The following is a 55,699-nucleotide window of genomic DNA, read 5'->3' as shown; positions in this document are numbered from 1 at the left end:
CAACTGATGCAGGCCGTGCAAACAGGCAAAACCAAAAGTCGCGGGCAAAGGGGCGCCCGCGACATCCTGGTCTGGGATCCGCTTGTTCGCCTGATTCACTGGACCGTCGTGCTTATGGTGCTGATCAACGCGGCCATCGTGGAGCATGACAGCCAGATACACCTCTGGGCCGGGTACACGATCATTGCACTGGTGGCGGTCCGGATGATGTGGGGCCTTGTCGGCACGCGATTTGCGAGGTTCTCGGCCTTTCCGCCCAGCCCGCGGCGCGCGCTGCGCCACGTGCAAGGAATGCGCGGCGGCGACCGGACGGTGCATCTGTCGCATAACCCGCTGGGTGCCTTGATGGTCTACAATATCTGGGCAACGGTGTTGGCCCTAGGCGTGACCGGCTACATGATGGGCACCGTCCGGTTTTTCGGGATCGAATGGGTCGAAGAGCTGCACGAGCTTGCCTATGGCTGGTTGCTGGCCTCGATCGCGGCCCATATCGCTGGCGTCATCTTTGATACCTGGCGCTCGGGCGTGCCGCTGGTGAAGGCAATGTTTCACGGGCGCAAGCGCATTCCCGATGATAGACTGGTGGAATGACAGGCAGGCACTCCCTACCAGCAAAAGACCGACGGCGGGCGATATCGCTCGCCGTCATCATTCTGGTGCAATCGCTTTGCGCCGCCTTTTTCGCCAGTGACATCATCGCGGATCTGCGCCGGGGGTTTCACGGCGACATCCATCTGAAGATCGAGGCCATCGCGACGGTGGCGCTGATCTTTGGCGTCGTCTTCATGATGATCGAACTACGCGGCGTGATGACCCGGCTCGAGCAGATGGACCGCGGATTGCGCGCGGCGCGGGGCGAGATGTCGCAGATCATCGAGACTTTCTTTGACGAGTGGGATTTGACGCCGTCCGAAAAGGACGTCGCCCTGCTGATCCTCAAGGGCTTTGACAACGAAGCGATTGCCGGGTTTCGCGGGACCGCGGCGGGCACGATCAGGGCGCAATCCGCGCGGATCTATGCCAAGGCGCGTGTTGACGGGCGCGCGCAACTCTTCAGTGTCCTTCTGGAAGAACTGCTGGCAGAAGACACGCCGCCAAACCCGAGCGAGGACGCATCATGAGCGCAGCCCATATCGAACACCACAACGTCTCGCGGATCGGCTGGCTGCGCGCCGCGGTTCTGGGGGCGAATGACGGCATCGTCTCGACGGCCAGCATTATCGTCGGCGTGGCCGCCGCCGCAGGCAGCGTGACCGAAGTCCTTCTGGCCGGAACCGCCGGCCTTGTGGCCGGCGCGATGTCGATGGCGGCGGGCGAATATGTCTCGGTCAGCTCGCAGGCGGATACCGAGAAGGCCGATCTGGCGATCGAGCGCCGCGAGCTGGCCGCGAACCCCAAGGAAGAACTGCGGGAACTGGCCGCGACATTCACCGCGCGGGGCGTCAGCACGCAGACTGCGCTGCAGGTCGCCGAAGAGCTGACCGCGCATGACGCGCTGGACGCCCACGCGCGCGAAGAGCTGGGCATAACCGAGGTGGCTTCGGCGCAACCGCTGCTGGCGGCCTTCGCCTCGGCGCTCAGCTTTTCCCTTGGGGCGGCGCCGCCTCTGGCGATGGTGCCTTTCGTGCCGATGGACCAGATCGGCCTTTACGTGTCGGTCGCGACGATCTTCCTGCTGGCGATTCTGGGCGCCCTGGGCGCCAAGGCGGGCGGGGCCAGCCTGGGCCGGGGCGCCCTGCGCGTGATGTTCTGGGGCGGCGCCGCGATGGCGGCCACGGCACTGGTGGGCAAGCTCTTCGATGTGACCATGGTCGGCTGACCCAAGATCAGGCCGGGACGATCACCCACCGCGCGTCATCGCGTGGCAATCTGCTGGGCACTCGTGCAGGATGCAAAGATATCGAGGGTCGGGTCCCGCTCGGCGGTTTCGACATTCAACATCCCAAGGACGGAATGAAAGAAGTTGTCATGCGAGATCGCGCCTTGGCCGGGCGCATCCGCGCAGTCATACCCCAGCTGCATGTCAGCCTGAAACCGCTCTGACATCCAGACGACCATCGGCACCGTCTTTTGCGTGGCGGGGGCGATCCAGTAGGGCGCGGCGTGCAGGAACAGACCGCTTTCGCCCAGCGATTCACCATGATCCGAGACATAGAGCAGCGCCGTGTCCAGGTCGGAGCTATCCGCCAGCCAGTCGATGGTCCGGGCCAGTTGCAGATCGGTATAGGCGGCCGCATTGTCATAGGCGTTGACGATTTCCTCAGGTGCGCAGGCCGCCAGATCGGCCTCGCGGCAATCTGGCAGGAAACGCGCGAAGCCTTGGGGATAGCGCTCGAAATAGGCGGGGCCGTGATTGCCGATCTGGTGCAGCACGATCACCGTGTCGCGCGTGATGCTCGCCGCGCGCGCCCTAAGCTTTTTCAACAAGATGCCGTCGTTGCACTCACCGCCCTGGCAAAACTCGGCGTCGTCGGCGCGGTTGAAATTCTGGTAGGGAATGCGCGCGGCGACGCCCATGTCGCCGGTATTCCCATCCATCCATTCCACATCGTATCCCGCACGTTTCAGCACGTCCAAAAGGTTTTCCTGCGCGCCAGCCGCCTCGGGCGTGAACTCCTGCCGCGGATATCTGGAGAACATGCAGGGGATCGAGATGGCCGTGGACGTGCCGCAGGACTGCACGCCCGCAATCGGCAGGATGTCGCGCTGTGCCAGCTCGGGGGCGGTGTCCCGGGCATAGCCGCTCAGGCCCCAATTCTGGTCGCTCAGCGTCTCGCCGATGACAAGCACGGCCAGCACGGGGCGCATGGCACGGCGCAGGGCCGGTCCCTTCTGCGCGTCGAGGCCGATCCTCGTGAACTCCAGCGACCGCGCGCGCCATTTCATCTGGGCATATTGCAGCAGGCTCTGAACCGTTGATTCAGGATGCAGGATCTGGCGCATCCCCGGCGATTGCTTCACGCCGAAGGAAAAGACCTGATACTGGCTGTACGCCGCGCCCCCAAAGATCAGCACGCAGACCGACAGTAGCCCAAGATGGCGTCGCACCGCGACCCCGAAAGGCGGGTGCGACACCCGCACCATTGCAATCAACAACGAGGGCAGCAGCGCATCGGCGGCCATGTATTCCAGGTAGGCGGCGGTAAAGAGGCTGCGGGATTCGTTGGCGGTGGTCCCGAGGATGTTCTGGATCATCTCGCGGTCGATGATGATGCCCATATTTTCGTGGTAGTAGGAGGCCCCGGCTGCGATCAGGATGTTGGCGATCAGAAAGGGTTTGAGCAGCCAGCGATTGGTGAAGACCAGCACGTAGATCATCGTGAAGGCCCAGATGCCGATCCCGAAGAGGGCAAGCAGGGCAGGCCGGTCACCGAAAAGGTCGTAGGCGCGCTGCCAGAAAGAGGTGCTGAACATGGCCAGCATCCAGATATTCGCCACGATCACCAGAAGCAGGCCGGGTATCGTGGGCCGCATCGCCCAGAGGCCGAAGGCCCGCCCCCACAAACCGCCGGACGGTATCGCGTCGGGCCGGGACGGGGCAAAGGCCCAGGCCCGGCAGAGCGCGAAACTGCCGCAGGCGACAACGCCCGTCGAGGTGACAAGGGCGGCGCTGGGCGGCAGGGCATGACGCGCCAGAAGCGCTGCCAATATCGCCTCATTCGCGACGAAGGCGGCGAGCGCCGTGACCGCAAAGCGCGTCAGAGAGCGCGCCATCGAGGGGCCTTCGGGACAGAAGGTATAGCCGAAATGGCCCGCAAAGCTGACGAAGAACGCGATGCAGAACGCAGCCGCATTCGCGATGACCGGCGCCCAGCCCGCATGGATCAGCGTCACGCCGACCAGCAAATGGATCAACGTCGCCGCCCCCCCGATCAGCGCAAAGCGCGCAAGCTGTCCCAGCATCAGCGCGGCACCGTATTGCTGGCGATTTCCTCTGCGATGATGAAGCCCGGGCGGCCCTTGACCTCGATGAAGACGCGGCTGAGATATTCGCCCAGAACCCCGATCGAGATCAGCTGAACCCCGCCCAGCAGGCAGACCGCGACCACCAGTGTCGACCAGCCCTGCACGTCCACGCCGAACAGGATCGTGCGCAGCGTGATCCAGAGGCCATAGAGGATAGACAGGGCCGCGATGCCCATGCCGATGCCGGTCCACATCCGCAGCGGCCAGTCGGTGAAGGAGGTGAGGCCCGTCAACGCCAGGCGAAAAAGTCCGGCAAAGCCGAATTTCGAGCTGCCGCTCCGGCGCGGCGCCAGTTCGATCGGCACGGCGACCGAGCGGAAGCCGACCCAGCCGTAGAGCCCTTTCATGAAGCGGTCACGCTCGGGCAGGGAGCAAAGCGCATCGACGACGCGGCGGTCCATCAGGCGAAAATCGCGCGCATCGGGCGGGATGTGCACCTTGTTGCCAAGGCCCAGCAGCCCGTAGAACAGGCGGGTGAAGGTCCGCTTGGCGCGCGGTTCGTCCTCGCGGTGGGCGCGGGTGGCATAGACCATCTCGAACCCCGCGCGATATTGCGCCAACATCGGGCCAAGATGGCTGATCGGCTCTTGCAGGTCGGCGTCGAGGATGACCACCGCCGCCCCCGATGCACGCCCCAGCCCGGCCATGATGGCCTGCTCCTTGCCGAAATTCCGCGACAGGCGCAGCACGCGCACGGGCGCATCCCCGGCCATCGCAATCGCCGTCTCGCAGGTGGCATCCGTGCTGCCGTCATCCACGATCAGGATCTCGTGGCTCTGGCCCAGCCGAACAGCCTCGGCATGGACGCGGGCAATCGTCTCGGCAATGTTGCCCGCCTCATTGTGGGCGGGGATGACAAAGGACAGATCGGGGGACCTAGCGACATCTTTTCGAGGATGCACAAGGGCGATCGGCGATACGGGATGGATCATCGGCCTGCTCCGGGACGGTGGCGTTTGGGCCGTCCTATCGCGGGGCGCTACGCGCGGGGCTGATCGAAACTATACGATTTGGCAACAATCGGATATTCGCAGGGTAAACTCGGACCGATTGCAATAGACAGACGCAACACAGCGATGAGGACGAGGCGATCATGCGTATCCTGGTGGTCGAGGACGATATCGAGACAGCTGATTACATCTGCTCCAGCCTTGCCGCTGAAGGGCATGTGCCCCTGCACGTAGCGGATGGCAAGGAGGGCTATCTGCAGGCGCTCGACAACGATTTCGACGTGATGGTCATCGACCGGATGCTGCCAAAGCTGGACGGTCTGTCGCTGGTCAAATCCATCCGCATCGCCGATGTGCCCACGCCGATCATCATCCTCAGCGCCATGGGCGGCCTCAATGACCGGGTCGAAGGGCTGGAGGCGGGCGCGGATGACTATCTCATCAAGCCCTTCGCCTTTTCCGAGCTGCATGCCCGCATCGCCGCGCTGATGCGCCGCCCGCCGATGCAGCTTGAGGAAACGGTGATGCGCCTTGCCGATCTGGAGCTGGACCTTGTGCGCCATTCCGTCAGCCGCGCGGGCCAGCCCATCGCGCTGCAACCGCGCGAATATCGACTGCTGGTCTATCTGCTGCGCAACGCCGGCAAGGTGCTGACCCGCACCATGTTGCTGGAGGCGGTGTGGGATTTCCATTTCGATCCGCGCACCAATGTGGTCGAGACGCATATCAGCCGCCTGCGCAACAAGATCGACAAGCCCTTCGAGACCAGTCTGATCCACACGGTCCGTGGCTCGGGGTATAGCCTTCATGCCTGAGCGTCGGCGCGCAGATCTGGATCTGGGCCGGACTTCGATCCGACTGTCGCTGCAATTCGCCTTTCTCTACGCGATCCTCTCGGCGCTGATGTTTTTCGGCGCCTACTGGATGACGCAATACGAGGTGCACGACTGGATCGAGGACCGCATGAGGGCGGATGCGGCGGTGCTGAGCCAGATCCATGACGCGAGCGGCACCGGGGGTCTGATCGGGCGCATCGAGATGCTGAGCGAGTTCAACTTCGAGAACGAGCGGATCTATCAGCTGCGCGGCCCGGAGGGGGTGCATCTGGCCGGAACGGTGATCGACCTTGGCAAGGAGCACACGGGCGGCTACCTGCCAGTTGACGAGATGGCGCTTGATGCCGCGCCCGATTACGAGGTTTCGGGCTACTGGATCCGGATCGACCGGATCGGGCCCTATACACTGGTTCAGGGCACCGGCGATCATGTGATCGCCGAGGTGATGGAGGCGCTCAGCATCGCGCTGGTTGCGGGATACATCCTGATCATCTCGGCCGGGCTGATCATCGGCAGGTTCGTGGGCGAGCGGACCGAGCGGCGGATCGGCCGCATCATCGACACGCTGGACGACGTCTCGCGCGGGGCGCTGGCGCGGCGCATACCCGCCTCGCCTGGGGACATGGACGATCTGTCCCGCGTCTCGGGCGCCGTGAACGCCGCGCTGGATCAGTTGCAGACCCTGCTGGAAAGCCAGAAGCAGATCGCGACGGATATCGCCCATGACCTGCGCACGCCGCTGCAGCGCCTGCGCCAGCGGCTGGAGAGGATTCAAGACACTCGCCCCGAGGACGAAGACCTGGCCGCCGCCTTGAAGGAAACCGAGGATCTGATCGAGACATTCCGCGCCCTGCTGCGGATCGCGCAGATCGAATCGGGCACGCAGCACGGCCATTTCGCCCTTGCGGATCTGGGCGCCATTGCCCGCGACGTGGCCGAGATCTATCAGCCCGTGGCCGAGGATGCCGGTCAGGTGTTGATCTCCGCTGTCCCCGACGCGCCGGTGCCCGTGCGCGGTGATGCGGCCCTACTGGGCCAGCTGATGTCGAACCTGATCGAAAATGCCATCCGCCACTGCCCGCCGGGCGCGACCTTTCACATCACGCTTGAGGCAGGTGCAGATGGCCCGGTGCTGTGCGTGGCGGATGACGGTCCGGGGATCCCCGAGGACGAGGCCGAGAAGGTGTTTCGCCGGTTCTACCGCATCGACAAGAGCCGCACGACCGAGGGGCACGGGCTGGGCCTGCCGCTGATCAAGGCGATCTGCAGGCTGCACGATGCGCAGATTACGCTGTCGGACAATGCGCCGGGGTTGCGGGTCTGCGTGACCTTTCCCAAGGGTTCAGCGGTTGGCATCGCCTGACACGAAGAGGGTGTTGCCCCGTCCAAATCCGCCGATGCGCTGATAGTCAAGCGCCGCAACCTCGTCCACATATCTGTCCGGCACCGACAGCGCGATGGGGCCATCTGCGTCCAGCGCGGCCAGCTCATCTACCGAGATCAGGTGCACCGCGCCGCCGGTGTAGTATTCCGAGGAAAAGCTGCGCTGCCCGATCCGGTAGAGCGGGGCGCCGGGCACGCGTGCACTCGCTTCGGCCACCAGCGCCTTGTGCGTCTTGAGGCGCAGCATGTCAGGCGATGTGGCGGCAAGGATCGACGCGCCCGCAAAAAAGACAAGCGAGACACCCGCGCTGCCCACGAAAAGCGCGCGGCGCCACTTGCCCGGCTCCGCCCCCCATAGGCAGGAATAGAGAACCACCATCAGCACCACCGACGCGGGCAGGCCCGGAATCGTGTAGGCCGGCAGGATGTTGGATGCGAAGGTAAAGAGGATCATCGGCGCAATGGCCCAGAGAAAGAGATAGAGCATCCAGCCCGAGCCATCGGCGCGCACCGCACGGACGGCGCCGCGCGCATTCCACAAAAGCGGCAGAAGCGCGACATAGCTCCAAGGCCGGATCGTGCCGGTCCAGAAGATCCAGATCATGCCCTTGGCCTCGTCATGGCCCCCGCCATAGAGGTCCCCCGGCCAGCCCGGCACCAGAAACCGCTCGATATGCTCGCCGATCAGGAAATAGCGCAAAAAGCCCGGCGTCGCCCATTCGGCGGCCGCGTACCAGGGCACCGTCAGCGCCAGCAAGAGCGCGCTGCCCTTGACCCACGGCAAGCGGCGCAAAAGGCCCCAGTCAAGGCGCAGGGTCAGCCACAAGAATAGCGGGATCAGGCAGATGACCACGGCCACCGGCCCCTTGGCCAGCATGCCGATGGCGAGCCCAAGAAACACCCCATAGCCCCAGCCGCGATCCGTGGCCGCGCCGCAAACAACCTTCCAGAACGCGACCATCACCAATGTCGTGCCGAGGGCCATCGGGATATCCGTCATCACGAAGGCCGATGCGCCGAAAAACGCCACGGTCGAGAAGAGGACGGCCACCGAAACCAGTGCCGTATTGCGCCCCGCGATGCCCCGCACCCAGATAAAGACCAGTACGAGAATGACGAGTGAGGCCAATAGGATCGGCAGGCGGGCGGCGAATTCATTGACGCCGAAAAGCTCCATGCCGCCGGCCGCCATCCATGTGTTGAGGGGCGGTTTGCCCCAGAAGGGCACGCCGTAGCCGTCCTGCGGCGTGAGCCAATTGCCCGTCTCGACCATCTTGCGGGTCATTTCGGCATAGCGCGACTCGGTCGTGTCGGTGAAGGGAAGCGTCACCATGGCAACGAGGCGAACGATGAGGAACGCGCCCAGCGTGGCCCAGAGGGCCCGGATATGGGTCTGTGTAAGGGCCAGATCCCTGCCCGCAAACCGGCGCGCGTTGTTGGGCATGGTTTTGCGCGCGGCAGGCAACGCGATTTCAGCTGATGGCACTGGCGGTCTCCGGCAGGGGGTTACCCTGCCGGATATCGCCGCGCCCCTCACCGCCTTATGGCGGGCGCTATACAGATCGGTAATCGCGGGCGGCGCGGCCCGAAGGCCGCGCGAGCGGTCAGTCGATCAGCGGCAGGAGCGACGTTATCGACGCCTTGGCATCACCGTAGAACATGCGGGTGTTGTCCTTGTAGAACAGCGGGTTCTCGATACCGGAATACCCGGTGCCCTGCCCCCGCTTGGACACGAAGACCTGACCCGCCTCCCAGACGCGCAGCACGGGCATTCCCGCGATGGGCGAGTTGGGGTCATCCTGCGCCGCCGGATTCACGATATCGTTCGAGCCGATGACGATCACGACGTCGGTATCCTTCAGATCGTCGTTGATCTCGTCCATCTCAAGAACGATGTCATAAGGCACCTTGGCCTCGGCCAGAAGGACGTTCATATGCCCTGGCAGACGGCCCGCGACGGGGTGAATGGCAAAGCGCACATTCTTGCCCTTGGCCCGCAGCTTGGTGACCAGATCGGACACTGCGCCCTGCGCCTGCGCCACGGCCATGCCATAGCCCGGCACGATCACGATGCTCGACGCCTCGTTCAGCGCCGCCGCGACGCCCGTCTCGTCGATAGCCACCTGCTCGCCCTCGACCTCCATCGCGGGGCCAGTGGTGCCCCCAAAGCCGCCAAGGATGACCGAGATGAAAGAGCGGTTCATCGCCTTGCACATGATGTAGGAGAGAATCGCACCGGACGAGCCGACGAGCGCACCGACCACGATCAACAGATCATTGCCCAGGCTGAAGCCGATTGCCGCCGCCGCCCAGCCCGAATAAGAGTTCAGCATCGACACGACCACGGGCATGTCGGCGCCGCCGATCCCCATGATCAGGTGATAACCGATAAACCCGGCCAGTAGTGTCATCACCAGCAGCGGGAAGAACCCGCCGGTGTTGAAATACCAGATCAGGCAGATCAGCGATATCGCCGCCGCGCCCGCGTTCAGCATATGACCACCCGGCAGCTTTTTCGCCGCCGAGGACACGCGCCCGGCCAGCTTGCCATAGGCCACGACCGAGCCGGTGAATGTCACCGCACCGATGAAGACACCAAGGAACAACTCGACGCGCAGGATGTTCAGCTCGACCGCCGTCTTCTTGGCGATGAGCGCGGCAAATGTGCCGAAACTCGCGGTAAGTTCGCTCGCGGCGGCGGCATGATCTGCGATCTGCGATGCCGTCAGCGATCCGTCAGGGGTCATCCGCGGATACGCAAGACCCGCCTCCGCAAAAGAGGCCATCACGCGCCCGATCTCGAAATGCGCGATCATGCCAACGAAAACCGCAGCAAGACCGACAAGGCTGTGCATCGCCGCCACAAGCTGTGGCATCTCCGTCATCTGCACCCGCTTGGCGACGACCACGCCGATGGCGCCGCCGCCCGCGATCAGCAGCAGCGAGAGCAGCCACAGGCCCGTGCCGGGGCCGATCAGCGTGGCGAGTACCGCCAGCGCCATGCCGATGATGCCATACCAGACCGCGCGCTTGGCGCTTTCCTGTCCCGACAGCCCGCCCAGTGACAGGATGAAGAGGACTGCCGCCACCACATAGGCGGCCGTTGTGAATCCGTATTCCATAGCGTGTGCCCCTTCAGGATTTCTGGAACATGGCAAGCATGCGCCGCGTGACGAGGAACCCGCCGAAAATGTTGATCCCCGCCATGAAGACCGAAAGCGCTGCCAGCACGATCACCAGGAACGAGCCGGATCCGATCTGCATCAGCGCGCCAAGGATGATGATCGACGAAATCGCGTTGGTGATCGCCATCAGCGGCGTGTGCAGCGAATGCGACACGCCCCAGATCACCGAAAAGCCGACGAAACAGGCCAGTGCGAAGACGATGAAATGGCTCATGAAGCTTGCGGGGGCCACGAGCCCGACCACTAGAATGATCGCCGCACCGACGCCCAGGAGGATGGCCTGTGTCTTGGTCTGTTTCTTGAAGAGGGCCAGCTCCTGCGCCTTCTTCTCCTCTGCGGTCGGGGCCGGAGGAGTGCTCTGTTTCGGCTTGGCCGCGATAGCCTTGATCTTGGGCGGCGGGGGCGGATAGGTGATCTCGCCCGCGTGGACCACGGTGGCGCCGCGAATGACGTCATCCTCCATGTCATGCACGGGGTTGCCGTCCTTCTCGGGGGTCAGGTCGGCCATCATGTGGCGGATATTGGTGGCATAGAGGCTGGAGGCCTGCGCCGCCATGCGGCTGGGAAAATCGGTATAGCCGATGATCGTGACGCCATTGTCGGTGACGATCTTTTCGTCCATCACCGTCAGCTTGCAGTTGCCGCCCTTCTCGGCGGCCAGATCCACGATGACCGAGCCGGGCTTCATCGCCTTGACCATATCCTCGGTCCACAGCTCGGGCGCCTCGCGGTTGGGAATGAGGGCCGTGGTGATGACGATATCCACCTCGGGCGCCAGCTCGCGGAATTTGGCAAGTTGCGCCTCGCGGAACTCGGGGCTGGAAACGGAGGCATAGCCGCCTGTCTCGGAGCCGTCAGCTGCTTCCTCGAAATCGAGATAGACGAATTCTGCGCCCATGCTCTCGACCTGCTCGGCCACTTCGGGGCGCACGTCGAAGGCCAGCGTGACCGCGCCCAGCGACGTGGACGTGCCGATCGCGGCCAGGCCCGCGACGCCAGCGCCGATGACCAGCACCTTCGCGGGCGGAACCTTGCCCGCAGCCGTGATTTGGCCGGTGAAGAAGCGGCCGAAATTGCCGCCCGCCTCGATCACCGCGCGATAGCCCGCGATATTGGCCATGGACGACAGCGCGTCCATCTTCTGCGCGCGGCTGATGCGCGGAACCATTTCCATCGCGATGACGCTGGCGCCTGATTTGCGCGCCGCCTCCATACCCTCGTCGTTGCTGCCGGGGTTGAAGAAGGTGATCAGCGTCTGATCCTTGCGCAGGCGTTTCAACTCGGTCCCCGTCGGGGGGCGCACCTTGGCCACGATATCGGCGGCCTTCCAGAGGGCGGCGGCGGTCTTGACCACCTCGACGCCCGCGGCCTTGTAAGCGGCATCGTCAAAGCCGGCCAGCCGGCCCGCGCCGCTCTCGATCGCGCAGTCATAGCCAAGTTTCTGCAGTTGCACCGCGCTGTCGGGCGTCATTGCGACGCGCGCTTCCCCGTCGAGGATCTCCCTCGGAACACCGATTTTCACGTTCGACCATCATCCCTGTTTTCCGGCGCAGGCCCGCAAAGACGCGGACATGTCCGGTTGAATTTCTCGCCGGGCATGCCTGCCCGCCGCAACACATCGAAAAATAAGCATGTGAGAGGCATCTTGGCAACGAGTAAGGTCAAAGACGTCTTCGGCGCCCTCCCGCCCCGGTGCTGCAGCGCGGCTGAGCCAAGTGTTGCACTTATTCCCGCCCTGATGCGATATTCACTAAATGGAATTTGTTTCCGTGGGAGGAAATAGCATGGATATGGATAGAAGAACTGTTCTGACCGGGCTGGGCGCCCTGGCGCTGAGTGGTGTGCCCTCGCTGTCGCTGGCGCGCACGGCGATTCGCCTGGGCGAGGCCGAAGTGGTCGCGCTGAGCGACGGGCATCTGGTGTTGCCACCCGAATTCGCGTTCGAGGGTCTGCCCGAGAGCGAGCTGGACCTGATCCTGTCGCGCTACAACGTCCCGCGTGACCAGCTCGAGCCGCCCTGCAATCTGACGCTGCTGCGGCAAGGCGACAAGACAATTCTCTTCGATGCGGGCTCCGGCCCCGCGTTCATGCCCAGCGCGGGCAAGCTGCAAAGCAGCCTCGAGGCCGAGGGCCTGGCGCCCGAGGACATCACGCATGTCGTCTTTACACACGCCCACCCCGATCACCTCTGGGGCATTCTCGACGATTTCGACGAGCCGATCTTCTCAAACGCCGAGTTGATGATCGGGCAGGCCGAATGGGATTACTGGACCGATCCCAACACCGTCAGCACCATCGGCGAGGCGCGGGCGTCCTTTGCCGTGGGCGCGGCGCGGCGGCTGGCCGCCATCGAGGAACGCATCGGGTTTTTCAACGATGGTCAGGAGATCCTGCCGGGGGTCATGGCGCATTCCACGCCCGGCCACACGCCCGGCCATATGTCCTTCGAGATCCGCAACGGATCAAACGCGCTGATGGTGGGCGGCGACGCCATCGGCAACGGCCATGTGGCCTTCGCGCGGCCCGATTGGCCCAGCGGCGCTGATCAGGACACCGATCTGGGGATCAAGACGCGAATGCGGCTGCTGGATCAGCTGGCGACGGATGACATCACGCTTCTGGGCTTTCACCTGCCGCATGGCGGGCTGGGCCGGGTCGAGCGGGACGGCGAAAACTATCACTTCGCGGCGGAGGATGCATGATGCGCTGGACTCTACCCTTCATACTGCTGGCGGCCGCCAGCACGGCCCATGCCAGCGAGGATATCGCGGATAAATACCCCGACTCGCTGCTCTATGACAAACCGTGGGAGGTGATCCCAGGCGTCTTTTCCGCCATCGGCGCCACCGCCCCGCCCACCTATGAGAATGCGGGTCATAACAACAACCTCAGCTTCATCGTTACCGGGGATGGCGTGGTGGTGATGAACGGCGGCGCGTCCTATGGCCTCGCCAAGGCGCTACATGACGAGATCAAGGTGGTGACCGATCAGCCCGTCAAGCTGGTCTTCAACGAGAACGGACAGGGCCACGCGGTGCTGGGCAACAATTACTGGGCGGAGCAGGGCGTGCCCATCGTCGCGCACGTCGATGCCGCCGACGTGGTGTCCAAGCACGGGCCCGCGATCCTCAAATCCATGCAGGGCTACAACAAGGACCGCGCCGAGGGCACCGAGGTGCAGGTGCCGACCGAGACCTTCGAGGATGAGTATATCGTGGAGATGGGCGATTTCAAAATCGAGGCGCGCTATCTGGGCCCCGCCCATTCGCCCGGCGATATAGTGCTGTGGCTGCCCAATCAGGACCTCGTGATCTCGGGTGACATGGCGTTTCACGAACGCATGCTGCCGATCTTTCCCGACACCATGACCGCCGACTGGCTGGAGACATGGGATACCGCCTTCGAGCCGCTGGAGGCGACATACGTCATTCCGGGGCATGGCCACCCCACCAACATGGACCAGGTGCGGCGCTACACCAAGGATTACCTTGTCTACCTGCGCGAGCAGGTCAGCGCAGTTCTGGACGAGGGCGGCGGGCTGGCCGAGGCCTATTACGTCGATCAATCTCCCTACACCAATCTGGATACGTTCGAGGAGCTTGCCACCAAGAATGCCGGGCGCGTGTTCGAGCAGTTGGAATTCGAGCAATTCTGAAAATCAGGGCCGATTTCCGGTCTTTCAGAACAGGGTCGCGCGGGTCATCTGCGCGGCCCGGTTTATTTGGAACAGTGTTCCGGCGCGCAGCTCCTTGGCAGAACAGCGTTACGACCCGCGTGGCTTGACCTTTTGGCGCAAAGGCCGAGATAAGGCAGGTCTTTGCCACGCTTCGCTTTGGGGGCCAATCCGTCATGCTTTTTGAACTCTACGATCTGCCGGTCGACGCACAGGGCGCACGCCTCATTCTGGGGCTGGCGCTGGGACTGATGTTTGGCATCGCTGCCCAGATCAGCCGCTTCTGCCTGCGCCGCGGCCTTGTCGCCGGACCTGACCGCGCGCCTGCGCTTGGCACATGGGCCGCCGCCCTTGCCACCGCGATCGCGGCAACCAGCGCGGCCATCTGGATGGGCTGGGTAGACCTGTCGGCGCACCGCCTGATGGTCAGTGACCTGCCACTGTTGGCGATCGTCGTCGGCGGGCTGGCCTTTGGCATCGGCATGGTGGCCACGCGCGGCTGCGTCAGCCGCCTGACCGTATTGGGCGGCACGGGCAATTTGCGCGCGCTGACAGTACTGCTGGTCTTTGCGCTGGTCGCCCATGCAACCCTCAAGGGCGTCTTTGCGCCGGTACGCGTCGCGCTGGGATCGGTCACGACGGATATCGGCATCGTCTCACTGGCGGAGCTGCCGGGCGGCATGCTGACTTGGGCCGCGCTACTGGTGGCGGGCCTTGTTGCGGCCATCGCGGCCCTGCGCCCGCGTCCCTTGCATGTGGCGATGGCGGCGGTGATCGGCCTGACCATCACATTTGGCTGGATCGCGACCGGCTGGCTTTTGATGGACGAGTTCGATCCGCTGCCGGTCGATTCGATGGCCTTTACCTCGACCTGGGCCGACACGCTGTTCTGGACGGTCGCGTCCAGTTCGATCTCTGCCGGGTTCGGCGTGGGGATGGTTGGCGGCGTCTTTGCCGGGGCGTTCCTGTCGGCGCTGATCCGGGGCGAGCTGGCCTTTGCCAGCTTCTCCGGCGCGCCCGAAACGCTGCGCTATGTGGCGGGCGGCGCGCTGATGGGCTTTGGCGGCGTTCTGGCCGGGGGCTGCACCGTCGGTGCGGGTCTTTCGGGCGTGTCGATGCTGAGCATTGCGGCCATCGTCGCGCTGGCCTCGATCGCGGCGGGCGCGCTGCTGGCGGACCGCGCACTGACGCGCGCGCCGGTCATTCAGCCGGCGGAGTGATCGGCGCGGCGCGGCGCGCAGTGGCCAAGAGGCGGTGTGTTGCCATGGCGCCGATCCACATACAGGTGATCGCGACCCAGGCGGTGAGGGCAAAGACCGAGCCGCCGGACATGCCCGCCCCCACGGCGCAACCGCCCGCCAACATGCTGCCGAATCCCATCAGGACAGCGCCCAGCATATATTGCTCCATCGGGGTGCCGGGCCCGAACCGCTCGATCCTGAACTCGCGCGTGGTCAGCGCCATCAGGCCCGAGCCGGCAAAGACGCCGGGCACAAGGCCAACGCCGAAGCTCCACGGCAGGCGGGTATTGTCGACAAGGCCCATCAGCGTATCGGTGGACGGCCCGGTAAAGGTGACGGACGAGATCGGCACGACCTCGAACGAGACCTGCGAAATGGCGTAGGTGGTGGCCCAGCCGAGGGCGATGGCAAAGCCCACGATGGCCGCCGCCAGCGCGCGGCTGAGCGGCACCATGTTGCGCCGCGCCAAGAGCAGCGACAGGGCCAGAGCCGCGCCCGCCAGGATCGCCGCGATCTCGGCGCTGAGGCCCAGCCGCGCCAGCAGATCGCGGGTATCGCCCCCCTGGACCAGCCAGAGCGCGGCGAGATTTTCGCGTGTCGGCGCCAGTACGCCACGTAGTGAAGCTTGCGCGGCCAGTGTCAGAACCAGTCCAGACACGATGGCCCGCAGATTGCCGGTGGCTGACAACACGAGCAGACGACTGGCGCATCCCCGCGCCAGGATCATGCCGCAGCCGAACATCAGCCCACCGATGATGGCGCCCGAGAGGCTGCCCGTCGCGGCGATCTGGCGCGAGGCCGACACGTCCAGCCATCCCATCGCGATCAGCCCCTGCACCGACGCCACAGCGGCGGTGAAGGCGATCAGCCAGATATAAAGGCGCGGTCCCAACAGCCCTTCGGCCACCTCGACCGAGGCGGCGCGCAGGCAAAACCGCGAATGCTGTGCAGCCGCGCCAAAGATGACGCCCACCAGCGCGCCGGCCATGGCCAGCACGGCCCCGTCGCCAAACCGTTCAAGCAATGCGTCCAACATCTGGCAGCCCCTCTCATTGGCTACGACAACAGGACGGGCGAAACGCCCGCGTGTCATGACATCGCATGTCCTGCGCGATGAGACCTTGTTCTAGCGCAAACCGGCGGCGCGCACGGGCACCGCCGCCATGCAGAGGCGCGCTATTTCATCGCCTCCTTGACGATCTCGTCCAGCAGCGCCTGCACCTCTTGCATCGGCCCCTCGGGATAGGTGCGATAGCCGATCATCACCTCGCCGTCCTGATCAGCCACGAAGATGCCATAGGGGCAATGGGCAATATTCATCGGATCGGCCTCCATCACCTGACGCGACACCTGTGCCGAGCAGAAAAGGAAGATGTCGGCCTCGACGAACAGCTCCTTGTCGCTGCCGACATCCTCGGCGGTGCGGTTCAGCATCTCGCCAGTGTGGCTGACGTAGTCGATGACCAGACCCCGCCCGATGATGGCGTTTTCCACTGCGAAGGCGGCATCGCCGAAGCTGCCCTCATAAGGATAGGTGACGGCCTGATCCGCCGCGCTGCCCGGCCCTGCGGCGAGGGCCAGAATACCGGCCAGAATGAAACGTTTCATGTGATCTCCTCCCTTGTTCGGGCACCACTCAAGCATGCCCTGATGGCCCGCACCTTGACATATGTCAGGCTTGGGCCGAATTGCGCCGTGGTCTCAGGGCCGCCCCCAGGGGAGGCGACCCGAGCGTCTTAGCTGAACATATCGGCGACGATACCGGCATACCAGCCTTCGGATTCCTCGTAGGTGGCCTTGCGCAGGTCCGCCGGCTCGCCCGGCTCCGAGATGAAGCCATCGACCTTGGCGATCTTTTCATCCGTCGCCTCGTAGGTGGCGCCCACCTTGACCCCGTCATTCGTGTCGATCAGTGACCAGCAGGTATTGGTGAACTTGGCCGGGAACACCTTGGAGCCGGTCAGGGCGCCGCGCACGGCGTTGCCGCAAACCTTGGCCTGGCTGTTGGCGGCGAAACCGGATTTGGGCATGTCACCCTGATCCGCCGCATCCCCCAGAACGTGAATGTCGGGATCGGCCTTGCTGCTGAGATCGGCGGCATTGACGGGCACCCAGTCGCCGTCGGTGACGCCTGCCATCTCGGCGATATGCCCGGCCTTTTGTGCCGGGATGACGTTGCAGGCATCCACCTCGGTGACCTCGCCGTCGATGGTGATGGTCATGGCATCCGCATCGACCGATACGTTGCCACCGCCGAAATCGGCGCCGATCCAGTCGACCATGCCGGAGTAATGTTTTAGCCAGCCCTCTTGGAAAAGGGCCATCTTGGAGAATTGCGCCTTGGGGTCAGCCACGATGATCTTGGCGGTCGGGTTGGACGCCTTCAGCATATGCGCCACCATCGAAATTCGCTCATACGGCCCCGGCGGGCAGCGATAGGGGTTGGGCGGGGCGACCATGGCAAAGGTGCCGCCTTCTGGCATCGCCTCGATCTGCGCCTTGAGCAGGGCCGCCTGCGTGCCGCCCTTGTAGGCGTGGGGCATCGCGTTCTGGGCGGCCAGCGACCAGCCTTCGACCGCGCCGTCGACGAAATCGATACCGGGGCTGAGGATCAGCTTGTCATAGGGCAGGGACGCACCGCTGGCGAGGGCGACCGTCTTGGTGTCGCGGTCGACGCCCACGGCCCAGTCATGCACCACGTTGATCCCGTATTTTGCGGCCAGCGTACCATAGGTATGGCCCAGATCGTCCATCTCCTTGAAACCGCCGATATAGAGGTTCGAGAAGAAGCAGGTGAAATAGCTGCGCGACGGCTCGACCAGGGTCACGTTGATCGCGCCGTCGCTATCCTTGGCGATATAGCGCGCGGCGGTGGCCCCGCCCGCCCCGCCGCCAATGACGACGACACGCGGTTTGCCACTGCCCTGCGCCAATACGGCGGGTGTGGCAAGCGATGCGGCAGCGGCGGCGCCCGTCCCCAAGAAAATGCGTCTGGTCAATGTCATCGGTCTTCTCCTCCCAGAGTGTGGACCTCGTTAATCGAGCTCCTTGAAATAGGCGGCAAGTGCCGCGATTTCCTCGTCATTCAGGCGGCCCGCCATCATCTGCATCACCGGATGGGGGCGCAGCTTGGCCTTGTAGGCATGCATGGCCACGACGAAATCCTCGATCGGCCAATTGGTGATCGACGGGATGCCCTCTGCGCTGCCATCGGCCTGATGGCAGGTCAGACACTCACTGGAGAGATATTCGCCATATTCAGGATCGCCGACAAGCGCCAGAATGGCGGGGTCGAGGTCATGATCGGTGCCGCGTGCCGTCGGCGGCGCCTCGGGCAGGTTCGAGGGATCGGCTGAAAAGCTGCGCAGATAGGCCAGAAGGTCGGCCCGCTGGACCGGATCGGACAAACCCCGAAAGCTCATCCGCGTTTTCGAGACCAGGGCGCGGGGGTTTTCGATATAGGCGTCCAACGTCTCGGCTGTCCAGGTCAGCCCGTCAGCCCCGGCGCGGGCCATGGATTTGGAATAGGGGAACCCATCATGCGCGGCGGCGCGGCGCCCGAAGATGCCGTTGAGGTGGGGGCCGACGCGATCCTGCGCGCCCTGCCCCACCTGGTGGCACGCCTTGCAGGCGTCAAAGACCTTGGCCCCCGCATCCGCATCGCCAATCGGCTGGGCCTGGGCGGCCCCGCTCAATAGAAGCGCGGCCAGCGCCGCAAAGGACGCTGGCGCGCGGCGGGTCACTCGGGGTGACTCGCCAGATAGGCGGTGATCGCGTCGAGGTCCTTGTCCTTGCGGAGCCCCGCGAAGGCCATCTTGGTGCCCTTCATGAAGCCCCTCGGATCGGCGAGAAACGCCTTGAGGTTCTCCTCGTCCCAGACAAGCCCCTCATCGGCCATGCCCTTGAGCGCCTTGGAATAGCGGAAATCCTCGACCGTGCCCGCAGGCTTGCCGACGATGCCGGTCAGGATCGGGCCGACGCGGTTCTTGGCGCCGTCACCGATCTGGTGGCAGGCCTTGCACTGGCGGAAAACCTTTTCGCCATCGGCCACCAGCTCGGGGTCCGGCTCGGCAAGATCGGTGCGGGGCTCGGCGCTTTCGGTGGCCTCTTCCTTGGCCTCCTCCGCGGCCGGCTCGACGGTGTTTGTGGCTTGCTCTTCGGTCGCCTCTTCGGCCTCGGCGCTGGCCTCTTCATCAGTGCCCGGCGTCACGTCAAGGACCATGGCGCGCATGGTGATCTCGACGTTTTCCTTGCAGTTTTCCATGCAGGGCTCGCCCGACCATTTGGCATATTCCGTTTCGGGCCGGTTATCGACAAAGAACCCATCCGCGTTCGGCATTTCGAAATCGCCGAAGGTCTCGTTCGACAGTACGAAGTCATCTTCCACGAGATAGTTGGAATAAAGGATGTAGGCGACGATGGCATAGACCTCATCGGGGCTGAGCGACTGCGCATTGCCATAGGGCATCGAGCGGTTCACGTAATCCCACGTGGTCGAGAGATAGGGCCAATAGCTGCCCACTGTCTTGACGGGGTCCTTGTGGTCCAGCGTCCCTTCACCGCCCGCCAGCTTGGGCCAGTTGCCCAGACCTTCGGCAAAATCGCCATGACACGCGGCGCATTGCGCGACAAAAAGCTCCTCGCCGGTCGCTACATCGCCGGATCCGGCAGGCAATCCCTCTCCGCCGGGGCTGACATCCAGATTCCAGGCGGCAACCTCTTCGGGCAGCGCCTCGCGGCCAAGGCCGAAGCCCTCGGCTTGGGCGCTTGTACCCAACAGGGTCAGCGCCGTGGCAATTTTAAGAAACTTCGACATTTTCCGCCTCCCCGTTCGCGCTGACCAGCCACGTCTGGATCGCGTTGTTGTGATAGATCGAATTGAGGCCGCGCACCTCGCGCAGCTGTGTCTTGGTCGGCTGAATATAGCCGGTGTCATCGATGGCGCGACTTTGCAGCAGCATCTCCTCGCCGTCCCACTCGGTATCAAGGTAGAAGCGCGTCAGCGCCTTTGCCTCGCCGGGCTTGGCAAGGCGCGCGGTTTCCCACGTCTTTCCGCCATCCTTGGAGACATCCACGCGGGTGATCGCGCCGTTGCCGGACCACGCAAGGCCGCTGATCACCAGCGGACCCTTGCCATGCGGGATGGGCGATTGCGGGCTGGGCGAGGTGACGACGGATTTCGCGTCCATCGTCCACGTCCATTTGCGCGACGAGCCATCGGCCATCGTGTCGGTGTATTTCGAGGTTTCCTCGCGGCTCTCGACCGGGCCATCCATGACCTCGATCCGGCGGATCCACTTGACCCACATGTTGCCTTCCCAGCCGGGCACGACGAGGCGCACGGGATAGCCGTGCTCCTTGCGCAGCGCCTCGCCATTGGCCTTGAAGGCGATCAGGCAGTCATCCAGCGCCTTGTCCATAGGGATCGACCGGCCATTCGACGACGCATCCGCGCCCTCGACAAAGACCCACTTGTCCGCAAGGTCGCCCGCAGTATCGAGGCCCGCTTCCTCCAGAATGGTGCGCAGGGGCACGCCGGTATATTCCATGTTGTGGATCATGCCGTGGGTGAACTGCGCGCCGTTCAGCTGCGCGCCGGCCCATTCCATGCCGCTATTGGCCGCGCATTCGCAGAAATAGACGTGGTTCTCGCGCGGGAAGCGTTCCAGATCCTCATAGGTAAAGACAAGCGGGCGATCGACGAGGCCGTTGACCATTAGGCGATAATCCGATTTCGCCAGCTCAATCGCGCCCGAGTGATGACGCTCGAACGCGCAGCCCTGCGGGGTGATCGTGCCATCCAGCGCGTGGATCGGCGTGAAGTTGATCGAACTGATCGTGTCCGCGGTCAGCCATTCGACATTGCGGCGGATCACATCATCCTCGAACCGGATCGGCAGACCATAGGGCGACGCATCGACCGGATCGCCAAATCCGGTGGCCCATGGCTGAACCTCTGTGATGAGGGGATCGGGTGTCGCGGCGCGGGCCGCCCCCCCGGCGATCAGCGCCGTTCCGGCGGCGGCGCCGCGCAGGAAATTCCGGCGTGAGGGTCCTTTGGACATAATTTCCTCCGTTTTGCTGGTCTTGTCAGTCACAGGCCTACGACCTCGACACTGTCTACGCCCGGCGCGCTGACCGTGCCTTTTGTGCGGATATGCGCCTCGACCACGTCCCAGATCGGCGGGCCTTCCGTGCCCTCGTTGACCGAGGCCCAGCCCGCGACCTGATAGCTACGGGACGGATCGATCGCTTCGCCGGATTTGAGCAGCACCATGTTGCTGATGCGCTCGCCCTGCGGCTTGCTGATGTCGATGCGATAGCCAAGGCCCCCGGTGCGCACCATGTCGCCGCCCTGCTGGTAGTAGGGATCGGGGTTGAAGATGTTGTCGGCCACATCCTCGAGCACGACCTTGAGATACTCACCCGTCATCTCGGTGCGATATGCCTCGGGGTAGGACATGGAGGTGACGTTCCACAGATCCTCGCGGGTGATGTCCTGACCGGGCAGCATTGACGGGCCCCAGCGCACGCCGGGGCTGAGCGCGATTTCGGCGTCCCGCTCGGACAACAGCGCGTCGCAGATCACGTCATCCCAGGTGCCGTTGAAATTGCCGCGGCGATAAAGAAGGCTGTCGGTCTTGCCGATCACCTCGGCCAGTGCGTCCTCGTATGGGGCACGCACTTCGTCGATGACGGCGGCGACCTCCTTGTCCGGCTCGATCACGTCCGACAGGATCGGGATCAGCTTGTGGCGGAAGCCCATCATGCGCCCGTCGCGCACGTCCAGATCGACGCGGCTGACGAACTTGCCGTTCGAGCCGCTGGCGACGATGATCGTCTCGCCCACCAATACAGGCTCGGGCAGGGCATCGTGGGTGTGACCCGAGAGGATCACGTCGATGCCGGTGACGACGCTGGCCATCTTCTTGTCCACGTCAAAGCCGTTATGGCTGAGGCAGACGACCAGTTCGGCGCCCTGGCTGCGGACCTCATCGACCATTGCCTGCATATGCTCGTCGCGGATACCGAAGGAGTATTCGGGGAACATCCAGCCGGGGTTGGCGATGGGCATGTAGGGAAAGGCCTGGCCGATCACGGCGATCTTGACGCCGCCGCGCTCGTAGAACTGGTAGGGCGGGAACATCTCGGCAGGCTCGTCCCATTCGGCGTCAAAGATGTTCTGGCCCAGGGCGGCGAAAGGCAAGCCTTCGACAATCTCGCGCACACGCTCGGAGCCCAGCGTGAATTCCCAGTGGAACGTCATCGCATCCGGCTTGAGCGCGTTCATCACCGTAACCATGTCCTGCCCCTGGGTCTGGTGGCAGGTATAGCTGCCATGCCAGGTGTCGCCGCCGTCCAGCAGCAGCGCGTCAGGCCGGTCGGCGCGGATGCTGTTGATCACCGTGGCCACGCGGTCCATCCCGCCGACGCGGCCATAGGCCTGCGCCAGGGCGGTAAAGTCGCCCGAAGACAGCGCGTAATGCGCGTAGGAGCCGTCCTCGATGCCGTAGAGCCTGCGGAAATCGGCGCCGGTGATATGCGGCACCTCACCCTTGTTCGGGCCGACGCCCAGATTGACCGACGGCTCCCGGAAGTAGATCGGTTTCAGCTGCGCGTGAATGTCGGTGATATGGATCAGCGAGACATTCCCGAACGTATCGAACTCAAGCAATTGGTCCTGCGACAGGCTTTGCTGAGCGGCAATGCGGCCCCACTGGCCAAAGCCCGATGCGCCAAGGATCGCGCTGGCCGCCATGCTGGTTTGAAGAAAATCGCGCCGGGATATCATATGCGTGTTCCTGAATGTATTGAGACAAAAACGCCCCACACGGGTGACCGTGCGGGGCGCTTCCGGATCAGTTGCGGACGGACGGGCCTTCGACGTCCAGACCGTTGCCGCGCGAGGCGACATAAAGCTCAAGCGCGACGAATTCGGGGCTGCCGGCCTCGAAGGTCTCGGCGCGGGTATCGCGCACACAGCCCTTGAAGCGTGAGTGCACCGCATTCAGCTTGGTATTCTTGAGGCGGTAGACCGGGAAGCCGTTGATCTGGCCCTGGCTCAGGTGATCCGCGCGGATCATCATGCCGTTATTCGCCTCGTGGCAGGAGGCACAGGCCAACTCAAGCTGACCGAAGCGTGTGTAGTACAGCTCCTTGCCCTGCTCCCATGTCGACTGGACGGGGCCATCGGTAGCCACGTTGACCGGCAATCCGCGCGACACCGAGGCCATGAGAGCGGTCATGTTGACCATCTCGTTCCCGGTGTACTTCCACGGTTCGGCACCCATCTCGGTCTCGCGGCAGTCGTTGATCTGCATCTCCATGGTGCGGACCTCGCCTGCCTCTTCGTTCCACTTGGGATAGACCGGACGCACCCCGGCCATTTCCTCGGGGTCGCCATGGCAATCGGCGCAGGACTTGCCCGCCGATCCCTCGGCAGTGTTCCAGACATCCGTGGCCTGCTCGACAAAGATCATGCCGGGGTTGTCGAAATCATCGGCCTGCATCACGCGCGTCTCGTCGCCGCGGTAGTGCCAGCCCGAGATCACCTCGTCCAGGGCCCCCTCAACCGCGGGGGGCGCTTCGGCACGTGTGGTAATCTCGGTCTCCCCGTTCAGGACAAGGGTGTCGTCCACCGGGTCTGCCGATGCCAGTGTCCCGGCCATGAGGCCGGCAGTGATGGTGGCGGTCAGTCGTTTCATCCTTGTCCCTCCCAAGACAATTGGCTCACTCGACGGTGATCTTCTTGCTTTCCTCGTAGACCGAGCCGTCATCGTCGTACCAGGTGAACTTGAACTCGCCCGTTTCCGGCACGGTCGCTTCGAACTCCATATACGGGTTGGTCGAAATCGCCGGCTCCAGCGTGATGTCGACGACGTTCTGGTCGTTGAAATCACAGGTGAAGCGATTGATGATCGAGCGCGGAATGACGTTGCCGTCGCTATCCTTGCGCTGCCCGGACTCCATCTTGTGGCTGATGAGCGTCTTGATGACGATCGCTTCGCCGGCCGATGCCGATGACGGGACTTTGACGCGGGGTTTTACACCTTCTGCCATTTTCTTGACCTCCTTTTAGCCGCCGCAGCCGCCGATTGTTACCTTGACCGTGGACGACGCCTTGACGAACGAGCCATCCTCCAGCTTGGCGATGGCCACCACGTCCTGGGTGCCGGCGAGCCGGATACGGGTCGAGGCGGCGCGCGCCGCGGCCAACGGTCCGAATTTGAATGTCGCCACAGCGGGCGTCGGGTTGCCGAGGGCAAGCACCATGATCTCGGTCGCGGTCTCCGAGGACACTTCGATCGGAACCGTGTTGCCGTTCTCGGCGATCTCGGGGGCGGTCAGCGTGATGTCGCCTTCGCCAACCTCGGCGCCGCCGGTGAAGGCTGCGATCGCATCCTCGCCCGCGGCCGAAGCGCGCAGGGGCAGCCCGGCCACCAGCAATGCGCCGGCCCCCATCAGAATTGCATCGCGTCGTGTCAGTTGCATGTCATAAACCTCCGTTTGGCCCAACGGGCCGTCATTCTGACCCGTCCGGGCCATCATCCCCCTTGCGAGAGGAGTGTTCTCAGTATTCCGTCAGAGTGGTCAGGTAAGCGACCACGTCCTCAATCTGCTGCGCCTCCAGCAGGGGGCCGAACGAATCGTCAGCCGCCTTGCCGGTATAGGCGTTGCCCGGCCGGATGAATCCCTCGGTCTTGTAGAAGGACGGCATCAGGCTTTCGGGGAACATCATCTTGGCGTTCGAGACGATGCCACGCAGTTCCGCCTCGCTCCACCGTGCGCCCGTGCCGTCCAGCATCGGGCCGATTTCACCCTGAAACGGCACGTCTGCCAGATCGCTGACCTGATGGCAGGCCACACAGTTTCCCTGCCCCTTGTCACCGACGATCTTGCGCCCGTTCTCCGGGTCGCCCGGCGTACCGGTCAGCGACGATTCGACGCTGCCATCGACGTAGGACACGTCAGACGGCGCGATCTCTGCGGCGGCGGCACCGGTCGATGCGGCAAAAGCCATTATCACGAGAAATTTGCGTTCCATGCGTCCTCCCAAACACATTCAAGACTTGGCATACTCTAGGATGCAGTGCCACCATCAAGCAAGTATAACTTCCGGCTCAACTGGCAGAGACTGCAATTAATCCGTTTTTCCGTCGTTACGTTCCTGGATGCGGCGGGCGTGATAGCGCTGAAAATCTTCCTCTGAATCAAGCGCGTAGCGCTTCTCATTGACCCAAGTGAACATATCCAGCGTCGTCCCCGCTGCGAACGCCCCCGGCATCAGTGCGACGGCGGCGCTCTGCGCAGTCGCACCCTCCTCGACCTCTTCGGGCAGGAAGAGAATCGACGGTGTAAAGAGCAGGCCCCATTTGCGCGCAGCGTCCTTTTCGCTCAGCGTCTCGCCGTCGAAATCGGTGATCTCCGTGTCGCCGTGCAGGTTTATCTGCACCACGAAGAAATTGTCGCGGATATAGCTGGACACATCCTCGCGTGAGAAGACTTCCTTGTGCATCTTGGCGCAATAGATGCAGCCGCGCTGCTCGACCATCACGACCAGGCGTTTGTCCTCGGCGTTTGCCTCGGCCAGATCCTCGTTGAGGTCCTTGAACGTGTCGCGCATCCAGTCCTGCTTGTGCAGGCCGTCATCCCCCACCTCGGCGGCCATGCCCAGCGCGGGCAGCAGGATCAGGGCGAAAAGAGCTATCAGTCGTTTCATGGATCAGTCTCCCTAGATGTTCTGAAAGGCAGGAAAGGTGTCCAGCATCCACTGCGCAATGACATTGACGCTGTCAGTGGCGATGAGCGCCGCAAAGAGGATCAGCAAAAGGCCCATCGCCTTTTCGACCTTGGGCAGGTGGCGACGGAACTTGGATGCGAATTTCAGGAATGGCCCGATGAATAGTGACGAGATCACGAAGGGCGCCGTCATCGCCACCCCGAAGACCAGCAAGAGAACCAGCCCCCGCATCGCCGTCGCCTCGGTGCTGGCGGTAAAGACGACGGCAGTCAGCACGCCGCCGACGCAGGGCGTCCAGCCGGCGGCGAAAGCAAAGCCGACAACATAGGCCCCCAGGACGGACATGTTTTTCGTGTCGCCCGCATCCATCTGAAAGGCGCGGTTGAGAAATCCGATACGAAACACGCCAAGGAAATGCAGGCCCATCACCAGCACCACCAGCGCAGCGAACAGGCGAAATTCCGTCTGCATGCTGCGAAACGTCTGGCTGAGGCCATAGGCCGCCGCGCCCAACAGGACAAAGACCGTGATGATACCCAGCGAGAACATGATGGACGCGAAGAACGCCCTCTGGCGCACGCCTGGCGCCAATTTGCCCTCGGCGCTGATTTCGGACATGGACGCGCCGGCCATGTAGCTGAGATAGAACGGCACGATCGGCAAGATGCAGGGTGAGAAGAAAACGATCAGCCCACCCAGAAAGGCCCCCATGAGGGATACATCGAACACGGGCGCTCCTCCTCGCGACTTGTGCTGATTACATATTCAAGTTATTTTATATCTTCACGCTTCGTCAATCGGGAACCCTGATGAAACGCTTGGCTCTCGCTCTTCTCATGATGTGCCTTACGCTGCCTGCGGCGGCCGCGACCTTGGTCATGGTCGAGCAGGACGGCTGTCACTGGTGCGCCCAGTGGAACGAGGAAATCTCGCATATCTATCCCAAGACCGACGAGGGTGCGCGCGCGCCCCTGCGGCGTGTCGATCTGCGCGATCTTCCGGAGGATATCGAGTTTGCCTCGCGCCCGGTCTTCACCCCCACTTTCATTCTGGTCGAGGACGGCAAGGAACTGGGCCGGATGGAGGGATATGCGGGCGACGAATTCTTCTGGTTCGTCCTGGGCAACCTGCTGGACGAGCACGATATTAAGGCGCAGCCGGACGATTGAGCCGCGCCAATCCAAATCGCGCGACCGGATCGTGCCATCGCAAAAAAATTGCCACAGGCCTCTCTAGCCGTTAGATAAGTCCCCAAAAAAGCGGAATTTCAGCCCTTATGTCATTGCCCGTCATCACCAAGGACATGTCCGACACCGAAATTGAGCGGATGATGAAAAATGCCCAGAATGCGGCGCATTTCCTGAAGGCGATCTGTCACGAAGGGCGGTTGATGATCCTGTGCCACCTGGCGACCGGCGAGAAATCCGTGACCGAGCTGGAGCAGCTGCTGTCTTCGCGGCAGGCCGCCGTGTCGCAGCAATTGTCGCGGTTGCGCACCGAGGGGCTGGTAACACCCCGGCGCGAGGGCAAGGCGATCTACTACCGGCTAACCGATCCGCGCGCCGTGCAAATTCTGGATTTGGTCTATGACCTCTTTTGCAAGGAGGCATAGGCGCGGCCCCTTGGCGGGGCCTATCAGATGCTAGGCGGGCTGAGCGATGCCGCGCTGCTGGCGCTGATCGGGCTGGGCGGCGGGATCATCCTGGGGCTGGCGGCGCTTCTGGGGCGGTTCTGTACGCTGGGCGCGATCGAGGATTATCTCTACCAAGCGGATTCGGTGCGCCTGCGCATGTGGGGGCTGGCCATCGGTGTTGCCGGTCTGGGCGCGTTCGGGCTGGTGGCCATCGGTGCGCTGGATCCGGCGCAGACGATCTATCACCTCGCCCCGTGGTCGCCTGTTTTCGGCGTGCTGGGCGGTCTGCTGTTCGGTTATGGCATGTCGCTTGCGGGCAATTGCGGCTTTGGCGCGCTGGCGCGGTTCGGGGGCGGCGATCTGCGATCCTTCGTGATCGTGGTCGTCATGGGCATCAGCACCTATTTCGCCCTCTCTGGCCCGCTGGCGCATCTTCGCCTTGCGGGGCTGGAGGCCACGCAGATGCCGACCGGCCTGCGCAGCTATCCCGAGGCGCTGGGCGCCATCACCGGCGTTGCGCCCGTCCTTTGGGGGCTGGCTGCCAGCGCGGCGGTGACGCTCTGGTCGCTCTGGTCGCGCGATTTTCTGCACAGCGCCAAGGCAATGATCTGGGGCGCGCTTGCAGGGGTGGCCATCGTCACGGGCTGGGCGGGCACGCAATGGGTCGCCGATAATGGCTTTGGCGTCTATCCGGTCAACAGCCATACCTTCACGTCACCCCTGGGCGAATCGCTGATCTTCCTGATGACGTCCAGCGGCGGCGGGCTGACCTTCGGCGTCGGATCGGTGGCCGGAGTGCTCTTGGGCGCATTCGCGGGCAGCCTGATCAAGGGCCATTTCCGCTGGGAGGCCTGCGAGGACCCGCGCGAGCTGAAGCGGCAGGTTCTGGGTGCGATCCTGATGGGGTTCGGGGCGGCGCTGGCTATGGGATGCACCATCGGGCAAGGCATGTCGGCTTTTTCGCTGATGACATTCAACGCGCCCATCGTATTTGCCGGGATCTTTGCCGGGGCGGCCCTCGGCCTGCGCCAGCTGATCACCGGCCTGCCCTTTGGCTGGATCCGCTCCTGAACAGATGCTGGGTGGACCTGCGATTTCGGGGAACCAGTGGCTGTCGCAAAAGATTGGGCTAACTAAACCCATGGCCTGACATATGACGGATCAGACCTGACCGCACAGAGGATCTGATATGACTGTCTATCTTCATGGGCTCGCCACGGCGCTGCCGCCGCATCGCCTGCGCCAGTCCGACGTCGCTCAGAAGGCCGCCGTGATCTTTGGCGATAGATATCCCCAGTTCGAGCGTCTGGCCAAGACTTTTGGCACATCCGGGATTGAGCAGCGCCATTCCGTCGTGCCGCTGGACTGGTTCTCGCACGATCACGGCTGGAAGGACCGCAGCGCTGCGTACATCACTGGCGCGCGCGCCCTTTTCATCGACGCGGCTGTCAAGGCGCTGGCCGATGCGGGATGGGCTGCGCATGAGGTCGATTGCATCGTCACCGTATCCTCAACCGGCATCGCCACCCCCACGCTGGAGGCACAGGTGGCGGGCGAGATGGGCTTTCGCCAAGACGTGATGCGCGTGCCGGTCTTTGGGCTTGGCTGCGCGGGCGGGGTCAGTGGCCTCTCGACCGCGGCGGCGCTGGCGCGGGGACGACCGGGGGCCAAGGTACTGCTGGTCGTAATCGAGACCTGCTCGCTCGCCTTTCGGGCCGACCGGCTGCAAAAGGCAGACATCATCGCAGCCGTGCTTTTTGGCGACGGGGCAGCGGCGGCTTGCCTTGCAGCGGACGCGCCGGACGGCGCGCAAATCACGCTGGGCCACGGCCATCAGCAGACATGGCCGGACACGCTGAATATCATGGGGTGGGACGTGGACGATGTCGGGCTGGGCGTCGTCTTTGACAGGTCCATACCAGCCTTCGTGAGCGAAGAATTTGCCCACGCAACCCGAGGTGCACTGGCGGCGGCGGGGCTGAACCCGCAGCAGATCGACCGCTATGTCTGTCATCCCGGCGGCGCCAAGGTGATCGAGGCGATCGAGGGTGCGATGGATCTGGCGGCCGGTAGCCTGGGTGCCGAGCGCGAGGTTCTGCGCCGCTGCGGCAACATGTCCGCGCCCACCGTGCTTTTCGTTCTGCGCGCGGTGCTGGATGCAGGCGCGACCGGCCAGATGATGGCCTGTGCGCTGGGACCGGGATTTACCGCCTCCTACCTCCCGATAAATGCAAAGGAAGGGCCGGCCTGATGGAAACCGGCGCGGTCCTTTTCCTTGTCTTCATCGTCGCCCAGCGCCTGAGCGAGCTGGTGCTGGCACGGCGCAATACTGCGTATCTGATGGCACGCGGTGCGTATGAAGTGGGGGCCGCGCATTACCCGGCAATGGTGGCGCTGCATAGCCTTTGGATCGGATGCCTGATCGCCTTTGGCTATGACAATCCGGTGTCGCTGGGCTGGCTGGTGGCCTTCGCACTGCTTCAGGGATTGCGCGTCTGGATCCTTGCCACGCTGGGCCGGCGCTGGACCACGCGGATCATCATCCTGCCCGAACCATTGGTGACACGCGGCCCGTTCCGCTACCTGCGCCATCCCAACTATACGCTGGTCGTGGCCGAGATCATCGTCGCGCCCATGGTGCTGGGGCTGGTCTGGGTCGCCGTCCTCTTTACCCTGCTGAACGCCGCGATGCTGTGGGTGCGCATCGGCGTCGAGGGGCGGGCGCTGAACACGCTGCGGCGCGGCTGACGATTGCCCCCGCGCCAGCGTTGTGGTGTATGAACCCGGTATCCAATCGCAAGGCACAACATGAAAACCGTCATCTTCATCCCGGCCCGCTACGCCTCGACCCGCTATCCCGGCAAGCCGCTGGTGGAGCTGCGCCAGAAGGACGGCAGCGACAAAAGCCTGATCCGCATGAGCTGGGAGGCGGCCAGCGCCATCGAGGGCATCGATGCCGTCTATGTCGCCACCGACGATGTGCGCATCGCCGAGCATGCGCGCGGGTTTGGCGCGGATGTGGTGATGACCTCGGAGGAATGCGAGAACGGCACCGCGCGCTGCGCCGATGCGCTGGCGCAGCTGGACGCCACGCCCGATCTGGTTGTCAATTTCCAGGGCGACGCGCCGCTGACGCCGCCTTGGTTCGTGGAAAAGCTGATCACGGCGATGCAGACCGACCCGACCGTGTCGATGGCAACGCCCGTGCTGCGCTGTGATCGGCAGACTTATGAGAATTTTGTCGAGGACCGCCAGAATGGCCGCGTTGGAGGCACCACGGCAGTCTTTGATCAGCACCGGAACGCGCTTTATTTCTCCAAGGAAGTGCTGCCCTATATCGCCCCCGGCAAGCTGCCCGAGCCGATCCCGGTCTTTCATCACGTCGGCGTTTACGCCTACCGGCCCAAGGCGCTACAGGCCTATATGGACGCGCCCGTCAGCACGCTGGAGACGCTGGAAGGGCTGGAACAGCTGCGCTTTCTGGCCGCCGGAATGCCGGTGCGCTGCGTCGAGGTGGACGCGCGCGGACGGGTATTCTGGGAGCTGAACAACCCCGAAGACGTCGCCCGCATCGAGGCGGCATTGGAGGCACAATGATCGAGACAAGGCAAATCACCGTCGGCGATATCAAGATCGGCGCGCGCACGCCCTTCGCGCTTATCACCGGGCCGTGCCAGTTGGAGAGCCTCGATCATGCCCGCATGATGGCGAGCCGGATCGCCGAGGCCTGTGCGCCCACGGGCACGCGGTTCATCTTCAAGGCCAGCTATGACAAGGCGAACCGGTCATCCCTGTCGACGCAGCGGGGACTTGGGATGGAGGAGGGTCTGACGATCCTGTCCAAGATCCGGGACGAGTTCGGCTGTCCCGTTCTGACGGATGTGCATGACGCCCACCAATGTGCGCCCGCGGGCGAGGTGGTGGACGTGATCCAGATCCCCGCCTTCCTCTGCCGCCAGACCGACCTTTTGCTGGCCGCCGGCGAGACGGGCTGTGCGATCAACGTCAAGAAGGGCCAGTTCTTGGCACCCTGGGACATGGGCAACGTGGCCGAGAAGATCGCCAGCACCGGGAATACGCGGATCATGCTCTGCGATCGGGGCACGTCTTTTGGCTATAACACGCTGGTCAGTGATTTTCGCGGGCTGCCCACGATGGCGCGGACGGGCTATCCGGTGGTCTTCGATGCGACCCATTCGGTGCAGCAGCCCGGCGGGCAGGGAACCACCTCGGGCGGGCAGCGCGAATTCGCGCCAGTGCTGGCGCGGGCGGCCGTGGCGGTGGGCGTCTCGGGCCTTTTCATCGAAACCCATGAGGACCCGGATAATGCGCCCAGCGACGGACCAAACATGATCCCGGTGGACAAGATGGAAGCTCTGATCGGCCAGTTGCGCGCATTGGATGATCTGACCAAGGCGCAGCCGGAGATCGATCTGACGACATGACGTCGCGGCAGAAGCCTCTCAAGGGGCGATAGCCCTCTTGCGATTTGCTTTACGTTAAGGTCCGATAGGACCGATGCGCCTTTGATGATAAGGTCATCGGCAGATGCGGAGCCGATTCTGACCGGCCCTCGGCGGACGCCTCGGGCGCAGGGAACACGGACGCATCGCGGGGCGTTGAGCCTGCAGAGGAGGGAGTCTGCCCATGTCTTCGTTTCGAGCGAATTACATCACACGGCCTGTTCACGGCTGGGCCAAGAAGGCGCTGCCGGCCTTGTCCGAGACCGAAAGCGAGGCGCTGAACGCCGGCGAGGTCTGGTGGGAGAAAGAGCTCTTTTCGGGCAATCCGGACTGGTCCAAACTGCATGCGGTCAAGGCGCCCAAGCTGACCGAGGAAGAGCAGGCGTTCCTTGACGGGCCCTGCCGTCAGCTTTGCGAGATGCTGGATGACTGGAGCATCAATCAGGACACTGCCGATCTGTCGCCGGAAGTGTGGGAGTTTCTGCGCAAGAATGGCTTCTTCGGGGTGATCATCCCGAAATCACATGGCGGGCTGGAGTTTTCCGCCTTTGCTCATAGCGAGATCGTGCGCTTCATCTCGACCCGGTCGGTGGCGGCGGCAGTGACGGTGATGGTCCCCAACTCGCTGGGGCCGGGCGAATTGCTGCATCAATTCGGCACGAAAGAGCAGCAGGATTATTGGCTGCCGCGTCTGGCAGATGGGCGCGAACTGCCGGCCTTTGGCCTGACCAGCGCCGAGGCCGGATCGGACGCTGGCGCGATGATCGATGAGGGCGTCATTTGCCGCGGTCAGTGGCAGGGCGAGGACGTGCTGGGCATCCGCCTGAACTGGGCCAAGCGATATATCACGCTTGCACCCGTTTGCAGCGTTTTGGGCCTTGCCTTCAAGCTGCGCGATCCGGATGGCCTGATCGGCGATACCGAGGATATCGGGATCACCTGCGCGCTGGTGCCCACGGACCTTGATGGGGTCGAGACGGGGCGGCGCCATATCCCCGCGTCGACCATGTTCATGAACGGGCCGACCACCGGCAAGGATGTGTTCATTCCGCTGGAAAACATCATCGGCGGGCCGGACTATGCGGGACGCGGATGGATGATGCTGATGAGCGCGCTGGCCGCCGGGCGAGGCATTTCGCTGCCCTCGATGGGTTGCGCTGCCATTGCGCTGAGCGCACATACTACCGGCGCCTATGCCCGCATCCGCGAGCAATTCCGCCTGCCCATCGGCAAGTTCGGCGGCGTGCAGATGCCCATGGGCAAGCTGGCCGCCGACGCCTATTCGATGGATGCCGCCCGTCACCTGACCTGCGCGGGGCTGGATGAGGGGCGCGCGCTGTCCGTGATCTCGGCCATCATGAAGGCACACGCGACCTTTCGGATGCGCGAGGCGCTGAATGACGCGATGGACGTGCATTCCGGCAAGGCGGTGATCGACGGGCCGTCCAACTATCTGCAGTCCCTTTATCGCGCCGTGCCCATCGGGATCACGGTGGAAGGCGCGAATATCGTGACGCGCAGCCTCATCATATTCGGCCAAGGCTCGATCCGGGCGCATCCTCATATGTTGGACAACATGATGGCGTTGCAGGAGCCGGATCGAACGAAATCACTAGAGGCTTTCGACAAATCCGTCTGGGCACATATCGGGCACACGACCAAGACACTGTTTCGCGCCTGGGGCCGCGCGCTGACCGGGGGGCGGTTCGCGCCTGCGCCGGATGCGGGGCCCGCGACGCATATCTATCGCAGGCTGGGCCGTTGGTCCGCGGCCTATGCGCTGACAGCAGATTTTTGCTTCCTGACGCTGGGCGGCGCACTGAAGCGCAAGGAAATGCTGTCGACCCGGATGGGCGACATCCTGTCCGAAATGTATATCCTCTCGGCCGCGTTGAAGCGGTGGGAGGATGAGGGCCGGCAAGAGGCCGATCTGCCTGTGCTGAACTATGCCGCCGAGGCGGGGTTTCAGCGGATTCAAACCTCGCTGGATGATGTGATCGTCAATTTGCCTGCGCGCTGGGCAGCTTCGCTGCTGCGCGGCATCACGTGGCCCGGGCGGCGGGAAAAAGGGCCGGATGACCGGCTGGTCGAAACATGCAGCGACCTGATCTATGCCCCCTCACCCACCCGCGACCGGATCACCGGCGGGATCGGGGGCGGCTGCACGCATCCGGGCATATCGCTCCTTGACCAGTGCTATGCGCGCGTCAACGCGATGGCCCCCGTGATGAAGCGTCTGCGCGATGCGCGCAAAACGCCCCAGGAGGGGCGCGAGGCGGGCCTTGTGAGCGAGGCCGAGTTGGCACAGATCACCGAGATGAACGACCTGGTTGCGCGCGTCATCGCGGTCGACGACTTTACCCCCGAAGAATTGCCGCGATATTTCAGAAATTACGAGCCTAACGCGCATAACAGGCTCGCATCCAAGGACACACCGCAGGAGGCCGCAGAATGACTGACCCGCAAAGAGTCTTCTTGGTGGACGGAACGCGCACGCCCTTTCTGAAGGCGCGCGGTACGCCCGGCCCCTTCACACCCGTCGACCTCGCAGTGCAATGCGGGCGCCCCCTTCTGGCGCGTCAGCCTTTTGCGCGCGAGGCGTTTGATTTGTGCATTCTCGGCTGCGTCAACGTGATGGCCGACGAGATGAACCCGGCCCGCGTCGCCGCCCTGCGCCTTGGGCTGGGCGAGCGGATGGTGGCCTTTACCATGCAGATCAACTGCGGCTCGGGGATGCAGAGCATCGACACCGCATACCGCTATATCCGGGACGGCAGCCATGACATGATCCTCGCGGGCGGGGCCGAGGCGCTGAGCCATACGCCCCTTATCCTGCGCCAATCGGCGGCCGAGTGGTTGGGCAATCTCAGCGCCGCACGCAGCCCGATGGACAAGCTCAAGATGCTGGGAGGCCTGCGGCCTGACTTCTTCAAGCCCGTCATCGGGCTTGAGCGCGGACTGACCGACCCGATCACCGAGCTGGGGATGGGCCAGACTGCTGAAATCCTCGCGCATCGCTTTGGCATCACGCGCAAGATGGCGGATGAATACGCGATGCAGAGCCATCACCGCCTTGCCGCCGCGCAGAAGGACGGCACGCTCGACCGTGAGGTCACGCCTGCCTTCGGCCCTGATGGCACCGTTTATGACCATGATGACGGCGTGCGTCCCGATAGCGACATGGAGGGTCTGTCCAAGCCGAAACCGGTGTTTGAGAAACCCTATGGTAAGGTGACGGCGGGAAATTCCAGCCAGATCACCGATGGCGCCAGCTGGGTGATCGTCGCGTCGCAAAAGGCGGTAGATCTGCACGGGCTGGAGCCTCTGGCAGAGATCTCCGACAGCGAATGGGCCGGACTGGATCCGTCGGTCATGGGCCTCGGTCCGGTTCTGGCGTCAACGCCGATCGCGCAGAGGCATAATCTGAGCCTGAATGATATCGACCTGTGGGAGTTGAACGAGGCGTTCGCCGCGCAGGTGTTGTCCTGCGTCGCCGCCTGGGATCATGAGGATTTCTGCCGCGAGGTGCTGGGATACGATGCTGCCTTTGGCAAGATTGACCGCGACCGGCTGAATGTCGATGGCGGCGCGATTTCCTTGGGGCATCCGGTGGGCACCAGCGGCAACCGCATCGTGCTGCACCTTGCCAATGCAATGAAGAAACGCGGCGCCAAGCGCGGCATCGCCACCGAATGTATCGGTGGCGGGCTAGGCGGCGCCATGATGCTGGAGGCTGTGCGATGACCGGATCGGTAATGCAATTTCTGGGCACCGAGCTGCGCGAGATGGGCGGCGCAAAAGACCGCCAAGGTAATTGGCGCAGCGGGCGGGATGCAGATGGCATCCTGTGGCTGGTCATGGATTGCGAGGCGGGCGGAACGAACTTCATCTCCCGCAAAGTGCTGGAAGAGCTGGATGCCCATCTGGCCGCTGCGGAGGCTGATTTGCCCAAGGCGCTGGTCATCCGCTCGGCCAAGGAGGGTGGATTTGCCGCCGGGGCCGACATCTCGGAATTCAAGGATGTGGCCGACGATCCTGAAACGCTGCTGCGCGAGGGGCATGCTGTCTTTGACAGGTTGGCGGCCCTCAAATGTCCGACGATCTGCGTCGTGCATGGCGCCTGTCTGGGGGGCGGCTTCGAAATGGCGCTGGCCTGTGACCACCGCATCGGCGTCCGAGGTGCATCCTTTGCCTTTCCCGAGGTACAGCTGGGCCTGCATCCCGGTCTGGGCGGCACCTTCCGGTCGCTTGCCCTGATCGACCCGGTCGAGGCGATGACACTGATGCTGACCGGCAAGACCGCGCATACGAAAAAGGCCAAGAAACTGGGCCTTCTTGATGCCGTGGTGGAAGAGCGGCACGTCGCCGACGCGGTGCGCGCCGCCGCCGACGGCAAGCTGGAAGGGCGCGAGCCGGGGCTGAAGGCCCGCGCGATGAGTTACGCGACCGCGCGCGGCTATGCGGCGCGGCAAATGCGCAGCCAGACCGAGAAAAAGGCGCCCAAGGCGCATTATCCGGCGCCCCATGCGCTGATCGACCTGTGGGAAGAGCACGGGGATGATGCCAAGCCGATGCAGGAGGCCGAGATCAGGTCCTTCGGCAAGCTCTTGCAGACGGACACGTCAAAGAACCTGCAGCGCGCGTTTTTCCTGCGTCAGCGGCTGCGCGGCAATGCCAAGGGCGACGATGGGATTGCCCATGTCCATGTGATCGGTGCGGGCGCGATGGGGGCCGAGATTGCCGCCATGTCCGCCATCCGCGGCAAGCGCGTGACGCTGGGCGACACGTCGCCCGAGGCGCTGGGGCGCGCGGTCAATCTGGCGCGTGAGATATGCGGCTCTAAACACCTGAGTAGTATCGATGCGCGCGATGCGATGGACCGGATGATGCCGGATCCGGGCGGGCATGGACTGGCGCTCGCGGATCTGATCATCGAGGCGGGGCCCGAGAAAACCGAGATCAAGCAAAAGATCTACGAGGATCTGAAGGCGCGGATGAAGCCGGAGGCAATCCTGGCCAGCAACACTTCCAGCCTTTCGGTCGATGATCTGGCGGCGCATGCGCCCGACGCTGCGCGGTTCGCCGGGCTGCATTTCTTCAACCCGGTGTCGCGCATCGACCTTGTCGAGGTGATCAAGGGCGCACAAACCTCGGATGACACGGTCAGCCGCCTTGCCGCCTTTTGCGGTGCGATCAAGAAACTGCCTGTGCATGTGGGCGACTATCCCGGCTTTCTCGTGAACCGGGCGCTGGTACCCTACATGATGGAGGCAATGGCGCTGATGGATGAGGGCGTGCCGAAAGAGGTGATCGACACGGCAGCGCTGCGCTTTGGCATGCCAATGGGGCCGGTGACACTGGCCGATCAGGTGGGCCTCGATATCGGGTTGCATGTGGCGATCAGCCTGTCGGAGGGTCTGGATGTGCCGCTAGCGTCTATCTCGGACACGCTGCGCGACAAGGTGGCGGCGGGCGAGACAGGCAAGAAGGCAGGGCGCGGGTTCTACGACTGGTCGGACGGCACCCCGCATCCGGGTAGCGACGAGGGCGCGCCGGAGGATCTGACAGACCGGCTGATTCTGCCGATGTTGAACGCCTGTGTAGAGGTTTTGCGCAAGGATGTTGTCAAGGAGCCGGACGATGTGGACGCGGCGATGATCTTTGCCACCGGCTGGGCGCCGTTCCGCGGCGGGCCGATGCACTACGCCCGCGCGCGTGGCATCGACGCGGTTGTATCGCGGCTGAAAGAGCTGGAGGCGGCGCACGGGCCACGCTTTGCGCCCGATGCGGGGTGGCAGACGCTTGGAAAGGGCTGAGACCTGCGGCGAGATTGACGTTTCCCGCGCGGCCGATCCGCAGTAGGCCAGTGCCATGAAGCTGACGTTGACCCATATCGGCCAATTGGCCGACCTGCCCTGCGATACGTTGATCGACGCGCGCTCGCCCTCGGAATTTGCCGAGGACCATCTGCCGGGGGCAATCAATCTGCCCAGCCTGAGTGACGCCGAACGCGCCGAAGTCGGCACGATCTATGTGCAGGACGATCGCTTCAAGGCGCGGCGCATCGGTGCGGCGATGGTTGCGCGCAATGTCGCGGCACATCTGGAGGGGCCGCTGTCAGAGCATGACGGCAGCTGGCAACCCTTGGTCTATTGCTGGCGCGGGGGCCAGCGATCCGGCTCTTTCGCGTCGATTCTGGAGCAGATCGGATGGCGGGTTCGCCTACTGGATGGCGGCTATCGCGCCTATCGGCGGCTGGTTGTGCAGATGCTCTATGATGCGCCATTGGATCTGCTGCCTGTGCTGCTGGATGGCAATACGGGCACGGCCAAGACGCGGCTGCTGGAACTATTGGAAGCAGAAGGGGTGCAGGTGATCGACCTTGAAGGGTTGGCCAATCATCGCGGTTCGGCTCTTGGCGCGCGGGACGGCGGGCAGCCAACCCAAAAGCTGTTTGAAGGGCGGCTGGCGCAGAAGATCGCGGCGCTCGATCCCGAAAAACCTGTGGTGATCGAGGCGGAATCGCACAAGGTGGGCACACGCATCGTGCCGCCCAGCCTGTGGACAGCGATGAAGACCGCGCCTGCTGTGCGCGTCACTGCCCCGGTGGCCGAGCGGGCACGGTATCTGGCCGATGCTTATGGCGATATGACCGACAAACCCGATGAGTTGAGTGCCAGCCTTGATCTGCTGCGCCCGCTGCGCGGGAATGAGGCGGTGGATCACTGGCAGAGCATGGTCGCCTCGCGGGAGTTTACCGAACTGGCCGAGGAGTTGATTCGCCAGCATTATGACCCCGGCTATGAGCGGGCCCGCGTGCGGCATGACATGGTGCAGCCGCACAGGGTGGATCTGGCAGCGCTGGACGATAAGGCTTTGCGTGCCAGCCTACCGGATGTGATGGCCGCGATCGAGGCCGCCGCTACTGGCCAAGGGTGATGCCGGGGGGTGTGTCCGTGATGATGCCGATATCCGTCGCGAGTGCGCCCATGCGATGAAGCTGGTTGAGAGCGGTATGTGCCTCATCTGGCGACAACGCGGCAAGAAAGCCTCCGGCAGTTTGCGGATCGAAAAGGATCTCACTGACGGGATCATCACCTAGACCATGGATGAATGGGCTTGCATACGCTCTGTTTGCAGAGTGAAGCGACGATCTGTGCCCCGCCTGTAGAAGCACCTGCGCGCCCTTCAATAGCGGAACCAACGCCGGATCGATCTGCGCGCCACAGCCGCTGGCCCGGCAGATCGCCAATAGGTGCCCGGCAAGGCCGAAACCCGTCACGTCAGTCATCGCATGGGCCTGCATCAGACACTGTACCGCGTCTTGTGGGTTGGACGCCATGTGATCGAGCGCGCCGCGCACGACATCGGCATCGGCGGCCCCGGCCATGTCGGCGGCAAAGATAACGCCGGTGCCCAGCGCGCCGAGCAGGATGAGGCGGTCACCCGGCTGCGCGCCACCGACGCCGATCGGCGCGCGGCCCTCGTCCATTAAGCCGGTCACGGTGTAGCCGATGGTCAGTTCCGCCCCTTGGGTGGTGTGGCCACCAATCACCTCTGCGCCCGCCTCGGCCATGATGGCGTGAGTGGCTTCCATGATCTCGGACAGGGTGCGAGCCTGAAGCGGGCCGCTCATCCGGGGCAGGACGAGGTTGACCAGCGCGGCCTGAGGCGCAGCCCCCATGGCCCAGACATCGCCCAGCGCATGAATGGCGGCAATGCGCGCCATGAGGTACGGATCCGCCGTGAAGGCGCGCAGATGGTCGGTGGTGAGCACCTGGGTCCGCCCGCCGATACGCAGTGCGCCTGCGTCGTCACCGGGGCGGATCAGCACATCATCGCGCAAGCCGGTGCGCGCGGTCGTTAGGGCCGTTTGCAGCGCGTCAAAACCGACCTTGGCGCCGCACCCGCCGCAGATCATCGGGTGATCCGTCATCTCCTTTGCCGCGCCCTGGGCCATCTCAGACGGAAGTCTGTCGGTGGCCATGCGGGGCAGATCGCGGAACTTTTGCATGAACTTCTGGTCGATATGGTCTTTCCACTGCCAGAGGCCCGGCAGGCGCAGGCCAAAGCTGCCGCGATCCGCTACAGCGGCCTTCTTGCCCAGAGACACCAGTTTGAGATACTGTTTTTGCGGCTCGAAAATGCGGTATCGGGACGATCCCATCACGGCAGCGCGCAGGTTGTCATGAAGGACAGGCGCGGCGCGCACGGCATAGACCCCGGCCTTGGGGCGCGGGGCGTGGGCCAAGTGGGCGCAGTCTCCGGCGGCGAAGATGGCTGGGTCCGTGGTGCTGCGCAGCTGCGCATCAACCGTGATGAAACCGCCCGTCAGATGCAGCCCAGTTTCGGCCAGCCAAGGCCAGGGGCGCGCACCGACAGCAGCGACCGACAGCGCAGAAGGCAGCGCTGTGCCGTTTGCCAGCAAGACGTGGTCTGCGGTGAGCTCGCTGACCTCGGCATTCTCGATCAAGGCAATCCGCCGGACCGCCATCTGCGCGCGCAGGATGCCGGCCGTGCGGCCGGCAACACCTGTAAGGGCCGTGCCGGTGTCGATGACGTGCAGTCGTGGCTCGGAGGATATCCCGGACAGCCGATGATGCATTGCCAGGGCCAGCTCGACCCCCGCGACACCACCGCCCAGAACGGCGCAATCGGGCGGGATAGTGCCTGATGCGACGTCCGAGACGAACTGCTGCCAGCGATCCGCGAAGGGGCCAAGCGGTTTGGCCGCGATGCCGTGCGCTTCAAAGCCGTTCAACGTTATGGGCGCAGAGCTGATGCCGATGTCGATCGACAGCGCGTCATAGGCGACGTCCGGTCTGCCCGCTACCTGCACGCGGCGCGCGGCGCGATCAATGCCGCTGGCCCGCCCGACGATCAGCCGTGCGCCGGCAAAGCGTGCGAGGCGGCCAAGGTCGATATCCAGCGCATCGCGCGAGTAATGCCCTGCGATATGGCCGGGCAGCATTCCGGTATAGGGCGCCTTGGGGTTCGGATCGATCAGGGTCAGGCGCGCACCCGGCAAGGGGTTCATGCCCCATTTGCGCAGCACGAGGGCGTGGGCGTGGCCGCCGCCGATCAGAACGAGGTCACGGGTGAGGGGGTAATCGTTGTTCATGGTCCTCAGGGAGTGCCGCAAAACCGGCAGGTTGTCGAGGCGGGCTGCGCTGCGATCACGCGGGTTTGTGATAGGTGCGATACCAGTCGATGAATTCGCTGATCCCGTCGGCGACAGGCGTGTTCGGGCGATACCCGGTCAACGATTCCAGCAGGGAGGAATCGGCCCATGTGCCGGGAACATCGCCCTTCTGCATCTCCATCATGTTCTTCTTCATCTCGAATCCCAGCTTGGCCTCGATGGCAGCGATGAAGTCCATCAGCTCAACCCTCTCACCATTGCCTATATTGACGACGCGGTATGGCGCGGCGGCGCTTAGGCTGTCTCCGGGCACGATATCCTCGGGGCTGTCCGGCTGCACCGGGGGCGTGTCGATCAGAAGACGGATGCCGCGCACCAGATCGCCGACATAGGTGAAGTCGCGGGCCATGCGACCGTGATTGTAGACGTCGATCGCCTCGCCATCCAGCGCGGCGCGCACGAACTTGTAGAGCGCGAGGTCGGGCCGGCCCCAGGGACCGTAGACCGTGAAAAAGCGGAACATCGTCGTCGGGATCTTCCACAGATGGGCGTAGGAATGGGCCATATGTTCGTTCGCGCGCTTGGTCGCGGCGTAGAGGGTGAGGGGCATCTCGGCGCGCTGCACCTCGTTGAAGGGCATGTCGGTATTGGCGCCATAGACGGATGAGGTGGAGGCCATCAGAAGATGCGCCGGGGGCCGTTCACGCGCGCATTCCATCAGGTTGAACGTGCCCTCGATATTGGCCGAGATATAGCTGCGCGGGTTTTCGAGACTATAGCGTACACCAGCCTGTCCGGCGAGGTGGACGATGGCATCGGGCGCTGCCTCGGCCACGCAGCGTTGGAGCAGGTCCATATCCTCGAGCATGCCCTCATGTGCGGTAAAGCCGGGCGTTTGCAGCAGCATCTGGTGGCGGCGATGTTTGAGCGCGACATCGTAGTAATCGGTCATGCCGTCATAGCCGACGACGCGAAACCCCTCGTCGAGAAGATGCGTGGCAAGGTGGTAGCCGATGAACCCGGCGGTTCCGGTGACGAAAATGGTGCGCAACGGTCTGTTCCTGTCTTGCCTGCCCGATTGGATCCGTGCCGATGGTCTATGCCAGTTTGGCGCGCAAAGTCACGGCGGAATATGCAGGGCGGGTTTGTGATGGAAACCGGGGCCGAGTTGTGGAACGGTCGCCCGCGTGGTGGCGGGCGCTCTGGCTCATGCGGCCCGATCAGGAGTTTCGCAGTGGAGCAGCGGCTGACGCCCTTTACATTGGCCATGGTGGCGCTGGTCGGCATCCTGTGGGGGCTGAACTGGCCCGCGGTCAAGTTCATGCTGCGGGAGGTGCCGCCCTTCACCCTGCGCGCCACGGGATTCACCGGCGGCACGGTCGTGCTTTTCTGCATCGTCAAGGCGCTGGGCCAGCGGCTGCGGCCCGCGCCGAAGGAGGCGGGCGCGATTGCGGTTGCGGGCCTTTTTGTGGTGTTCGGATTCAACATCACGACGGCGCTGGGCCAGACCCTGACCGAGGCATCGCGCGCGGCGATCATCGCCTACACGATGCCTGCGATGACGGCGGTGCTGGCCGCGATTTTCCTGAAGCAGCATCTGAGTGCGCGGCATATCGCGGCGGTGCTGATCGGGATGGCGGGTCTTGCCGTGCTGGCATCGGTGGATTTCGCGGCGTTGGTGGCCGCACCTGCCGGGGCGCTGCTGATGCTGGCGGCGGCGCTATCGTGGTCCATCGGCAATGTTCTGGTGCAGGCGCGCGCCTGGTCGCTGACTCCCTTGGCGCTGACTTTCTGGTTTTTTGCTGTCTCCACTGCGCTGGCCTGGCCGCTGGCCCTTCGGTTGGAGCCGATCGGGACCGTGTCATGGCCCAGCGCCGCCACATGGCTGGTTTTCGCGTTTCACGTCGCAGGGCCGATGGTCACCTGCTACTTCCTGTGGAGCGTCCTTTTGCGCCGATTGCCGGCGGCTGTTGCGGCAATCTCGATTCTGACAGCGCCGACGGTGGGGGTCCTTTCGGCGGTCGTCCTGCTGGGTGAGCCGCTGAGCTGGCAAAAGATCGTCGCGCTGGGCTTGATCGTTCTGTCGATCGGGATCACCCTACTGGGACGCTCGCAACGCCCTGCCGAGGCTGACGCGACCTGAAGGAGAGACTGATGCGCATCATTGCGGCCCGCTTCAATCACGAAACGAACACGTTTTCACCCGTTCCGACCCCGCTGGAGGATTTCGGCGCGCTGCATGAGGATGAGGCGCTGGAATTCGGCAAGGGCTCGGCGACGGCCTTTGGTGCGTTCATTGACTATGCGCTGGAGAAGGGCGCCGAATTGGCCACACCGCTTTGCGCGACGGCCAATCCCAGCGGGCCTGCCACTGGTGACGTGTTCGAGGCGCTGGCCGCGCCGATCATCGAGGCGGCGAAGGTCGGCTGCGATGCGATCTTGCTGGATTTGCATGGCGCGATGGTGGCGGAAGGGATCGACGACTGCGAGGGCGAGCTGCTGGCGCGGCTGCGCGATGTTGCGCCAGATGTGCCGATTGGCGTGGCGCTGGACCTGCATGGCAATATCACCGCGCGGCTGATCGCAATGTGTGACTGTATCGCGGGATTCAAGACCTATCCGCATATCGACATGCGCGAGACGGGTGCGCATGTGGTGCGCATGATGGACGCCATTCTGACCGGTGCGCCGCGCCCGGCGATGGCAATGATACATCCCCCTATTCTGGCGCAGACCCTGAAGATGAACACCGAGGTGCCGGGCATCATGACCGATCTCATCGCCGCTGCCCGCTTGGCGGAGGCGCGGGAGGGCGTGCAGGCGGTGACGATCTTTGGCGGGTTTCCCCTTTCAGATATCGCGGATGCGGGTGTGTCGGTTGTCGTTGTGGCGGATACCCCTGCGCTGGCGCGGGAGGTGGCGCAGGACCTGGCCGGGGCGGCATGGCGCGGGCGCGAAGGGTTTGTCTACCGCGAAGAGCCTCTGGATTCGTCTCTGGCCCAGGCGCGGCAGGCGGCGGATGGCCCCGGAGACGGGCCTGTCCTGCTGCTGGACCATGGTGACAACTGCATGTCGGGCGGCACCTGCGATACCATAGACGTGCTACGGGCGGCCATGGCGGCGGGCATGACGGGCATCGTTGCCGGGCCGATTTGCGACCCGGATGTCGTGGCCCAGATGACGCGCGCCGGGGAGGGTGCCGAGGTCACGGTAGAGTTGGGAAACAAGGTGCCGCTGCCCGGGTTTCCGCCCAATACGCCCCTTACGCTGAGCGGAACCGTCTCGTTCATCGGGCAAGGGCGCTATGTTGTCAGCGGGCCGATCTATACCGGACAGACCTGCGATATGGGGCGGGCCGCCGTGCTGGAGGTGGAGGGCACCACCGTGCTGGTGACCGAGCGTCCGCACGAGCCCTGGGATCTGGGCGTGTTCACCTGTGCGGGTGTTGATCCTGTCGCCGCGCGCTACCTCATTCTCAAATCGCGGATGTATTGCCGCCCGGTTTTCGAGCCGCTGTCGCGCGCGGTGGTGGAATGCGCGAGTGCGGGCATCACCAGTTCGAACCTCGGGCTGTTCGATTTCAAGAAGGTCGCGCGGCCTATTTATCCGATGGACTCCGAGATGGCGTGGGCGTCGGGCGAAACAAAAACGTCGGGCCTAGGCCCGATCAGACCCTGAAAAGGAGACTTGAGATGACATTCAACGCATTGCTCGTGACGAAGGACGAGGAGACCGGCAAGACCAGCGCCGCCGTGACCGAAATCTCGGAAAGCGATCTGCCGCATGGCGAGGTGACGGTGGCGGTCGAGTATTCGACGGTCAACTACAAGGACGGGCTTTGCATCGGGCCGGGCGGTGGCCTGGTGCGGAATTACCCCCATGTGCCGGGGATCGACTTTGCCGGGACCGTCGAGGCCTCGGACGATGACCGCTACAAGCCCGGCGACAAGGTCGTTCTGACCGGCTGGCGAGTGGGCGAGGCGCATTGGGGCGGTTATGCACAAAAGGCCCGTGTGAAGGCTGACTGGCTGGTGCCACTGCCCGAGGGTCTGGACGCGCGGCAGGCCATGGCCGTGGGCACGGCGGGCTTTACCGCGATGCTGGCGATCATGGCGCTGGAGGATGCAGGTCTGAAACCCGGGACCGGGCCGGTTCTGGTGACCGGCGCTGCGGGCGGCGTCGGCAGCGTGGCCGTCGCGATCCTGGCCAAGCTGGGCTATGAGGTGGCCGCGGTGACAGGACGGCCAGAGACGGGCGACTACCTGAAAGACCTTGGAGCGACGCAGATCGTACCGCGCGACGATCTGACCGAGGTGACCAAGAAGCCGCTGGAGGCCGAGCAGTGGGCCGGCTGCATTGACGCCGTCGCTGGCGCGATGCTGGGCCGGGTGCTGAAACAGATGAAATACGGCTCGTCCGTGGCGGCCATTGGGCTGGCGGGCGGCGCGCAGATCGAGGGTGCGATGATCACGCCGTTCATCCTGCGGGGGGTGAACCTTCTGGGGATCGACTCGGTCATGCAGCCCTATGCGCGCCGGGTGGAGGCGTGGAAGCGCATCGCATCCGATCTGCCGATGCAGAAGCTGGAAGAGATGGTGCAGCCCGCGACGCTGAGCGATCTGCCAAAGTTGGGAGCCGACATCCTGAAGGGCCAGGTCAAGGGCCGTATCGTGGTCGATGTGAACGCCTGAGCGGGTGACGCAGGAGTGCGCCGCGCCACCTCCCGATCTTAACAAAATGTAAATATATCGGGCGGTTAGGGATGCCCTACCGCCCGATTTCATTTGACTCAGCGCACGGTCTCGCTTATAGGTTGTGACATGCTGGAAGAGGTGGGCAAGCGGCCCCGGGGGTAACTCCCCGGTGGTCGCTTTTTCATTTTGCGCGGGCGGTGGGGCAAGCAACGCAATCGCATGAGGCAGTGATCACGAATGAGTTTGATAACACCCAAGGAGGGCCCTTCGGCCTTGAGCGCGACTGTCACCACTCTGGAGCGGCAGTTGCGCGGCATGTGTGAGGATCTGGAGGCGCTGTCAGACAGAGTCCGGGCAGAAGACTTTGAAGATATCAAGAACCGCAGCCGCATTCTGGGCGACATCCGGCAATGGCTGAAACTGGCAATCGAAGCGGAGACACAACTTGAGCAACGCAAGAAGAAAGAGCAAGGGATCGTCAATGGATACGCCCTCGACATGGACGCCGCACGGGATTCGATCGGGTGCCGTCTGGATCGCCTCAGAAGGGCCGGATGTCCGGGACGCTTTCCTCGATGAGCTGACCGAGGGCGAGCTGCTGGCGCTGCCCTATCTCTTTGAGTTCTGGGCGATGGATCATCAGCTACCCCCCGAGGGGGACTGGCGATCCTGGGTCATCATGGGCGGTCGTGGCGCGGGGAAAACCCGCGCCGGGGCCGAGTGGGTGCGCAGCATGGTCGAAGGCTCGGCCCCGCTGGATAATGGGGTCTGCCGGAGGTTGGCCCTGGTGGGCGAGACCGTGGCGCAGGTTCGGGACGTTATGGTCTTTGGCGAGAGCGGGATACTGGCCTGCTCTCCGCCGGATCGGCGGCCAGAATGGCAAGCGACTAAGGCGCGGCTCGTCTGGCCAAATGGCGCCATCGCGCAAGTGTTTTCCGCGCATGAGCCCGAGGGTTTGCGCGGGCCGCAATTCGATGGCGCCTGGGTCGATGAGATGGCCAAGTGGAAGAGGGCTCAGGAGACATGGGACATGCTGCAATTCGCCTTGCGGCTGGGCGAGCGGCCGCGCGTTTGCGTGACAACCACGCCGCGCAATGTCGGGGTGCTGAAGGAGCTGCTCAAGGCACCCTCGACCATCGTGACCAGTGCACCGACCGAGGCGAACAAGGCGTTTCTGGCCGAGAGCTTCCTAGAGGAAGTGCGCACGCGCTATGCGGGCACGAGGCTGGGGCGGCAGGAGCTGGATGGCATCCTGATGGAGGATGCCGAAGGGGCGCTCTGGACGACCTCGGCGCTTGAGGCGCTGCGGGTCGAGCTTGCGCCCGAGATGGATAGGATCGTGGTTGCGGTCGATCCGCCTGTAACCGGTGGCCCCAAGGCCGATGAGTGCGGCATCGTCGTGGTGGGTGCCGTGACGCGCGGGCCGGTTCAGGATTGGCGTGCCTATGTTTTGGCCGATGAGAGCGTGACCGCGGCAAGTCCTGCCGCTTGGGCGGCGGCTGCGGTGCGCGCGATGCAAAGCTGGGGCGCCGAGCGGCTGGTGGCGGAGGTCAATCAAGGGGGCGAATTGGTGTCCGAAGTTATCAGGCAGATCGACCCTATGGTGCCGATCAGAGCCGTTCATGCGTCACGCGGAAAGGTCGCGCGGGCCGAGCCGATCGCGGCGCTCTACGAGCAGGGGCGCGTGCACCATCTGCGCGGCCTCGGGGAGCTGGAGGATCAGATGTGCGCCATGACGGTGCAGGGCTATGAGGGCAAGGGAAGCCCCGACCGGGTCGATGCCTTAGTCTGGGCCTTGCACGAGCTGATGATCGAACCGGCTGCGAAATGGCGCCATCCGCGGGTGCGGGTGGTGTGACGTCTAACCGCCATGTGGCGCGGCCCACAGAGCCCAAAAGGCGAAGAGTGGCGCCGCGCCGGACCGCATGGCGTGCAGGATACCCGGCGGATTGTAGAGCGTGCCTCCGATCCCCGGTGTGAACCAATTCCCCTCGCCCTGCATGAAGTCGCCTGGGCTGAGGACGAGATATGTCTCCTCCGGCGGGTGGTCATGGTCCGGATAGCGGATATTCGGCGCAACCAGCGAGACCCCCAGCCAAACATCGCTACGCCGCTCGACCCCGCCGGGTCCGATGATTATCGCGTTGGCGTGATTGCCCGGAAAATCTGCGCTGGCGTTTGTGCAGTCGCCTGTACGGGACCGCCATGTAAGCGATGGCTCGAGCTCGGTGAACGTCTGCAAAAGGGTCTTTAGCGCGGGATCAGAGACGTTTTTCGGATTGGTTGCCGCCTCCAGGTGCTTACAGGCCGGAAGGCGCGTGCCGGGCCCTTCGGACGGCGTACCCGGCGTCTCAAGGGCGCTGAAGATGCGGGCGATGGACGCCGCTCCTCCTGGATCCTCGACGCGGCTGGAAAAGGCGGTCTGGGCCGCGTGCAGGAATGTTTGCAGGGATTCGGATCGCATAGGTCATGCCTCCTTTGGGCCGAGCGTATCTGCGCACCGGACACGGCGCCAGTGTTTGCAGGGCCTTCGCCGCCCGGGAGGGCGCAGCGCACGGTCTCGTTCAGTTTTCTTAAACCTTTAAGACAATGATGCCTTCAACAGCGGATGAAAGGCCACGGCGCCTTTGGACGCTTTGAGCAGACCAAGGAGAAGCGGCAGATGATCATGGACTTCTTTCGGCAAGGCGCGGCGCAACAGCCGCCCAGCGCGCCCGAAGCCAAGGCAAGCGCGGCGGGCCGCGTGGCGGCCTGGCACGGATCGAACCGCGTGGCATGGAGCGCGCGGGACACCGGCACGCTGACGCGTCAGGGCTTTGCCGCCAATCCTGTCGGCTTTCGCTGTGTCAAGATGATTGCTGAGGCGGCGGCGTCGCTGCCTCTCGTGCTGCAAGATGCCGAGCAGCGCTATGCCGTGCATCCGATGCTGTCGCTAATGCGCAGCCCCAACCCGGCGCAGGGTCGTGCCGAGCTGCTTGAGGCGCTTTACGGTCAGCTGCTGCTGACCGGCAACGCCTATGTCGAGGCGGTTGGCGATACAGAGGGCGCGCCGGTCGAGCTGCATGTGCTGCGCTCGGACCGGATGAGCGTGGTGCCGGGCAATGATGGTTGGCCAGTGGCGTATGAATATGCGGTGGCGGGGCGCAAGCATCGTTTTGATGTGAGCCAAGGCCATCCTGCCGTCTGCCACATCAAGAGCTTTCACCCACAAGACGATCACTACGGCCTGTCGCCCATGCAGGCGGCAGCGCAGGCGGTGGATGTGCATAATTCGGCCTCCCGCTGGTCCAAGGCGCTCCTCGACAATGCCGCGCGGCCGTCGGGGGCGATTGTCTATCGCGGGGCCGAGGGTCAGAGCGCGCTGAGCAACGATCAGTATCAGCGCCTGGTGGACGAGATGGAAAGCCATCATCAAGGCGCGCGCAATGCGGGACGGCCGATGCTGCTGGAAGGCGGCCTCGATTGGAAGCCGATGGGGTTCTCGCCCTCGGACATGGAATTCCAAAAGACCAAGGAAAGCGCGGCGCGCGAGATCGCGCTGGCCTTCGGGGTGCCGCCCATGCTGCTGGGGGTGCCGGGGGATGCGACCTATTCGAACTACCAAGAGGCCAATCGCGCGTTCTTTCGCTTGACGGTCTTACCGCTGGCCAGCCGCGTCGCGGCGAGCCTGTCGGACTGGCTGAGCGGTTTCGACGGCAGCATGCTGGAGCTCAAGCCGGATCTGGACCAGGTGCCGGCGCTGGCGGCCGAGCGCGATGCGCAATGGGCGCGGGTCGCGGGTGCCGATTTCCTGACGGATGCCGAAAAGCGCAGCCTGCTGGGTCTGCCCGCACTGCCCGAGCAGGGAGGTGCCGATGGATGAGGAGCGCAGAGCTGAACGCTACGGCTTTGAGGCGTTCGACTGTGCGCCCGCGCTGCGGCTGGAGGCGAACGAACGGGTCGCCGTGCTGAAGTTTCAGGCCATCGCAGAGCGCCAGAAGAAGCTGGAAGAAGCGATGGAACGGCTGGAGCGGCGGCTGTGGTTGGCGGTTTACGGGATCGCGGGGGCGATCGTGGCGCAGGCGCTGCAGCCGCTGCTGGTGGCACTGCCGTGAGGATCATTGAAGGATGAGGTTTATGGATATCGATACGGGGCTGGAGCGCAAATTCGCGCAATTCGATGCCGATCTGACCGTCAAGGATGGTGTCGGAATCGAGGGATATGCCAGCTACTTTGGCGACGTGGATCAGGGCGGCGACGTGGTAGTGCAGGGCGCTTATGCCAAATCGCTGGCGCGCCTTGGGGTCGAACGGCGTCAGGTCAAGATGCTGTGGCAACACGACTCTGCGCAGCCCATTGGCATCTGGGACGAGGTGCGCGAGGACAAGCGTGGCCTCTACGTCAAGGGTCGTCTGCTGGAGGCCGTCGGACGCGGGCGCGAGGCTGCTGCGCTGATCGGGGCGGGCGCGATTGACGGGCTGAGCATCGGCTATCGCACGGTGCGCGCGTCCAAGAATGAGAAGGGCCAGAGGCTCTTGCAGGAACTGGAGCTGTGGGAGGTGTCGCTGGTGACCTTCCCCATGCTTCCCAGTGCACGAATCGGCGCCAAGGGCGACGCCTTGAGCGGTGATTTGTGCGAGTTGGCGGCTGTCTTTGAGGACGCGCGCCGGGAATTGGCGCGCCTCTAGCGCCGAGACGAGCGGAAAACAAAAGGATCAGGTGATGAATGAAACCGGGATTTCCGGTGCCGGGAAAGGTGCGTCCGAGGGGCATGCACCGGTGGCCGAAGTGAAGACCGCCGTGGCGGGCTTTGTCCAGGAGTTGAAGGGCTTTCAGTCCGACATCGAAGAACGACTGCAACAACAAGAAGAGAAAATGACCATGATGGAACGTAAATCCTTTGTGCCTGCACGCCCCGTTCTCGCGGTTGGCAATGACGGCCCTGCCCAGCACCAGAAGGCATTCAACGCCTATCTGCGCTCGGGCGACGATGACGGGCTGCGCGGGCTGGAGCTGGAAGGCAAGGCGCTGGGCACCTCGATTGCTGGTGATGGCGGCTATCTGGTGGATCCACAAACCGCCAGCACGATCAAGTCGACGCTGAGTACGACGGCCTCCATCCGCGCGATTGCCAATGTCGTGGCCGTCGAGGCGACCAGCTTTGACGTGCTGATCGACCATGGCGATGTCGGCCATGGCTGGGCCACCGAGACGGCGGGCGTGACCGAGACGGTGACACCCGGCATCGACCGTATCACCATCCCGCTGCACGAGCTCAGCGCGCTGCCGAAAGCGTCGCAGCGTCTGCTGGATGACAGCGCGTTCGACATCAAGGGTTGGCTGGCTGGCCGCATCGCTGACAAGTTCGCCCGCGCCGAGGCGGCTGCCTTTGTCATGGGCAATGGTGTGGACAAGCCCACCGGCTTTCTGACCAAACCCGCCGTCGATAACGAAGTCTGGACCTGGGGCAACCTTGGTTATGTGCCCACAGGTGCGGATGGCGAGTTCGACGGGGCCGATGCGGTGGTCGATCTGGTCTATGCGCTGGGCGCCGAATACCGCGCCAATGCGAGCTTCGTCATGAACTCCAAGACTGCCGGCACGCTGCGCAAGATGAAGGATGCCGATGGCCGCTTCCTTTGGTCGGATGGTCTGGCGGCGGGCGAACCTGCGCGCCTTCTGGGCTACCGCGTGTTGATCGCCGAGGACATGCCTGACATGGCCTCGGGGTCGATGTCTGTCGCCTTCGGTGATTTCGGTGCGGGCTACACCGTTGCCGAGCGCCCGGACCTGCGCGTTTTGCGCGATCCCTTCAGCGCCAAGCCGCATGTCCTCTTCTATGCGACCAAGCGCGTGGGCGGCGATGTCAGCGACTACGCGGCAATCAAGCTGCTGAAATTCGCGACCTCTTAAAATAGGCGCGGATCGGGCGGGGGAAACTGCCCCCGTCCGGGGCGCGCGCTGCCCATGACTTGAGGCGTTGTCCAGCTGCTCCCCTCCGTCCGAGCAACGCTGGGTGGCGCGCGCCTGAACCACCGGAGGGATCCGGCACTATCGGAGTTATTCCATGATGTTGATTGAAGAAACCGCCGTGCCCGAGGCCGCCTTGCCGGTGGACCAGTTCAAGGCGCATCTGCGGCTGGGCACCGGCTTTGCCAATGACGATATTCAGGATGCGGTTTTGCAAAGCTTCCTCAGGGCGGCCATCGCATCGATCGAGGCGCGCACCGGCAAGGTTCTGATCGAGCGGGTTTTCTCGTGGGAGCTGGTGGCGTGGCGCACCGGCTATGGCCAAGCCCTGCCTGTGGCGCCGGTGAAGGCGATCGAGGAGGTCGTGCTGCGCCACATGTCCGGCAGCGAAGAGATCGCCGATCCGGCGCATTACCGGCTGGAGCGCGACACGCATCGCCCCCGGCTTGTGCCGCTGGGCACGGTGTTGCCTCCGGTGCCTTCGGGAGGTGCGGTGATCGTGCGGTTTCGCGCGGGCTTTGGCGCGGCGTGGGGCGATCTGCCTGCGGATCTGGGCCAGGCGGTGCTGCTGCTGGCCGCGCATTATTACGAATACCGCGCCGACACTGCGCTGGGCGGCGGGTGCATGCCGTTTGGCGTGACCAGCCTGATCGAGCGCTACCGTACTGTGCGCCTGCTGGGCGGGGGGGCCATCTGATGGCGGAGATCAAGCTGAACCGTCGGCTCGTACTGGAATCGCCCGAGCGCGCGCCGGACGGGGCGGGTGGATATGCGCAGACATGGCGGCAGGTGGGCGAGATCTGGGCCGATATCACGGCGCGCACCGGAGGAGAGGCCGTGGACGGCGAGGCCCAAATGTCTAGCACTGGCTACAGGATCACGGTCAGAGCGGCGCCCTATGGTGCGCCTTCGCGCCCAAAGCCCGAGCAGCGGCTGCGCAGTGGCGCCCGGGTCTTTCACATCACTGCGGTGACGGAGCGGGACGCACTCGGCCGCTACCTGACCTGCTATGCGACCGAGGAGGTGGCGGTATGAGCTATGGCGGATCAGCCGCGCTTCAGGCAGCGGTTTACGGGCAACTCATCGGCAACGCGGATCTGTCGGCGCTGGTCGGCGGGGCAATCTATGACGCGCCACCGGCGGGCACGCTGCCGCCCCTTTACGTGACTCTGGGCCCCGAGGATGTGCGCGACCGGTCAGACGCGACATCGGGAGGCGCATGGCACCGCTTTACCGTGTCGGTGATCAGCGATGCCGCAGGCTTCGCCGCTGCCAAGACGGCAGCGGCGGCAGTGGGCGACGCGCTGACCGATGCCGAGCTGAGCCTTGACCGCGGCCATCTGGCGGGTCTGCATTTCTACCGTGCGAGGGCCCGGCGCGATGGCGCGCTGCGGCGCATCGATCTGACCTTTAGAGCCCGTGTTTCGGACGCGGCGTAACCAGAAGCGTTTCGCGGAAACCTGAGTCACGGCATTTCGCGAGACGCGGACACCCTAAGAACGTAGCGCGCGTTTCGCCTTAATTGAGTACCTCAAGTTTAACGCGAAACGCTTTTTTCAATCGGAGACGAGACAAATGGCAGTTCAAAACGGCAAGGACCTGTTGATCAAGGTCGACCTGACCGGCGACGGCAACTTTGAATCGGTGGCGGGGCTGCGCGCGACGCGCATCAGCTTCAACGCCGAGAGCGTCGATGTGACCAGCCTCGAAAGTGCAGGCGGTTGGCGTGAACTGCTGTCGGGCGCGGGCGTCAAGTCGGCGGCGATCAGCGGCTCGGGCATTTTTCGTGACGCGGATTCGGACGAGCGGACGCGGCAGATCTTTTTCGACGGTGAGACGCCGGCATTCCAAGTGGTGATCCCCGATTTCGGCATCGTCGAGGGACCGTTTCAGGTGACCTCGATCGAGTATTCGGGAACGCATGATGGCGAGGCGACTTACGAGCTGTCGCTGGCATCCGCGGGCCGCCTGATCTTTACGGCGATCTGAGATGGCGAACCCCTGGGCAGGTGAGGTGGCACTGGTCATCGACGGCGAGCGGCGCGTGCTGAAGCTGACTTTGGGTGCGCTGGCGGAACTGGAGGCGGGCCTTGCTGTCGGATCTCTGGTGGATCTGGTCGAGCGGTTCGAGGCGGGTGCGTTTTCAACCCGTGACGTGCTGGCCCTGATCGTGGCGGGCCTGCGCGGCGGCGGCTGGCAGGGGGCCGAACGAGAGCTTGTGTCCGCCGATATCGAGGGCGGGCTGCTGGCGGCGACCCGCGCGGCGGCAGAGCTGCTGGCGCGGGCGTTCACGCTGCCCGAGGACCGATGAGCAGCTTTGACTGGCCGGGTCTGATGCAAGCGGGCTTGCGCGGCCTTGGCCTTAAGCCCGCCGAATTCTGGGCTCTGACCCCAGCCGAGCTGCGCCTGATGCTGGGCGAGGCACGGGGGGCTGCGCCCCTGGGACGCGGAGGCCTTGATGCCCTGATGCAGGCCTATCCCGATACGCGAGGAGCGAATGACAATGGATGAAAGAGAAGATTTCGGCGAACTGGACGCGCAGATCGAGGCGCTGGACGGCTCGCTGGGCGCCGCAACGGACATGGCAGCCGCCTTCAACGCCGAACTGGCGCGCGTGCGCGGCACGTTCGAGCGGACGGGGCAGGATGTAGCCACGCTGGACCGCGGGATCAGCCGGGGGCTGAGCCGGGCGATCAAGGGCGCGGTGGTGGATGGCGACAGCCTGTCGGCGTCGCTACGCACGCTTGCGACCTCGATGATCAACACCGCGTTCAACGGGGCGGTCAAGCCGGTGAGCGATCACGTGGGTGGCCTGCTGTCGAGCGGTATCGGCAATATCCTAGGTGGCCTCATGCCATTCGAGAAGGGCGGCAGCTTTGCCCAGGGGCGCGTGCAGCCCTTTGCGACGGGCGGCATCGTCAGCGGGCCGGTAACCTTTCCCATGCGAGGCGGCACCGGCCTGATGGGCGAGGCTGGGCCCGAGGCGATCATGCCGCTGGCGCGCGGGCCTGACGGCAAGCTGGGGGTGCGCGGCGGCGGAGGCGGCGGGGCAGTGAACATCGTGATGAATGTCAGCACGCCCGATTCTGAAGGCTTCCGGCGGAGCCAAGGACAGATCGCGGCGCAGCTGAGCCGGGCGATCGGACGTGGTCAGCGCAATCGGTAAGGGAGCAGGATGATGGGTTTTCACGAGGTAAGATTTCCGGCCAATCTGAGCTTTGGCTCGATCGGGGGGCCGGAGCGCATGACGGATGTCGTGACGCTGGCCAACGGTTTTGAAGAGCGCAACACGCCTTGGCAGCATTCGCGCCGCCGGTATGACGCGGGCATCGCGATGCGGGGCCTCGACGATATCGAGACGTTGATTGCGTTTTTCGAGGCGCGCCGGGGTCAGATCCACGGATTTCGCTGGAAGGACTGGGCCGATTACAAGTCCGGCGGTGCGCAGTTGGAGCCTGCATATGACGATCAGGTGATCGCCATCGGTGACGATGTGACGCCCATCTTTCAGCTAATGAAAACCTACCGATCAGGCGAGCATGAATATGCCCGCCCGATCAAGAAACCTGTGCGCGGATCCGTTCGGATTGGCCTGGGAGGAGATGAGCAGCAGGAAAGCGTTCATTACAGCGTCGACTACACGACCGGCATCGTGACCTTCATGCATCCACCCAAGGTAGTGCCCCTCGGGGTGGTGTAAGAGGCCGCGTGCGGAGCCTTTTGGCGTAGCGCAGCGCGCGGCCGGGTCTGGCGGCCACCGCGCTTCTTCGTAGTCTGAGGTTGTTCAAAGACCGATGACAACGAAGGAGAGCACGATGACCGAGACCATGATCGACCTTCCG

General features: G+C 64.1%; 57 protein-coding genes and 1 pseudogene (1 of these 58 cut by a window edge). 37 read left to right on the top strand and 21 right to left on the bottom strand.

What is annotated here, in order from left to right; all coding sequences use genetic code 11:
* The 4 genes in view from ACEWPL_RS10285 to ACEWPL_RS10270 are tightly spaced (at most 8 nt apart) and all read left to right on the top strand, a layout consistent with a single transcriptional unit that may run on beyond the window.
* Positions 1-7, top strand: the end of a protein-coding gene (locus tag ACEWPL_RS10285; RefSeq protein ID WP_393934412.1) for a PepSY domain-containing protein. 245 nt of this gene lie to the left of the window's left edge; 7 of the gene's 252 nt are visible here — the last part of the coding sequence; the start codon falls outside the window, past its left edge; its stop codon occupies positions 5-7.
* An 8-nt stretch (positions 8-15) separates the two neighbouring features.
* Entirely contained in the window at positions 16-591 is a 576-nt protein-coding gene (locus tag ACEWPL_RS10280; protein WP_393934413.1) for a cytochrome b/b6 domain-containing protein, read from the top strand.
* Positions 588-1,121: a helix-turn-helix transcriptional regulator gene (locus tag ACEWPL_RS10275; RefSeq protein WP_393934414.1), complete on the top strand. Its 534-nt coding sequence runs from the start codon at positions 588-590 to the stop codon at positions 1,119-1,121. The genes ACEWPL_RS10280 and ACEWPL_RS10275 overlap by 4 nt, the downstream gene beginning before the upstream one ends.
* A complete protein-coding gene (locus ACEWPL_RS10270) occupies positions 1,118-1,819 on the top strand; it encodes a VIT1/CCC1 transporter family protein (RefSeq protein WP_393934415.1) in 702 nt (233 codons plus the stop codon). The genes ACEWPL_RS10275 and ACEWPL_RS10270 overlap by 4 nt, the downstream gene beginning before the upstream one ends.
* Positions 1,820-1,854: 35 nt before the next feature.
* Here ACEWPL_RS10270 and ACEWPL_RS10265 read toward each other — a convergent pair whose 3' ends face one another.
* Both ACEWPL_RS10265 and ACEWPL_RS10260 read right to left on the bottom strand, forming a co-directional pair.
* Positions 1,855-3,903, bottom strand: a complete 2,049-nt coding sequence (locus ACEWPL_RS10265; protein WP_393934416.1) for a sulfatase-like hydrolase/transferase — start codon at positions 3,901-3,903, stop codon at positions 1,855-1,857.
* Complete coding sequence (locus ACEWPL_RS10260) at positions 3,903-4,898, bottom strand: glycosyltransferase family 2 protein (RefSeq protein WP_393934417.1); 996 nt, start codon at positions 4,896-4,898, stop codon at positions 3,903-3,905. Before ACEWPL_RS10260 ends, ACEWPL_RS10265 begins: the two co-directional genes overlap by 1 nt.
* A 161-nt stretch (positions 4,899-5,059) precedes the next feature.
* Between ACEWPL_RS10260 and ACEWPL_RS10255 the strand changes: the two genes are divergently transcribed.
* Positions 5,060-5,731, top strand: a complete 672-nt coding sequence (locus ACEWPL_RS10255; RefSeq protein ID WP_393934418.1) for a winged helix-turn-helix domain-containing protein — start codon at positions 5,060-5,062, stop codon at positions 5,729-5,731.
* Positions 5,724-7,115: a sensor histidine kinase gene (locus ACEWPL_RS10250; RefSeq protein WP_393934419.1), complete on the top strand. Its 1,392-nt coding sequence runs from the start codon at positions 5,724-5,726 to the stop codon at positions 7,113-7,115. The genes ACEWPL_RS10255 and ACEWPL_RS10250 overlap by 8 nt, the downstream gene beginning before the upstream one ends.
* On the opposite strand, the gene ACEWPL_RS10245 is transcribed toward ACEWPL_RS10250, so the two are convergent.
* The 3 genes from ACEWPL_RS10245 to ACEWPL_RS10235 all read right to left on the bottom strand — a co-directional run bounded on the left by ACEWPL_RS10245 (position 7,095) and on the right by ACEWPL_RS10235 (position 11,842).
* A complete protein-coding gene (locus ACEWPL_RS10245; protein ID WP_393934420.1) occupies positions 7,095-8,621 on the bottom strand; it encodes an ArnT family glycosyltransferase in 1,527 nt (508 codons plus the stop codon). The two genes, ACEWPL_RS10250 and ACEWPL_RS10245, sit on opposite strands and share 21 nt — an antisense overlap.
* A 118-nt stretch (positions 8,622-8,739) precedes the next feature.
* A complete protein-coding gene (locus ACEWPL_RS10240) occupies positions 8,740-10,257 on the bottom strand; it encodes an NAD(P)(+) transhydrogenase (Re/Si-specific) subunit beta (protein ID WP_393934421.1) in 1,518 nt (505 codons plus the stop codon).
* A 13-nt stretch (positions 10,258-10,270) separates the two neighbouring features.
* Positions 10,271-11,842 (bottom strand): Re/Si-specific NAD(P)(+) transhydrogenase subunit alpha, encoded by a 1,572-nt coding sequence (locus tag ACEWPL_RS10235; protein ID WP_393934422.1) that lies wholly within the window; start codon positions 11,840-11,842, stop codon positions 10,271-10,273.
* Between the two features lie 262 nt (positions 11,843-12,104).
* Here ACEWPL_RS10235 and ACEWPL_RS10230 point away from each other — a divergent pair, with 262 nt between their 5' ends.
* The 3 genes from ACEWPL_RS10230 to ACEWPL_RS10220 all read left to right on the top strand — a co-directional run bounded on the left by ACEWPL_RS10230 (position 12,105) and on the right by ACEWPL_RS10220 (position 15,213).
* On the top strand, positions 12,105-13,022 hold the full coding sequence (locus tag ACEWPL_RS10230; protein WP_393934423.1) for an MBL fold metallo-hydrolase: 918 nt from the start codon (positions 12,105-12,107) through the stop codon (positions 13,020-13,022).
* Positions 13,019-13,975 carry an MBL fold metallo-hydrolase gene (locus tag ACEWPL_RS10225; RefSeq protein ID WP_393934424.1) on the top strand — a complete coding sequence of 319 codons (957 nt, stop codon included), beginning with the start codon at positions 13,019-13,021 and terminating at the stop codon, positions 13,973-13,975. The genes ACEWPL_RS10230 and ACEWPL_RS10225 overlap by 4 nt, the downstream gene beginning before the upstream one ends.
* Before the next feature lie 194 nt (positions 13,976-14,169).
* Positions 14,170-15,213 carry a YeeE/YedE family protein gene (locus ACEWPL_RS10220; protein ID WP_393934425.1) on the top strand — a complete coding sequence of 348 codons (1,044 nt, stop codon included), beginning with the start codon at positions 14,170-14,172 and terminating at the stop codon, positions 15,211-15,213.
* Here the strand turns inward: ACEWPL_RS10220 and ACEWPL_RS10215 are convergent.
* From ACEWPL_RS10215 to ACEWPL_RS10155, 13 genes are all read right to left on the bottom strand, one after another.
* Positions 15,194-16,270, bottom strand: coding sequence for a YeeE/YedE family protein (locus ACEWPL_RS10215; RefSeq protein ID WP_393934426.1), 1,077 nt, complete (start codon positions 16,268-16,270; stop codon positions 15,194-15,196). The two genes, ACEWPL_RS10220 and ACEWPL_RS10215, sit on opposite strands and share 20 nt — an antisense overlap.
* A 140-nt stretch (positions 16,271-16,410) precedes the next feature.
* Positions 16,411-16,842, bottom strand: a complete 432-nt coding sequence (locus tag ACEWPL_RS10210) for a DUF302 domain-containing protein (RefSeq protein WP_393934427.1) — start codon at positions 16,840-16,842, stop codon at positions 16,411-16,413.
* 128 nt (positions 16,843-16,970) lie between these two features.
* Positions 16,971-18,239: an FCSD flavin-binding domain-containing protein gene (locus ACEWPL_RS10205; protein WP_393934428.1), complete on the bottom strand. Its 1,269-nt coding sequence runs from the start codon at positions 18,237-18,239 to the stop codon at positions 16,971-16,973.
* Between the two features lie 30 nt (positions 18,240-18,269).
* Positions 18,270-18,977, bottom strand: a complete 708-nt coding sequence (locus ACEWPL_RS10200) for a c-type cytochrome (RefSeq protein ID WP_393934429.1) — start codon at positions 18,975-18,977, stop codon at positions 18,270-18,272.
* The gene (locus ACEWPL_RS10195; protein ID WP_393934430.1) at positions 18,974-20,050 is read right to left on the bottom strand and encodes a c-type cytochrome; all 1,077 of its coding nucleotides are present in this window, start codon (positions 20,048-20,050) and stop codon (positions 18,974-18,976) included. The genes ACEWPL_RS10200 and ACEWPL_RS10195 overlap by 4 nt, the downstream gene beginning before the upstream one ends.
* Complete coding sequence (gene soxC / locus ACEWPL_RS10190) at positions 20,034-21,299, bottom strand: sulfite dehydrogenase (protein WP_393934431.1); 1,266 nt, start codon at positions 21,297-21,299, stop codon at positions 20,034-20,036. Before soxC ends, ACEWPL_RS10195 begins: the two co-directional genes overlap by 17 nt.
* A gap of 29 nt (positions 21,300-21,328) precedes the next feature.
* Positions 21,329-23,026, bottom strand: coding sequence for a thiosulfohydrolase SoxB (gene soxB, locus ACEWPL_RS10185; protein WP_393934432.1), 1,698 nt, complete (start codon positions 23,024-23,026; stop codon positions 21,329-21,331).
* A 67-nt stretch (positions 23,027-23,093) separates the two neighbouring features.
* Positions 23,094-23,939, bottom strand: coding sequence for a sulfur oxidation c-type cytochrome SoxA (gene soxA / locus ACEWPL_RS10180; RefSeq protein ID WP_393934433.1), 846 nt, complete (start codon positions 23,937-23,939; stop codon positions 23,094-23,096).
* 25 nt (positions 23,940-23,964) lie between these two features.
* Positions 23,965-24,294 (bottom strand): thiosulfate oxidation carrier complex protein SoxZ, encoded by a 330-nt coding sequence (gene soxZ, locus ACEWPL_RS10175; protein ID WP_393934434.1) that lies wholly within the window; start codon positions 24,292-24,294, stop codon positions 23,965-23,967.
* Positions 24,295-24,309: 15 nt separating this feature from the next.
* Positions 24,310-24,726 carry a thiosulfate oxidation carrier protein SoxY gene (gene soxY / locus ACEWPL_RS10170; protein WP_393934435.1) on the bottom strand — a complete coding sequence of 139 codons (417 nt, stop codon included), beginning with the start codon at positions 24,724-24,726 and terminating at the stop codon, positions 24,310-24,312.
* 79 nt (positions 24,727-24,805) lie between these two features.
* Entirely contained in the window at positions 24,806-25,279 is a 474-nt protein-coding gene (gene soxX, locus ACEWPL_RS10165; RefSeq protein ID WP_393934436.1) for a sulfur oxidation c-type cytochrome SoxX, read from the bottom strand.
* 96 nt (positions 25,280-25,375) lie between these two features.
* Positions 25,376-25,954 (bottom strand): thioredoxin family protein, encoded by a 579-nt coding sequence (locus tag ACEWPL_RS10160; protein WP_393934437.1) that lies wholly within the window; start codon positions 25,952-25,954, stop codon positions 25,376-25,378.
* A 12-nt stretch (positions 25,955-25,966) separates the two neighbouring features.
* Positions 25,967-26,704, bottom strand: coding sequence for a cytochrome c biogenesis CcdA family protein (locus ACEWPL_RS10155; RefSeq protein ID WP_393934438.1), 738 nt, complete (start codon positions 26,702-26,704; stop codon positions 25,967-25,969).
* Between the two features lie 80 nt (positions 26,705-26,784).
* On the opposite strand from ACEWPL_RS10155, the gene ACEWPL_RS10150 reads away from it, so the two are divergent.
* The 11 genes from ACEWPL_RS10150 to mnmH all read left to right on the top strand — a co-directional run bounded on the left by ACEWPL_RS10150 (position 26,785) and on the right by mnmH (position 39,010).
* A complete protein-coding gene (locus ACEWPL_RS10150; protein WP_393934439.1) occupies positions 26,785-27,144 on the top strand; it encodes a hypothetical protein in 360 nt (119 codons plus the stop codon).
* Positions 27,145-27,251: 107 nt separating this feature from the next.
* Positions 27,252-27,587, top strand: a complete 336-nt coding sequence (locus ACEWPL_RS10145) for an ArsR/SmtB family transcription factor (protein WP_393934440.1) — start codon at positions 27,252-27,254, stop codon at positions 27,585-27,587.
* 27 nt (positions 27,588-27,614) lie between these two features.
* Positions 27,615-28,679, top strand: coding sequence for a YeeE/YedE family protein (locus tag ACEWPL_RS10140; protein WP_393934441.1), 1,065 nt, complete (start codon positions 27,615-27,617; stop codon positions 28,677-28,679).
* A 118-nt stretch (positions 28,680-28,797) separates the two neighbouring features.
* Positions 28,798-29,859 carry a type III polyketide synthase gene (locus ACEWPL_RS10135; protein WP_393934442.1) on the top strand — a complete coding sequence of 354 codons (1,062 nt, stop codon included), beginning with the start codon at positions 28,798-28,800 and terminating at the stop codon, positions 29,857-29,859.
* Entirely contained in the window at positions 29,859-30,356 is a 498-nt protein-coding gene (locus ACEWPL_RS10130; RefSeq protein WP_393934443.1) for an isoprenylcysteine carboxyl methyltransferase family protein, read from the top strand. Before ACEWPL_RS10135 ends, ACEWPL_RS10130 begins: the two co-directional genes overlap by 1 nt.
* Positions 30,357-30,416: 60 nt before the next feature.
* A complete protein-coding gene (locus ACEWPL_RS10125) occupies positions 30,417-31,205 on the top strand; it encodes a 3-deoxy-manno-octulosonate cytidylyltransferase (RefSeq protein WP_393934444.1) in 789 nt (262 codons plus the stop codon).
* Positions 31,202-32,053 (top strand): 3-deoxy-8-phosphooctulonate synthase, encoded by an 852-nt coding sequence (gene kdsA, locus ACEWPL_RS10120; RefSeq protein ID WP_393934445.1) that lies wholly within the window; start codon positions 31,202-31,204, stop codon positions 32,051-32,053. Before ACEWPL_RS10125 ends, kdsA begins: the two co-directional genes overlap by 4 nt.
* A 202-nt stretch (positions 32,054-32,255) precedes the next feature.
* The gene (locus ACEWPL_RS10115; RefSeq protein ID WP_393934446.1) at positions 32,256-34,526 is read left to right on the top strand and encodes an acyl-CoA dehydrogenase; all 2,271 of its coding nucleotides are present in this window, start codon (positions 32,256-32,258) and stop codon (positions 34,524-34,526) included.
* The gene (locus ACEWPL_RS10110; protein WP_393934447.1) at positions 34,523-35,815 is read left to right on the top strand and encodes an acetyl-CoA C-acetyltransferase; all 1,293 of its coding nucleotides are present in this window, start codon (positions 34,523-34,525) and stop codon (positions 35,813-35,815) included. The genes ACEWPL_RS10115 and ACEWPL_RS10110 overlap by 4 nt, the downstream gene beginning before the upstream one ends.
* A complete protein-coding gene (locus ACEWPL_RS10105; protein WP_393934448.1) occupies positions 35,812-37,887 on the top strand; it encodes a 3-hydroxyacyl-CoA dehydrogenase NAD-binding domain-containing protein in 2,076 nt (691 codons plus the stop codon). The genes ACEWPL_RS10110 and ACEWPL_RS10105 overlap by 4 nt, the downstream gene beginning before the upstream one ends.
* 55 nt (positions 37,888-37,942) lie before the next feature.
* Complete coding sequence (gene mnmH / locus ACEWPL_RS10100; RefSeq protein ID WP_393934449.1) at positions 37,943-39,010, top strand: tRNA 2-selenouridine(34) synthase MnmH; 1,068 nt, start codon at positions 37,943-37,945, stop codon at positions 39,008-39,010.
* Here mnmH and selD read toward each other — a convergent pair.
* The gene (gene selD / locus ACEWPL_RS10095) at positions 38,994-41,192 is read right to left on the bottom strand and encodes a selenide, water dikinase SelD (protein ID WP_393934450.1); all 2,199 of its coding nucleotides are present in this window, start codon (positions 41,190-41,192) and stop codon (positions 38,994-38,996) included. The two genes, mnmH and selD, sit on opposite strands and share 17 nt — an antisense overlap.
* 55 nt (positions 41,193-41,247) lie before the next feature.
* The gene (locus ACEWPL_RS10090) at positions 41,248-42,264 is read right to left on the bottom strand and encodes an NAD-dependent epimerase/dehydratase family protein (protein ID WP_393934451.1); all 1,017 of its coding nucleotides are present in this window, start codon (positions 42,262-42,264) and stop codon (positions 41,248-41,250) included.
* Positions 42,265-42,447: 183 nt separating this feature from the next.
* On the opposite strand from ACEWPL_RS10090, the gene ACEWPL_RS10085 reads away from it, so the two are divergent.
* The 5 genes from ACEWPL_RS10085 to ACEWPL_RS10065 all read left to right on the top strand — a co-directional run bounded on the left by ACEWPL_RS10085 (position 42,448) and on the right by ACEWPL_RS10065 (position 47,765).
* Positions 42,448-43,356, top strand: a complete 909-nt coding sequence (locus tag ACEWPL_RS10085; RefSeq protein ID WP_393934452.1) for a DMT family transporter — start codon at positions 42,448-42,450, stop codon at positions 43,354-43,356.
* An 11-nt stretch (positions 43,357-43,367) separates the two neighbouring features.
* On the top strand, positions 43,368-44,891 hold the full coding sequence (locus ACEWPL_RS10080; RefSeq protein WP_393934453.1) for a M81 family metallopeptidase: 1,524 nt from the start codon (positions 43,368-43,370) through the stop codon (positions 44,889-44,891).
* 14 nt (positions 44,892-44,905) lie between these two features.
* Complete coding sequence (gene acuI, locus ACEWPL_RS10075; protein WP_393934454.1) at positions 44,906-45,904, top strand: acryloyl-CoA reductase; 999 nt, start codon at positions 44,906-44,908, stop codon at positions 45,902-45,904.
* A gap of 276 nt (positions 45,905-46,180) precedes the next feature.
* The gene (locus ACEWPL_RS10070) at positions 46,181-46,486 is read left to right on the top strand and encodes a hypothetical protein (protein WP_393934455.1); all 306 of its coding nucleotides are present in this window, start codon (positions 46,181-46,183) and stop codon (positions 46,484-46,486) included.
* A complete protein-coding gene (locus ACEWPL_RS10065; RefSeq protein ID WP_393934456.1) occupies positions 46,389-47,765 on the top strand; it encodes a DNA-packaging protein in 1,377 nt (458 codons plus the stop codon). Before ACEWPL_RS10070 ends, ACEWPL_RS10065 begins: the two co-directional genes overlap by 98 nt.
* Positions 47,766-47,768: 3 nt before the next feature.
* On the opposite strand, the gene ACEWPL_RS10060 is transcribed toward ACEWPL_RS10065, so the two are convergent.
* Positions 47,769-48,371, bottom strand: coding sequence for a dimethylsulfonioproprionate lyase family protein (locus tag ACEWPL_RS10060; RefSeq protein ID WP_393934457.1), 603 nt, complete (start codon positions 48,369-48,371; stop codon positions 47,769-47,771).
* A gap of 198 nt (positions 48,372-48,569) precedes the next feature.
* Between ACEWPL_RS10060 and ACEWPL_RS10055 the strand changes: the two genes are divergently transcribed.
* The 12 genes and pseudogenes from ACEWPL_RS10055 to ACEWPL_RS10000 all read left to right on the top strand — a co-directional run.
* Positions 48,570-49,769 (top strand): phage portal protein, encoded by a 1,200-nt coding sequence (locus ACEWPL_RS10055; protein ID WP_393934458.1) that lies wholly within the window; start codon positions 48,570-48,572, stop codon positions 49,767-49,769.
* On the top strand, positions 49,762-50,001 hold the full coding sequence (locus tag ACEWPL_RS10050; protein ID WP_393934459.1) for a GTA head formation protein, RCAP_rcc01685 family: 240 nt from the start codon (positions 49,762-49,764) through the stop codon (positions 49,999-50,001). The genes ACEWPL_RS10055 and ACEWPL_RS10050 overlap by 8 nt, the downstream gene beginning before the upstream one ends.
* 22 nt (positions 50,002-50,023) lie before the next feature.
* Complete coding sequence (locus ACEWPL_RS10045; RefSeq protein ID WP_393934460.1) at positions 50,024-50,575, top strand: HK97 family phage prohead protease; 552 nt, start codon at positions 50,024-50,026, stop codon at positions 50,573-50,575.
* A gap of 34 nt (positions 50,576-50,609) precedes the next feature.
* Positions 50,610-51,800, top strand: coding sequence for a phage major capsid protein (locus ACEWPL_RS10040; protein WP_393934461.1), 1,191 nt, complete (start codon positions 50,610-50,612; stop codon positions 51,798-51,800).
* A 154-nt stretch (positions 51,801-51,954) separates the two neighbouring features.
* Positions 51,955-52,554 carry a head-tail connector protein gene (locus tag ACEWPL_RS10035; RefSeq protein ID WP_393934462.1) on the top strand — a complete coding sequence of 200 codons (600 nt, stop codon included), beginning with the start codon at positions 51,955-51,957 and terminating at the stop codon, positions 52,552-52,554.
* A complete protein-coding gene (locus tag ACEWPL_RS10030; protein ID WP_393934463.1) occupies positions 52,554-52,892 on the top strand; it encodes a head-tail adaptor protein in 339 nt (112 codons plus the stop codon). Before ACEWPL_RS10035 ends, ACEWPL_RS10030 begins: the two co-directional genes overlap by 1 nt.
* Positions 52,889-53,296: a DUF3168 domain-containing protein gene (locus ACEWPL_RS10025; protein ID WP_393934464.1), complete on the top strand. Its 408-nt coding sequence runs from the start codon at positions 52,889-52,891 to the stop codon at positions 53,294-53,296. The genes ACEWPL_RS10030 and ACEWPL_RS10025 overlap by 4 nt, the downstream gene beginning before the upstream one ends.
* Positions 53,297-53,432: 136 nt before the next feature.
* On the top strand, positions 53,433-53,846 hold the full coding sequence (locus ACEWPL_RS10020; RefSeq protein ID WP_393934465.1) for a phage major tail protein, TP901-1 family: 414 nt from the start codon (positions 53,433-53,435) through the stop codon (positions 53,844-53,846).
* 1 nt (position 53,847) lies between these two features.
* Positions 53,848-54,168 (top strand): gene transfer agent family protein, encoded by a 321-nt coding sequence (locus ACEWPL_RS10015; RefSeq protein ID WP_393934466.1) that lies wholly within the window; start codon positions 53,848-53,850, stop codon positions 54,166-54,168.
* Positions 54,165-54,368, top strand: coding sequence for a rcc01693 family protein (locus tag ACEWPL_RS10010; protein ID WP_393934467.1), 204 nt, complete (start codon positions 54,165-54,167; stop codon positions 54,366-54,368). The genes ACEWPL_RS10015 and ACEWPL_RS10010 overlap by 4 nt, the downstream gene beginning before the upstream one ends.
* Positions 54,361-55,023 (top strand): phage tail tape measure protein, encoded by a 663-nt coding sequence (locus ACEWPL_RS10005; protein WP_393934468.1) that lies wholly within the window; start codon positions 54,361-54,363, stop codon positions 55,021-55,023. Before ACEWPL_RS10010 ends, ACEWPL_RS10005 begins: the two co-directional genes overlap by 8 nt.
* Before the next feature lie 12 nt (positions 55,024-55,035).
* Positions 55,036-55,530, top strand: a pseudogene (locus tag ACEWPL_RS10000) (phage distal tail protein, Rcc01695 family); the annotation flags it as partial.
* Positions 55,531-55,699: the final 169 nt, after the last annotated feature.

The sequence above is a fragment of the Roseovarius roseus genome, from assembly GCF_043355935.2.
Taxonomy (GTDB): domain Bacteria; phylum Pseudomonadota; class Alphaproteobacteria; order Rhodobacterales; family Rhodobacteraceae; genus Roseovarius; species Roseovarius roseus.
Note: the sequence above shows the minus strand (reverse complement) of the source record. Positions and strands in the feature narration are given on the sequence as shown.

Coding starts and splice junctions, on each gene's coding strand:
- ACEWPL_RS10275 (WP_393934414.1), top strand. CDS start 588: ATGACAGGCAGGCACTCCCTACCAGCAAAAGACCGACGGCGGGCGATA.
- ACEWPL_RS10270 (WP_393934415.1), top strand. CDS start 1,118: ATGAGCGCAGCCCATATCGAACACCACAACGTCTCGCGGATCGGCTGG.
- ACEWPL_RS10265 (WP_393934416.1), bottom strand. CDS start 3,903: ATGCTGGGACAGCTTGCGCGCTTTGCGCTGATCGGGGGGGCGGCGACG.
- ACEWPL_RS10260 (WP_393934417.1), bottom strand. CDS start 4,898: ATGATCCATCCCGTATCGCCGATCGCCCTTGTGCATCCTCGAAAAGAT.
- ACEWPL_RS10255 (WP_393934418.1), top strand. CDS start 5,060: ATGCGTATCCTGGTGGTCGAGGACGATATCGAGACAGCTGATTACATC.
- ACEWPL_RS10250 (WP_393934419.1), top strand. CDS start 5,724: ATGCCTGAGCGTCGGCGCGCAGATCTGGATCTGGGCCGGACTTCGATC.
- ACEWPL_RS10240 (WP_393934421.1), bottom strand. CDS start 10,257: ATGGAATACGGATTCACAACGGCCGCCTATGTGGTGGCGGCAGTCCTC.
- ACEWPL_RS10230 (WP_393934423.1), top strand. CDS start 12,105: ATGGATATGGATAGAAGAACTGTTCTGACCGGGCTGGGCGCCCTGGCG.
- ACEWPL_RS10225 (WP_393934424.1), top strand. CDS start 13,019: ATGATGCGCTGGACTCTACCCTTCATACTGCTGGCGGCCGCCAGCACG.
- ACEWPL_RS10220 (WP_393934425.1), top strand. CDS start 14,170: ATGCTTTTTGAACTCTACGATCTGCCGGTCGACGCACAGGGCGCACGC.
- ACEWPL_RS10215 (WP_393934426.1), bottom strand. CDS start 16,270: ATGTTGGACGCATTGCTTGAACGGTTTGGCGACGGGGCCGTGCTGGCC.
- ACEWPL_RS10210 (WP_393934427.1), bottom strand. CDS start 16,842: ATGAAACGTTTCATTCTGGCCGGTATTCTGGCCCTCGCCGCAGGGCCG.
- ACEWPL_RS10205 (WP_393934428.1), bottom strand. CDS start 18,239: ATGACATTGACCAGACGCATTTTCTTGGGGACGGGCGCCGCCGCTGCC.
- ACEWPL_RS10195 (WP_393934430.1), bottom strand. CDS start 20,050: ATGTCGAAGTTTCTTAAAATTGCCACGGCGCTGACCCTGTTGGGTACA.
- soxC (WP_393934431.1), bottom strand. CDS start 21,299: ATGTCCAAAGGACCCTCACGCCGGAATTTCCTGCGCGGCGCCGCCGCC.
- soxB (WP_393934432.1), bottom strand. CDS start 23,026: ATGATATCCCGGCGCGATTTTCTTCAAACCAGCATGGCGGCCAGCGCG.
- soxA (WP_393934433.1), bottom strand. CDS start 23,939: ATGAAACGACTGACCGCCACCATCACTGCCGGCCTCATGGCCGGGACA.
- soxZ (WP_393934434.1), bottom strand. CDS start 24,294: ATGGCAGAAGGTGTAAAACCCCGCGTCAAAGTCCCGTCATCGGCATCG.
- soxY (WP_393934435.1), bottom strand. CDS start 24,726: ATGCAACTGACACGACGCGATGCAATTCTGATGGGGGCCGGCGCATTG.
- soxX (WP_393934436.1), bottom strand. CDS start 25,279: ATGGAACGCAAATTTCTCGTGATAATGGCTTTTGCCGCATCGACCGGT.
- ACEWPL_RS10160 (WP_393934437.1), bottom strand. CDS start 25,954: ATGAAACGACTGATAGCTCTTTTCGCCCTGATCCTGCTGCCCGCGCTG.
- ACEWPL_RS10150 (WP_393934439.1), top strand. CDS start 26,785: ATGAAACGCTTGGCTCTCGCTCTTCTCATGATGTGCCTTACGCTGCCT.
- ACEWPL_RS10145 (WP_393934440.1), top strand. CDS start 27,252: ATGTCATTGCCCGTCATCACCAAGGACATGTCCGACACCGAAATTGAG.
- ACEWPL_RS10140 (WP_393934441.1), top strand. CDS start 27,615: ATGCTAGGCGGGCTGAGCGATGCCGCGCTGCTGGCGCTGATCGGGCTG.
- ACEWPL_RS10135 (WP_393934442.1), top strand. CDS start 28,798: ATGACTGTCTATCTTCATGGGCTCGCCACGGCGCTGCCGCCGCATCGC.
- ACEWPL_RS10130 (WP_393934443.1), top strand. CDS start 29,859: ATGGAAACCGGCGCGGTCCTTTTCCTTGTCTTCATCGTCGCCCAGCGC.
- ACEWPL_RS10125 (WP_393934444.1), top strand. CDS start 30,417: ATGAAAACCGTCATCTTCATCCCGGCCCGCTACGCCTCGACCCGCTAT.
- kdsA (WP_393934445.1), top strand. CDS start 31,202: ATGATCGAGACAAGGCAAATCACCGTCGGCGATATCAAGATCGGCGCG.
- ACEWPL_RS10115 (WP_393934446.1), top strand. CDS start 32,256: ATGTCTTCGTTTCGAGCGAATTACATCACACGGCCTGTTCACGGCTGG.
- ACEWPL_RS10110 (WP_393934447.1), top strand. CDS start 34,523: ATGACTGACCCGCAAAGAGTCTTCTTGGTGGACGGAACGCGCACGCCC.
- ACEWPL_RS10105 (WP_393934448.1), top strand. CDS start 35,812: ATGACCGGATCGGTAATGCAATTTCTGGGCACCGAGCTGCGCGAGATG.
- mnmH (WP_393934449.1), top strand. CDS start 37,943: ATGAAGCTGACGTTGACCCATATCGGCCAATTGGCCGACCTGCCCTGC.
- selD (WP_393934450.1), bottom strand. CDS start 41,192: ATGAACAACGATTACCCCCTCACCCGTGACCTCGTTCTGATCGGCGGC.
- ACEWPL_RS10080 (WP_393934453.1), top strand. CDS start 43,368: ATGCGCATCATTGCGGCCCGCTTCAATCACGAAACGAACACGTTTTCA.
- acuI (WP_393934454.1), top strand. CDS start 44,906: ATGACATTCAACGCATTGCTCGTGACGAAGGACGAGGAGACCGGCAAG.
- ACEWPL_RS10065 (WP_393934456.1), top strand. CDS start 46,389: ATGGATACGCCCTCGACATGGACGCCGCACGGGATTCGATCGGGTGCC.
- ACEWPL_RS10060 (WP_393934457.1), bottom strand. CDS start 48,371: ATGCGATCCGAATCCCTGCAAACATTCCTGCACGCGGCCCAGACCGCC.
- ACEWPL_RS10055 (WP_393934458.1), top strand. CDS start 48,570: ATGATCATGGACTTCTTTCGGCAAGGCGCGGCGCAACAGCCGCCCAGC.
- ACEWPL_RS10050 (WP_393934459.1), top strand. CDS start 49,762: ATGGATGAGGAGCGCAGAGCTGAACGCTACGGCTTTGAGGCGTTCGAC.
- ACEWPL_RS10045 (WP_393934460.1), top strand. CDS start 50,024: ATGGATATCGATACGGGGCTGGAGCGCAAATTCGCGCAATTCGATGCC.
- ACEWPL_RS10040 (WP_393934461.1), top strand. CDS start 50,610: ATGAATGAAACCGGGATTTCCGGTGCCGGGAAAGGTGCGTCCGAGGGG.
- ACEWPL_RS10035 (WP_393934462.1), top strand. CDS start 51,955: ATGATGTTGATTGAAGAAACCGCCGTGCCCGAGGCCGCCTTGCCGGTG.
- ACEWPL_RS10030 (WP_393934463.1), top strand. CDS start 52,554: ATGGCGGAGATCAAGCTGAACCGTCGGCTCGTACTGGAATCGCCCGAG.
- ACEWPL_RS10025 (WP_393934464.1), top strand. CDS start 52,889: ATGAGCTATGGCGGATCAGCCGCGCTTCAGGCAGCGGTTTACGGGCAA.
- ACEWPL_RS10020 (WP_393934465.1), top strand. CDS start 53,433: ATGGCAGTTCAAAACGGCAAGGACCTGTTGATCAAGGTCGACCTGACC.
- ACEWPL_RS10015 (WP_393934466.1), top strand. CDS start 53,848: ATGGCGAACCCCTGGGCAGGTGAGGTGGCACTGGTCATCGACGGCGAG.
- ACEWPL_RS10010 (WP_393934467.1), top strand. CDS start 54,165: ATGAGCAGCTTTGACTGGCCGGGTCTGATGCAAGCGGGCTTGCGCGGC.
- ACEWPL_RS10005 (WP_393934468.1), top strand. CDS start 54,361: ATGGATGAAAGAGAAGATTTCGGCGAACTGGACGCGCAGATCGAGGCG.